At 57.1% G+C, this 57,671-nt stretch carries 51 protein-coding genes and 1 rRNA gene (1 of these 52 running past the window's edge); 33 read left to right on the forward strand and 19 right to left on the reverse strand.

Translation table 11 applies throughout. From position 1 onward, the window contains the following. Nucleotide 1: 1 nt before the first annotated feature. Nucleotides 2–118 (forward strand): 5S ribosomal RNA (gene rrf, locus ML541_RS11795). Between the two features lie 190 nt (nucleotides 119–308). On the opposite strand, the gene ML541_RS11800 is transcribed toward rrf, so the two are convergent. From ML541_RS11800 to ML541_RS11825, 6 genes are all read right to left on the reverse strand, one after another. Further along, on the reverse strand, nucleotides 309–1,586 hold the full coding sequence (locus tag ML541_RS11800) for a Ni/Fe hydrogenase subunit alpha (RefSeq protein ID WP_243373131.1): 1,278 nt from the start codon (nucleotides 1,584–1,586) through the stop codon (nucleotides 309–311). Beyond that, a complete protein-coding gene (locus ML541_RS11805; protein WP_243373132.1) occupies nucleotides 1,570–2,325 on the reverse strand; it encodes an NADH:ubiquinone oxidoreductase in 756 nt (251 codons plus the stop codon). Before ML541_RS11805 ends, ML541_RS11800 begins: the two co-directional genes overlap by 17 nt. Further along, nucleotides 2,322–3,188: an FAD/NAD(P)-binding protein gene (locus ML541_RS11810; RefSeq protein WP_243373133.1), complete on the reverse strand. Its 867-nt coding sequence runs from the start codon at nucleotides 3,186–3,188 to the stop codon at nucleotides 2,322–2,324. The genes ML541_RS11805 and ML541_RS11810 overlap by 4 nt, the downstream gene beginning before the upstream one ends. Then, entirely contained in the window at nucleotides 3,185–4,177 is a 993-nt protein-coding gene (locus ML541_RS11815; protein WP_243373135.1) for a 4Fe-4S dicluster domain-containing protein, read from the reverse strand. Before ML541_RS11815 ends, ML541_RS11810 begins: the two co-directional genes overlap by 4 nt. 72 nt (nucleotides 4,178–4,249) lie before the next feature. Further along, nucleotides 4,250–5,770, reverse strand: coding sequence for a TolC family protein (locus tag ML541_RS11820; RefSeq protein ID WP_243373138.1), 1,521 nt, complete (start codon nucleotides 5,768–5,770; stop codon nucleotides 4,250–4,252). A gap of 240 nt (nucleotides 5,771–6,010) precedes the next feature. Continuing rightward, the gene (locus tag ML541_RS11825; RefSeq protein WP_243373139.1) at nucleotides 6,011–7,135 is read right to left on the reverse strand and encodes a major royal jelly family protein; all 1,125 of its coding nucleotides are present in this window, start codon (nucleotides 7,133–7,135) and stop codon (nucleotides 6,011–6,013) included. Nucleotides 7,136–7,263: 128 nt separating this feature from the next. Here ML541_RS11825 and ML541_RS11830 point away from each other — a divergent pair, with 128 nt between their 5' ends. Beyond that, the gene (locus ML541_RS11830; RefSeq protein ID WP_243373140.1) at nucleotides 7,264–7,527 is read left to right on the forward strand and encodes a hypothetical protein; all 264 of its coding nucleotides are present in this window, start codon (nucleotides 7,264–7,266) and stop codon (nucleotides 7,525–7,527) included. A 31-nt stretch (nucleotides 7,528–7,558) separates the two neighbouring features. Here ML541_RS11830 and ML541_RS11835 read toward each other — a convergent pair whose 3' ends face one another. After that, complete coding sequence (locus ML541_RS11835; protein ID WP_243373141.1) at nucleotides 7,559–9,505, reverse strand: response regulator; 1,947 nt, start codon at nucleotides 9,503–9,505, stop codon at nucleotides 7,559–7,561. Then, nucleotides 9,474–10,562 carry an endolytic transglycosylase MltG gene (gene mltG, locus ML541_RS11840; RefSeq protein WP_243373142.1) on the reverse strand — a complete coding sequence of 363 codons (1,089 nt, stop codon included), beginning with the start codon at nucleotides 10,560–10,562 and terminating at the stop codon, nucleotides 9,474–9,476. The genes ML541_RS11835 and mltG overlap by 32 nt, the downstream gene beginning before the upstream one ends. 350 nt (nucleotides 10,563–10,912) lie before the next feature. On the opposite strand from mltG, the gene ML541_RS11845 reads away from it, so the two are divergent. From ML541_RS11845 to ML541_RS11920, 16 genes are all read left to right on the forward strand, one after another. Continuing rightward, the gene (locus ML541_RS11845; RefSeq protein WP_243373143.1) at nucleotides 10,913–11,734 is read left to right on the forward strand and encodes a polysaccharide deacetylase family protein; all 822 of its coding nucleotides are present in this window, start codon (nucleotides 10,913–10,915) and stop codon (nucleotides 11,732–11,734) included. Then, a complete protein-coding gene (locus ML541_RS11850; protein ID WP_243373145.1) occupies nucleotides 11,719–12,387 on the forward strand; it encodes a glycosyltransferase family 2 protein in 669 nt (222 codons plus the stop codon). The genes ML541_RS11845 and ML541_RS11850 overlap by 16 nt, the downstream gene beginning before the upstream one ends. Before the next feature lie 51 nt (nucleotides 12,388–12,438). After that, on the forward strand, nucleotides 12,439–13,821 hold the full coding sequence (locus tag ML541_RS11855; protein WP_243373147.1) for a radical SAM protein: 1,383 nt from the start codon (nucleotides 12,439–12,441) through the stop codon (nucleotides 13,819–13,821). Beyond that, on the forward strand, nucleotides 13,818–15,173 hold the full coding sequence (locus tag ML541_RS11860; RefSeq protein ID WP_243373149.1) for a radical SAM protein: 1,356 nt from the start codon (nucleotides 13,818–13,820) through the stop codon (nucleotides 15,171–15,173). Before ML541_RS11855 ends, ML541_RS11860 begins: the two co-directional genes overlap by 4 nt. A 27-nt stretch (nucleotides 15,174–15,200) precedes the next feature. Further along, nucleotides 15,201–16,103, forward strand: a complete 903-nt coding sequence (locus tag ML541_RS11865) for a lysophospholipid acyltransferase family protein (RefSeq protein WP_243373151.1) — start codon at nucleotides 15,201–15,203, stop codon at nucleotides 16,101–16,103. Next, nucleotides 16,104–16,361 (forward strand): phosphopantetheine-binding protein, encoded by a 258-nt coding sequence (locus ML541_RS11870; protein WP_243373152.1) that lies wholly within the window; start codon nucleotides 16,104–16,106, stop codon nucleotides 16,359–16,361. Then, nucleotides 16,358–17,644 carry a radical SAM protein gene (locus tag ML541_RS11875; RefSeq protein WP_243373153.1) on the forward strand — a complete coding sequence of 429 codons (1,287 nt, stop codon included), beginning with the start codon at nucleotides 16,358–16,360 and terminating at the stop codon, nucleotides 17,642–17,644. Before ML541_RS11870 ends, ML541_RS11875 begins: the two co-directional genes overlap by 4 nt. Before the next feature lie 5 nt (nucleotides 17,645–17,649). Then, the gene (locus ML541_RS11880) at nucleotides 17,650–18,492 is read left to right on the forward strand and encodes an acyltransferase domain-containing protein (protein ID WP_243373154.1); all 843 of its coding nucleotides are present in this window, start codon (nucleotides 17,650–17,652) and stop codon (nucleotides 18,490–18,492) included. Next, nucleotides 18,492–18,914, forward strand: coding sequence for an acyl-CoA thioesterase (locus tag ML541_RS11885; RefSeq protein ID WP_243373155.1), 423 nt, complete (start codon nucleotides 18,492–18,494; stop codon nucleotides 18,912–18,914). Before ML541_RS11880 ends, ML541_RS11885 begins: the two co-directional genes overlap by 1 nt. Further along, entirely contained in the window at nucleotides 18,914–20,320 is a 1,407-nt protein-coding gene (locus ML541_RS11890; protein ID WP_243373156.1) for a lipid biosynthesis B12-binding/radical SAM protein, read from the forward strand. Before ML541_RS11885 ends, ML541_RS11890 begins: the two co-directional genes overlap by 1 nt. Nucleotides 20,321–20,331: 11 nt before the next feature. Beyond that, a complete protein-coding gene (fabG, locus tag ML541_RS11895; RefSeq protein ID WP_243373157.1) occupies nucleotides 20,332–21,072 on the forward strand; it encodes a 3-oxoacyl-ACP reductase FabG in 741 nt (246 codons plus the stop codon). A 109-nt stretch (nucleotides 21,073–21,181) separates the two neighbouring features. Next, nucleotides 21,182–22,387 carry a beta-ketoacyl-[acyl-carrier-protein] synthase family protein gene (locus ML541_RS11900; RefSeq protein WP_243373158.1) on the forward strand — a complete coding sequence of 402 codons (1,206 nt, stop codon included), beginning with the start codon at nucleotides 21,182–21,184 and terminating at the stop codon, nucleotides 22,385–22,387. 5 nt (nucleotides 22,388–22,392) lie between these two features. After that, the gene (locus tag ML541_RS11905) at nucleotides 22,393–23,427 is read left to right on the forward strand and encodes a beta-ketoacyl synthase N-terminal-like domain-containing protein (protein ID WP_243373159.1); all 1,035 of its coding nucleotides are present in this window, start codon (nucleotides 22,393–22,395) and stop codon (nucleotides 23,425–23,427) included. Then, a complete protein-coding gene (locus tag ML541_RS11910) occupies nucleotides 23,393–23,803 on the forward strand; it encodes a hydroxymyristoyl-ACP dehydratase (RefSeq protein WP_243373161.1) in 411 nt (136 codons plus the stop codon). Before ML541_RS11905 ends, ML541_RS11910 begins: the two co-directional genes overlap by 35 nt. Nucleotides 23,804–23,835: 32 nt before the next feature. Next, nucleotides 23,836–24,444 (forward strand): outer membrane lipoprotein carrier protein LolA, encoded by a 609-nt coding sequence (locus ML541_RS11915; RefSeq protein ID WP_243373162.1) that lies wholly within the window; start codon nucleotides 23,836–23,838, stop codon nucleotides 24,442–24,444. 70 nt (nucleotides 24,445–24,514) lie between these two features. Continuing rightward, nucleotides 24,515–27,073 (forward strand): MMPL family transporter, encoded by a 2,559-nt coding sequence (locus ML541_RS11920; RefSeq protein WP_243373163.1) that lies wholly within the window; start codon nucleotides 24,515–24,517, stop codon nucleotides 27,071–27,073. Nucleotides 27,074–27,097: 24 nt separating this feature from the next. Here the strand turns inward: ML541_RS11920 and ML541_RS11925 are convergent, their stop codons facing one another. Then, nucleotides 27,098–27,697 carry an acyloxyacyl hydrolase gene (locus ML541_RS11925; protein WP_243373164.1) on the reverse strand — a complete coding sequence of 200 codons (600 nt, stop codon included), beginning with the start codon at nucleotides 27,695–27,697 and terminating at the stop codon, nucleotides 27,098–27,100. A gap of 8 nt (nucleotides 27,698–27,705) precedes the next feature. Then, on the reverse strand, nucleotides 27,706–29,124 hold the full coding sequence (locus ML541_RS11930) for a radical SAM protein (protein WP_243373165.1): 1,419 nt from the start codon (nucleotides 29,122–29,124) through the stop codon (nucleotides 27,706–27,708). A gap of 271 nt (nucleotides 29,125–29,395) precedes the next feature. Between ML541_RS11930 and ML541_RS11935 the strand changes: the two genes are divergently transcribed. The 4 genes from ML541_RS11935 (at nucleotide 29,396) to ML541_RS11950 (ending at nucleotide 34,917) form a co-directional block, all read left to right on the forward strand. Next, on the forward strand, nucleotides 29,396–29,653 hold the full coding sequence (locus ML541_RS11935) for a hypothetical protein (protein WP_243373166.1): 258 nt from the start codon (nucleotides 29,396–29,398) through the stop codon (nucleotides 29,651–29,653). 48 nt (nucleotides 29,654–29,701) lie between these two features. Continuing rightward, nucleotides 29,702–33,184 carry an alpha-amylase family glycosyl hydrolase gene (locus ML541_RS11940; RefSeq protein WP_243373167.1) on the forward strand — a complete coding sequence of 1,161 codons (3,483 nt, stop codon included), beginning with the start codon at nucleotides 29,702–29,704 and terminating at the stop codon, nucleotides 33,182–33,184. A gap of 13 nt (nucleotides 33,185–33,197) precedes the next feature. Beyond that, on the forward strand, nucleotides 33,198–33,887 hold the full coding sequence (locus ML541_RS11945) for a lipoprotein insertase outer membrane protein LolB (protein ID WP_243373291.1): 690 nt from the start codon (nucleotides 33,198–33,200) through the stop codon (nucleotides 33,885–33,887). 199 nt (nucleotides 33,888–34,086) lie between these two features. After that, the gene (locus ML541_RS11950; protein WP_243373169.1) at nucleotides 34,087–34,917 is read left to right on the forward strand and encodes a transporter; all 831 of its coding nucleotides are present in this window, start codon (nucleotides 34,087–34,089) and stop codon (nucleotides 34,915–34,917) included. A gap of 288 nt (nucleotides 34,918–35,205) precedes the next feature. Here ML541_RS11950 and ML541_RS11955 read toward each other — a convergent pair whose 3' ends face one another. Then, nucleotides 35,206–35,775 carry a nitroreductase family protein gene (locus ML541_RS11955; RefSeq protein ID WP_243373171.1) on the reverse strand — a complete coding sequence of 190 codons (570 nt, stop codon included), beginning with the start codon at nucleotides 35,773–35,775 and terminating at the stop codon, nucleotides 35,206–35,208. 172 nt (nucleotides 35,776–35,947) lie between these two features. Here ML541_RS11955 and ML541_RS11960 point away from each other — a divergent pair, with 172 nt between their 5' ends. Both ML541_RS11960 and ML541_RS11965 read left to right on the forward strand, forming a co-directional pair. Next, complete coding sequence (locus tag ML541_RS11960; RefSeq protein ID WP_243373173.1) at nucleotides 35,948–37,051, forward strand: glycosyltransferase family 4 protein; 1,104 nt, start codon at nucleotides 35,948–35,950, stop codon at nucleotides 37,049–37,051. Between the two features lie 15 nt (nucleotides 37,052–37,066). Next, entirely contained in the window at nucleotides 37,067–39,229 is a 2,163-nt protein-coding gene (locus ML541_RS11965) for an amylo-alpha-1,6-glucosidase (RefSeq protein WP_243373175.1), read from the forward strand. 283 nt (nucleotides 39,230–39,512) lie between these two features. Here the strand turns inward: ML541_RS11965 and ML541_RS11970 are convergent, their stop codons facing one another. Further along, nucleotides 39,513–40,085, reverse strand: coding sequence for an outer membrane beta-barrel protein (locus ML541_RS11970; protein ID WP_243373177.1), 573 nt, complete (start codon nucleotides 40,083–40,085; stop codon nucleotides 39,513–39,515). Nucleotides 40,086–40,373: 288 nt separating this feature from the next. Here ML541_RS11970 and ML541_RS11975 point away from each other — a divergent pair, with 288 nt between their 5' ends. From ML541_RS11975 to ML541_RS12015, 9 genes are all read left to right on the forward strand, one after another. Next, entirely contained in the window at nucleotides 40,374–40,916 is a 543-nt protein-coding gene (locus tag ML541_RS11975; RefSeq protein WP_243373179.1) for a carbonic anhydrase, read from the forward strand. A gap of 13 nt (nucleotides 40,917–40,929) precedes the next feature. Next, nucleotides 40,930–41,325: an FxsA family protein gene (locus ML541_RS11980; RefSeq protein WP_243373181.1), complete on the forward strand. Its 396-nt coding sequence runs from the start codon at nucleotides 40,930–40,932 to the stop codon at nucleotides 41,323–41,325. 187 nt (nucleotides 41,326–41,512) lie between these two features. Then, complete coding sequence (locus tag ML541_RS11985; RefSeq protein ID WP_243373182.1) at nucleotides 41,513–43,153, forward strand: methyl-accepting chemotaxis protein; 1,641 nt, start codon at nucleotides 41,513–41,515, stop codon at nucleotides 43,151–43,153. A gap of 69 nt (nucleotides 43,154–43,222) precedes the next feature. Then, complete coding sequence (locus ML541_RS11990) at nucleotides 43,223–44,866, forward strand: methyl-accepting chemotaxis protein (protein ID WP_243373183.1); 1,644 nt, start codon at nucleotides 43,223–43,225, stop codon at nucleotides 44,864–44,866. Between the two features lie 178 nt (nucleotides 44,867–45,044). Further along, the gene (nudC, locus tag ML541_RS11995; RefSeq protein ID WP_243373184.1) at nucleotides 45,045–45,911 is read left to right on the forward strand and encodes an NAD(+) diphosphatase; all 867 of its coding nucleotides are present in this window, start codon (nucleotides 45,045–45,047) and stop codon (nucleotides 45,909–45,911) included. Between the two features lie 3 nt (nucleotides 45,912–45,914). Next, nucleotides 45,915–46,355 (forward strand): DUF4149 domain-containing protein, encoded by a 441-nt coding sequence (locus tag ML541_RS12000; protein ID WP_243373185.1) that lies wholly within the window; start codon nucleotides 45,915–45,917, stop codon nucleotides 46,353–46,355. Between the two features lie 29 nt (nucleotides 46,356–46,384). Continuing rightward, on the forward strand, nucleotides 46,385–47,278 hold the full coding sequence (locus ML541_RS12005) for a phosphatidylglycerol lysyltransferase domain-containing protein (RefSeq protein WP_243373186.1): 894 nt from the start codon (nucleotides 46,385–46,387) through the stop codon (nucleotides 47,276–47,278). After that, the gene (locus ML541_RS12010; RefSeq protein WP_243373187.1) at nucleotides 47,275–47,856 is read left to right on the forward strand and encodes an ACP phosphodiesterase; all 582 of its coding nucleotides are present in this window, start codon (nucleotides 47,275–47,277) and stop codon (nucleotides 47,854–47,856) included. Before ML541_RS12005 ends, ML541_RS12010 begins: the two co-directional genes overlap by 4 nt. Nucleotides 47,857–47,919: 63 nt before the next feature. Next, a complete protein-coding gene (locus ML541_RS12015) occupies nucleotides 47,920–48,831 on the forward strand; it encodes a hypothetical protein (protein WP_243373188.1) in 912 nt (303 codons plus the stop codon). Nucleotides 48,832–48,904: 73 nt separating this feature from the next. On the opposite strand, the gene ML541_RS12020 is transcribed toward ML541_RS12015, so the two are convergent. The 7 genes from ML541_RS12020 to lon all read right to left on the reverse strand — a co-directional run. Further along, the gene (locus ML541_RS12020; protein ID WP_243373190.1) at nucleotides 48,905–49,357 is read right to left on the reverse strand and encodes an RNA-binding protein; all 453 of its coding nucleotides are present in this window, start codon (nucleotides 49,355–49,357) and stop codon (nucleotides 48,905–48,907) included. A gap of 124 nt (nucleotides 49,358–49,481) precedes the next feature. Beyond that, on the reverse strand, nucleotides 49,482–49,790 hold the full coding sequence (locus ML541_RS12025) for a hypothetical protein (RefSeq protein ID WP_243373192.1): 309 nt from the start codon (nucleotides 49,788–49,790) through the stop codon (nucleotides 49,482–49,484). 426 nt (nucleotides 49,791–50,216) lie between these two features. Further along, the gene (locus tag ML541_RS12030) at nucleotides 50,217–54,635 is read right to left on the reverse strand and encodes a CxxxxCH/CxxCH domain-containing protein (RefSeq protein ID WP_243373193.1); all 4,419 of its coding nucleotides are present in this window, start codon (nucleotides 54,633–54,635) and stop codon (nucleotides 50,217–50,219) included. A 176-nt stretch (nucleotides 54,636–54,811) separates the two neighbouring features. Continuing rightward, the gene (locus ML541_RS12035; RefSeq protein ID WP_243373195.1) at nucleotides 54,812–55,894 is read right to left on the reverse strand and encodes an MlaD family protein; all 1,083 of its coding nucleotides are present in this window, start codon (nucleotides 55,892–55,894) and stop codon (nucleotides 54,812–54,814) included. After that, nucleotides 55,878–56,675 carry an ATP-binding cassette domain-containing protein gene (locus ML541_RS12040; RefSeq protein WP_243373197.1) on the reverse strand — a complete coding sequence of 266 codons (798 nt, stop codon included), beginning with the start codon at nucleotides 56,673–56,675 and terminating at the stop codon, nucleotides 55,878–55,880. Before ML541_RS12040 ends, ML541_RS12035 begins: the two co-directional genes overlap by 17 nt. 35 nt (nucleotides 56,676–56,710) lie before the next feature. Further along, nucleotides 56,711–57,484: an ABC transporter permease gene (locus tag ML541_RS12045; RefSeq protein ID WP_243373198.1), complete on the reverse strand. Its 774-nt coding sequence runs from the start codon at nucleotides 57,482–57,484 to the stop codon at nucleotides 56,711–56,713. 27 nt (nucleotides 57,485–57,511) lie between these two features. After that, nucleotides 57,512–57,671, reverse strand: partial view of an endopeptidase La gene (lon, locus tag ML541_RS12050; RefSeq protein WP_243373199.1) — the end only. Its footprint extends 2,159 nt past the window's final position; the window shows 160 of its 2,319 coding nt (coding positions 2,160–2,319); the start codon falls outside the window, past its right edge; the stop codon is at nucleotides 57,512–57,514.

Raw genomic sequence — 57,671 nt, forward strand, 5'->3', positions numbered from 1 at the left:
TCTCGGTGGCTATGCCGAGAGGGTCACACCCGTTCCCATCCCGAACACGGAAGTTAAGCCTCTCAGGGCCAATGGTACTGCACGGGTAGCTGTGTGGGAGAGTAGGTCGCCGCCGGGATTTAATTCAGAAAAGCCCCTTCTGTTCTCAGTCGGGGCTTTTTTATATCCATAAAACCGCTCTCTCCTACTCCCTTAGCACAAAACTCTAACCGTATTTTCTGCCCCATTACACCCCACTGACCTTCCTCGTATACTTCCGTCGGTAAAAACGGCAAACTATTTTCCTGACATTACCCATGTTCCGCCTTCTATAGCCTTATTACATGCACCGCGCAGGATATGCAGGGATCATAAGTTCTGACCAGCCTTTCCAGCCTGAGTTTTAGCTCCTCTTCTTCTGCTCCCTCCATTGCCTTCGCCAAATACAGCAGGTCCCGCTCCATGGCTAATTGATTTATCGCAGTAGGGGTTACGATGTCCGCAGCAGTACAAAATCCGCTGTTATCGAAAGCGTAACTGTGGATGAGGACTCCTCTGGGTGCTTCCGTTACGGCGGTGCCCCTTGCGGCATGCTGTGGTGCATTGATAAGAGGGGGCTCGGCTCTTTTCGTTGTATACGACAGAACCTCAATTATTTCCATGGCTGCCTCTGCGGCATGAATTAGCTCGATGGCCTGGGCGAGATTGTTGTACCACATGTCGCCCTGCCTAATGCCAAGCAGCCGGGCGAGGGCCGCTTGAGCCTCTGCTGCCAACTCCATTTCCAGATTCAACCGGGCTAATGCCCCGACTACAACTACCTCATTGCCGAAGGTGCTGATCTTCCCGTGGGAGTGTCCACTGATGCGTTCCTTCAGGGCGTTTGTGTAATCCGCGTCCCGAGCACTTCTTCCCGTGCTCGTGACGAGCTTGTCGCCGAAAAGCGGCTCAGTCGTTCCTCCTTTGATGCCCAGATAAATCGGAGTCGGCAACTGCGGCCCCGGCGTTGCAAAAGATGCAAAGAGCTCGGCTGTGCGTACCGTGTCGGCCAGGACGGATTCCAGGCCTTGCCGCAGTCGTAGCATATCTTTGCTCCCCAGTTTTCGCCCCATGCCGCCGATCTTGACGTTTACCGGATGGATCAGCCTCCCGCCAACGGTCTCCTGGATATCGTTGCCCACCGCTTTGATCTTCAGGCCCACCTTGAGCAGGTCCGGTGCCTGTCGTGCAAGGTCTGCAAAGCCGGCGGAATTGAAATAATCGGGCAGAGCCAGGCAGAAAAGATGCAGAGCATGGCTTTGGATATGCCCCCCCAGGACGATGAGGCGGCGGTAGAGTTCTGTCTCCTTCGATACCTGGACGGCAATGGCTTTCTCAACGGCCTGCAAGGCCGTAACCCGGTGGATGGTTGAACAGAGGGAGCAGATCCGGCAGATAATGTCGGGGATTTCCGTATAATGCTTGCCGAGCAGAAGCCCCTCGAACAGCCGGGGGGATTCCACCAGTGCCAGTTCGACCCGGTCCACGCGTTTGCCGTCCATAAAAACACGGACAGCGCCGTGGCCTTCCACCCTGGTTAAGGGCTTTACCTCAATAACGTTGCCCATTGTCCCACTCCGGATAAAAGCGGCGTAACCTGCTGTTGATTTCCTCCCGGCTGAACCCCTTTTCCACTAGCAAGTCGATTTCTGCGGCAACATTGGCCTCGGTCGCCGGCCCTCTGCAGCCTTCGCAGGCCACTGAAACTGCAGGACAGCGGGCATTGCACCCCGACTGAATCAGCGGGCCCAGGCAGAGTTCATTTTTTTCGATGAGCAAGCAGAGATTTTCCCTGTTGCGGCACTCGGTACAGACCGGATAACCGGGAAAAACCGGCAATGTGCCGTGAAGGAGGGAGGCGAGGACCTGCATTACCTGGTTTGTTTCGGGAGGACAGCCGGGAACGGCAAAATCCACCGTGACGAATCGGCTCAGCGGACCCGGAGGAAAGGTCTTTACGGCATTGGCGAAATTGCCGTAAACTGCCTCGGTAAGCTCCAGGCGTGGCTGGTGGTTTTTCATGGCAGCAATCCCTCCCCAGAGGGCACAGGTGCCGATGCCAACCAGCAGCCGGCTGCGGCTGCGCAAATTAAGGAGGATCTCCAGGTCGCCTGGCGTCGAGACGGCGCCTTCCACGAAAGAAACTTCAAGGCTGCAACAATCGTCATTTTCCGACCTTCCCATGGGAAAGTAGGCAAAGTCGAACATTTCCGCCAGCTGGGGCAGCTCTTCTTCGCAGTTGAGCAGGGTTAGCTGACATCCTGAGCAGGCCGTCAATCCTGCAAAGGCAATGACTGGACGGTTCATAAGGCACCCTCGATCCCTTTGAGCGCACTATAGGGAAAGACCGGACCGTCGATGCAGCAGAGGTCCTGCCCTACGGCGCAGTGGGCGCAGCGCCCGAGACCGCATTTCATGCGTCTTTCCAGACTCAGGAGAATGCGCTCTTCCTTAAAGCCCAGGGTCTTAAGCTCCCCCACAAGGCATTTGTATAGTGCCGGTGGACCGCAGACGGCGGCGTAGCTTCTCTCAGCAGTTATAATAGCGCCCTGAAGCAGGTCGGGCAGCAGACCGATGTTGCAGGAGGTCTTTCCGGTCTCGTCTTCGGGGGCGAATTCCACCGTCACCATGAATTTGATGTTGCCGGTGCAGGCCATATCCTGCAATTCCTGGCGCAGGAACAGGGCGGAAGGCTCTTTGGCGCCATACATGAAGGTAATGGCGCCGAAGCGTTGTCTGTGCATCACCAGATAGCTGAGCAGGGAATGGAGCGGCACGATGCCCAGTCCCCCGGCCAGAAGAAAGAGATCCTGTCCTTCCATTTGTTTCACCGGAAAGCCGTTGCCGAAGGGGCCGCGGACATGGACATAATCCCCCGTCTGCAGGGTATGGAGTTTTGCCGTGACATGCCCGGCCTTTCGGATGCACAGCTCGATGACACCATCGTCACCAGGCAAGTTGACGGGTGAAAAGGGAGCTTCTCCGGCACCGGCTGCAGAAATCTGGAGAAATTGGCCGGGAACAAAGCTGAAATTGCTGCTTACTGTGCCGGTGTCAAGCTGCAGACTGAAAAACAGGATGTCCGGTGCCAGCGGCTTCATCGCGAGGATCACTGCCGGCACCGGGGTCTCGATCATGGGCATTTCCCTCCGTTGCGGTAATGGACTCACGCCGGCTCCTCCCCGAACAATTCCAGTAGATCGATCCCCACCGGGCAGACTGCGCGGCATCTGCCGCATCCGACACACGAGATGACATCTCTCAGTGGTCCGAAGCCGTAGTATTTATGGAGAAAGCGGTAGTGGAAGCGCTCCTGCCTTGTTTTTCTGAAATTGATACCCCCGGCGATTTCTCCATGGGCCTTGAAAAGGCAGTTATCCCACTCCTGGACCCGCTCTCCCGTTTGTCCGTCGATAGCTCCGTATTCGCGCACGTCCACACAGTAACAGGTGGGACAGCACAGGGAACAGGCTCCGCAGGAAAGGCACCGGCCGGCAAAGTCGTCCCAAAGCGTACTCCCTTCGAACATCCGCCTTTTCCCTACGGCATGGCAGATCCGTCTGGCTGTTTCGGCGGCCTCTGCTGGCCTGGTTTCTGCACCGGCGGTTCCCACAATATCGGCTGCCCAGGAAATGATTTCCTCTCCCCGCCTGCTCCCCGTACGAATCCTGAACCCGCTGTCTTGCCTGGAGAGGAATAAATCAAAGGGTACCGCTGCTGCCGTCGGACACACCCCAACATCTCCGCAGAAGCAGTATTCATCGGACTCGCATGATATTCCTACCAGCACCAGCCGTTCACGTCTGCTTGCGTACAAGGGGTCGGGCCGGTCGTCGAGAAAGACGCGATCAAGATAGGCGATGCCTGCCAGGTCACAGGGATGGAGTCCGAAGAGCAAGATTTCGTCACCTGGCGTTTTTGCCGGAGTATAGCCCTCTGTAGGTGCATAGTGCAGGATTGGCGATTGGGGGGGGAGGAGATACTTCTTCGGGGGGAGGAGGGTCCGTTGATAGTTCAACTGGAGGAGATCAGGGGATGTTACGGGATTGAAAGAGAGCACTCCCAGATCATTAAGGGTCGGGCCATGGAGGGTACCGATCTGCATCAGGCGGACAAGGAAGGAACCGAGTGCATTATATGTCAGAAACGTTTCTGCCATACAACCTCCGCGTCATCCCTGTAATTCTAACGCTAAATCTGCGGCAGACAATTTTTTAGCGGCAAAGAACAGTCAGTGTCCCGCTTGGTGGTAAAGAGCGTCTCCCTGTTGTTCGTTTACCCTGATGCCGTACTTGTCCAGGAGTTGTCCTGTTGTCAGCCAGAGGGTGGTGATTGCGTTGTTGTAATCCACAAGTGCGCGGATCTGGTTATTTTGGGCGGTCACCAGGTCATTTTCCACGTCGAGTACATCCTTGGTGGTGGCCAGTCCTGCTTGATTCTTCTTGATGAAAGCCTTGAGCCGTTCTTCGGCAAAAGCTCTGCCCCGGTCCGTCACTTCCAGTTGCTTGTAACTTGCCCTGAGACCCCGTATGGCAGTCCGCACGTCATTAGCAATGTTTGATTCCAAGGCTCGCAGCTGGGTCTGGGTCTGTTCCAGTGCCAGTTTACTCTTGATATAGTCATTCTCTGCAGCCCGGTTGCCCAGAGGATAGGAAAATTGCAGCCCCACCCCCCAAACGGGATAGTCGGCCGAGCCGATGTGATCCAGCCCGGTGGCGTAGCTCTTGTCGAGACTGGTGAGGGAAACGCTGGACTTCAGGGCAAGATCGGGGAGGGTCCGGTTGCGAAGTGCCCGAGTCTGGAGTTCCCTGCTCTTTACGCCGGCCCGCTGGGCCTGCAGTTCCGGCCGCGTTGCAAAGGCCAGCGTCAGCGCTTCATCTTCCTTGACCGAAAACTTTTCCTTGGTGGGGAGGTCCACGGGGATGATATCCTGGTTCCCATTCAATTGCAGCAACACCCGGATTCTGTCCATCTGGTCGCTTAAAGCATGTTGTGCATCGATGATGTCCTTTTCCCTGGTGGCGACGCCGAACTCGGCATTTAGTATTTCCATGGCCGGCAAAACCCCTGCCTTGACCCTTCCTTCGGTGTCGGAGAGGATCCGTTGGGCCAGGGTGAGGGATACCTTTTTTACTTCCAGGTCTTCACGCAGGCTGTAAAGCCGGTAGTACTCGTTCAACACCTGGGAGACCGTATCACTCAGCCTGGTCCTGAACGTATCCAAGGAGCCTTCTTTGGCCAGGCTGGCAACATTGATGGCCAGCTCGGTGTTTTCCCTGCCGAAGTTTTTCAGCAGCGGCTGGCTCAGGGAAAGGGCCAACTCCGACTGGTAATAGTCGGTAAGCGATCTTGCGGGGTCGAAGTTGTTGTGGTACCAGATGTTATTGAAGCCGGCCGCCACGGTGCCACCGGTGGGCAGGAGCTGGCTGACGCCGGCATCCAGTTCCATTGATCGCTGCCTGACAATCCCGGTCCCGGTTATGACCGCTGTGGATGATACCGTGGTGGAGTTATTGTAATTGACCAGCGCATTGAGAACGGTGTCGTAGATGCCGGAATTCCTGCGTATGTCGGCCTCGGCCATGGCAGGGTTATAGAGCTCGACTTTGACGTCCAGGTTGTTTTCTGCAGCCCGTTTGATGGCATCACTTATGGAAAGATTCAATGCTCCTTCCTCGGCTGAGGCTGTGGCGGCAGCGCAAAAACAGGCTGAACAAACGGCGGCGAGCAGGATTGTACTCTGGAGTCTCATGAATAATTCCTTCACTGATGTGCCAAAAGCAGCAATCGGAAAGGCGGGAGTTTCCTCCAGCTTCCCCGGCAGTGCTCATTTTTAGCGATAATTAAGGAAACTGTAAAGGGTATTTTTTGCGGCTGGCGATGAGCTCATATGGGCCACCGCCCAGGTGCTGAGGAAGATCGTCCGTGTCGGCGGCAACTTGGCCCGCGTCGAGGCTGATCGGAACAGAAGTACGTCCGTAAAAATGAGCCGTCAGAAAGGTGCTAGCCAGATCTTGTAGAAGCTGTACGGTGCCACGTGTCTGTCCGTACCGTGGTTGAACCGCGCCGTCAGGTTTATCTGCGAATCGGTGAAGTACAGATACCGTTCCGGTGAAATACTTATGCTGTCAGGCCAGTGGAGATGCTCATCTTTGACGATGGTGGTGATCCCACCCCGGGGATGATATATCTTTACAGCGTTTTCTTCCAGTGCGGTGAATAGAACATTGCCGCTCCCGTCCATTTCCATTCCATCCACCCCTCCGGTTTCCGCCACCTTTTCCACATTCGCAGCCAGGTCAGCCTCAGGGATATTGAAATCATTCAGATACCTGGTGTGGATGCGGTAGAGGGTTTTGGCGGTCAAGGCATGGTAATAGAGATACTGGGACTGCCTGTCCAGGGCAATGCCATCCACATGGATCTGCGGTACATTGCCCCTTTCGTCGCGCAGCTCCTTACCGTCGATTACCGGGACATAGCCTGCCTCCGCCTTGGTGGAGGGATGATCTGCCAGTGCCCGTCGCGTTCGGCCGCTATTCAGGTCGATAACGATGATGGCTCCCGTGCCCGATTCGGTGACGTAGGCAATGTTCTTCTCCGTGTCGACGCGCAGGTCGTTCAGGTATCCCTCTCTGGGCAGTATCTTCTTGTCGAAGGGGATGACCCGTTCCGTGGTACCATCCTTCAGGTTAAACCGCACGAGTTTCGCCCCTCCCGGCACCACCCCTTTGAATGCTGGGGATGCGGCATCCACAACCCAGAGAAAATCGGCATCATCGACGACGACGCTTTGGACGCAAATGAAATGTGCTTCCGGATGGGCTGCTTCCGTCGCTCCCCAGCTGTTCCACGTTTCATCGGGGAAAGGTCGCATAGCGCCATCGGCGAAAACCTCCACGACCGAATAACGGGGGGATGACTGCCAGCGGGGGAAGCTTACGAAGATTCGTCCATTGCGGGAAACGGCGATGCCGGTGGGCTGGTCGGTGAAATAGGGGTAGCGGAAGAGCGCCGCTCTGGTGATAGGGGTGGGGGCGGCGGTATTGGTTGGCGGATTCGTGGTGCATGCGGTGAGTACTGCCAGCAGCACAAGGTAGACTGGCAATTTCCCCATGGTGGCACCTCCTGGTAATGGCGGGTGTTTGGAAAAAGGATAGCTGAATCCGGCGACCTTTCAAATAGTTTGCGACGTATTGTGTCGCAGTCATGTGGTTTAGTAATAAAAAACGATGGAGGTGCCGCATGATATACATCACCAACGACAGCATGGGACAGGCCGTTTATCTGGAGCTGCACAAAAAGGAACCGCGCAGGCGAGCCGGCGGAGTGGAACATGTTTTTGACGGACTGGTGGGTAATGGGGTGACGGAAGTTCCCGTTAAGGTGCGAAGCTGGCAGGACTACCTGGAGATCGCCTTCGGCGGCAGCCGGCTCTTTCAGACGGTGGAGGAGAAAACCCTGCGCAGGATCATGGGAGACGTGGTGCGGGAGTTGGTCGTGGCGTGATCGTGGCGGAAAAAGGGAGAAGAGGAACTGATCAGCTGAAGATTTTGCGGAACAGTCCCTTCTTGTCTGATTCCCGCTTTTCCGCAATCATGTTCAAGCCCTTGCGTGCATTGCTTTCCCTGGGGTTGATCTTCAGCGCCTTCTGGAATTCCCCCTCGGCGAGTCCTTCACGTCCTTCGTCCATGAGCATCCAGCCTCTTAGCGCATAAGCAACCGCGTTCTTCTCGATCTGCAGGGACTTAGCGAGGAGCATCTTCGCCTTTTCCAGCGCCGCCTTAGAGCTGTGGTTTGCAGGATTGCGGTAAATGGCCAGGGCCAGGAGGGCACAGTGACCGGCATTGTCCGGTTCCAGGGTGTAGGCGTCCTGGAGGGCCTTCTCTGCATTATCGAATTCGCCCATTTCGAGGAAGACGCTTCCTGACTGGAACTGGATCCGTGCCTGGAGCTTATCGTCCTGTTTCCCGTCGATGCCCATGGTCGTATCCGCATTAAGCATCTCATCATAGCGTTCTTTTGCCACGACGCTGGAAAGGGTGTTGTAGGCGTTGGCATAGTGGGAGAGAATATCCTGGGCCATGTTCATGGTCGTGCCGGAAAGCTCCATGAAGCGTTCAGGCGAATACTGGCGGGTCTTGCCGAAGTAAGCTTCCTTCAGAGCGTTGAAGCTGAAGTTATTCTGGCTGAGGCCGAAGATTTCATAGTAGTTTTTGTTCTGGATGCTTGCGAATTCCCGCTGTACAGTCTGCTCAAAGGTGATGTCGTCCGATGATAGCGGCGCCGCCATACCGTCGGTGCCTACCACCAGTTCCAGGGTTTCCGATACTTCTTCCACCAGGTCGTCGAAACCTACTGCCGGCTCGTCGCTGGTTTTTATCTCTTCAATGGGACGATTGAAGAGGTTTTTCTGCACGAAGCCGGGTGTTTCGTCGGGCGTGGGGCGGTCGCCAAAGGCCACCATCCCAAGAGAGAGGAGAAAATTATAAAAAGCGGCCGCTTCCCGGGGGCTCTCCGTTGCTGTAATCGTCTCTTTCAGGGGCCGTTGCGGATTGAGGGCTTGGAGGAAGTCGATCTCTTCACGACGCAGGATGAGCAGGTTGGCGAGCCGGTAAAAGGTTTTTGTCCTTGCCGGGTATTTCCCGCCATACGTGCCGATGAATTGTTCTCCCTGGAAGGGAATAGCCTTCTCTCTGGTTGCCTGGTAGACCAACCTGGGCACCGACAGGGGAATCAGGGGGAATTCCAGCTGGGGAAACGGCTCCTCCTTGAAGCTGAATCCGGCGGCTTCGCGCAGGGAAGCAGTTATCGCCGAGGAAAGAAAAAGGCGCGACTGTTCCACCAGATCGTCATAGGTGAGAAGGCCGGTGTGGGTGAAGAAAAGCCTTCCTTCCCCGGAATCCACGAAAAGCTTCAGATCTTCATCAGCTATCTTTTTTGTGGAAGAGAGAAAAGAGGGAAAACTGCGCTCTCCCCGGGATATGAAGGTGACCGGCTCTCCCTGGAGAAAAACGACGCGGACCCCCTGGGGGAGAATGAGGGTGCCGCTTTTGCCGCTTTCATGGATGCTGCGAATCATGCCGAACAGATCCCGGGGCTCTTCAGCCCTCTGCATATCTGCCAGCGATGACTGTACCGCATCAAGAAACGCCTGCCTGGAAAAAGGTTTTTCCAGGTAATGGCGCACTCCCAGTTTCTGTGCCCCCAACGCATATTTTTCCCCCCGGTATACCCCGGTCATTATCACGACCGGCAACGTCGCCCATTCGGGCGATTTCCGCAATCTCTGCAGCAATTCCACGCCGCTCAGTTCCGGCAGTTTCAGGTCCAGGAGAAGAAGGTCCACCTTGCTAGACGAAAGGACCCGCAGTGCCTCGGTACCGGTTCCGGCAATTAGAGCCTCCAGCCCTTGGGCGGCGAGAAAGGTCTGCAGCATCTGCGCCAGGGCGGCATTATCTTCTGCCAGTAATACTCGGGTGGTCATTGGCGTACTCCGCCGTTTTTCCGGTTGTTGGGGGAGCTGGTTTGGATGAGGATTTCAGGTATCGGACCACCGCCTGGTTGTGCTCTGCAAGGGTGGTTGAAAAATAGTGATTGCCGTCTTTTTTCGCCACGAAATACAGGTAATCGGCCGGTGCAGGATTGAGGACCGCCTCTATGGCGGCGCTGCTGGGGTTGCCGATGGGCCCTGGCGGCAATCCCTTGATCAGGTAAGTGTTGTATGACGACTTGCGCATGATGTCCTGTTTAGAAATGTTGCCTGCAAAGGCCCGGATACCATAAACGGCGGTGGGATCACTTTGCAGCCGCATCCCCTTTTTCAGGCGATTGTGAAAGACGGCGGCAATCAGGGGACGTTCCGACGGATCTATGGCCTCCTTTTCAATCATCGATGCCATGGTCAGAACTTTCATCTGATTCAAGGGATAGCGCTTCGCCCGATTGGCAAATCTGGCGGCATATATTTCCTGAAACTGCACCACCATCTGTTCGATCAGGTCCCTTTCGGTCATGCCGGGTAGAATGTTGTAGGCGCCTGGATAGAGGTAACCCTCTACGCTGGTTCCGGGAACATCCAGGTCCCGAAGCATTTCCTTGTCGCGGCACTGCTTGAGAAACGATTCCCTTTTGAAGAACCCTCTCGCTTGTAGCATTTCGGCAATCTGGTAGGTGGAATAGCCCTCGGGTACTGCGAAGAGGCAGCGGTAGACATCTCCTGTAGCCAGCTTGCGCAGAATCTGCGACGGCGACATGCCGTCGTTTAACTGGTAGGTGCCTGCCTTCAAGCGGGCGTCTAGACCGCGGAGCCGTGAATAGACGGTGAAGAGCCGCTGACTGGAAATAAGTTTCTTCCTCTGAAGTTCCGCAGCTATTTTGCCGGGGGTCATTCCCTGAGAGATGGTGACCATCTCCACAGCTCTGCCGCTGCCTGCAGGATTGGCGGCAAAGATGCCGATCCGCAGTACCGGCAGCAACAGTAGCAGCAGGAGGATGACCCGGATGCGGTATTTTTTCTTCTTTTTTAAAAAGTTAAAATTCATATCCCTGGATGGATAGCCTTGATTAAAGCCCACAAAGGGCCAATATTCGACCATTTTTAGGTGATATTACAGTTTATGTCAAGGCCAAATGCCCCTGTTTTACCCTTATCCCCTATGGTACAGCTGGCTCGTACATCGGGTATGCAAGCGGCTGCTTGGTTGACTTTGGATGGTTAGATGGTGTAACCTGCACTACTGATTCATTGGCCCGGAGCAGCTATTTCGCTGTTTTATTTATCGGTTTTGTTAATATTTTTCACGACAATCTTGCAGAAGTTTCTTTGAGCGATAATTTTTGAAGCGAATACGAACGGTCTGGCGGATCTTTGAAAAGGTGTGAAGCAACAACCGTGCACAACGTATTGACCATCGATGTGGAGGACTGGTATCACGTCTGCAATCACGACGGGAAGCCGGTCGTACCACAAGGGCCTAAGCAGGTACGGCCGAACGTGGAGAGGATACTGACGCTCCTGGCGGAATACGACGTGAAGGCCACCTTTTTCATGCTCGGCTCCGTCGCCGAGGAAGAACCGGCTTTGACCGGCGACATAGTCAACGCCGGCCACGAGATTGCCTCCCATGGCTACTCCCATACACTGGTGCCTTTGCTGGGGCCGGACAAGTTCAGGGACGAACTCAGACGGACGGCGGAAATCATAGGCCATCAGACTGGCTGCAGGCCGATGGGCTTCCGAGCTCCCCAGTGGTCCGTTAATGGTAATACGCCATGGGCGCTTGACATCCTCCATGAGGAGGGCTACCGGTACGACTCCAGCTGCAATCCCCTTCCCTTCGTGGGGGATCCCAGGGGTGCGCGCAATCCATATTCCATTGCAACCAGCGGCGGTGCCATTATCGAGGTGCCTCCCATGGTGACGCCGTCACTCTTCGGCAACCTCCCCACCGGCGGAGGCTGGGGGTTTAGATTCTTTCCCCTGGGGGTGATCGTCCGTACCGCCAGAACCTTGAACCAGGCGGGCAAACCGGCGGTTTTCTATCTGCACCCCAGGGAAATGGACCCATCAGGGCCTCGCTTGGACCTTCCGGCGTTGCAAGCCTTTGCCGCATATGGAACCAGGACCGATGCGGAGGGGCGGCTCAGGCATCTTCTGCAGACATTCAGGTTCTGCACCATGAAACAGTTGGTGGAAACGTGGGAAGTTGCATAATCATTCCGGCCTACAATGCCGAAAAAACAATCGCTGCCGTGGTTAAGGAAGTACTGGCTTTGGGGCTGCCGCTTCTGGTGGTGGATGACGGCTCCACGGACGGGACCGCCAAGTGTGTAGGCGGACTGCCGCTCAACGTCATCAACCATCGCCGCAATCTGGGCAAAGGGACCGCCCTGAGAACAGGCTTTCAATGGGCGCTCATGCACGGCTTCGAAGGGGTCGTGACCATCGATGCCGACGGTCAACATGATGTCGCCGCCATTAGCCGCCTCATCGATCATGCCAAGGGAAACCATCTCGATATCCTCATCGCATCCCGCTTCTCCCAGTTTGGCCAGATGGCAGGGCTGCGCAGCTTCTGGAACCGCTTCGGTGTCTGGTGCATGCGGAAGCGGACCGGTTTCGAAATCAGCGACAGCCAGTCCGGGTTTCGCTACTACTCCGGTCGCCTGCTGCGCAGTATCGAGCTTATTGCCGAAGGGTACGATCTGGAAATGGAGATACTGATGAAGGCTTGGCGCGGCGGTTTTACCATCGGCTCCCTACCGGTAGCGGCGCGGGTGGCGGATGGCCGTGCCACAAGTCATTACCGGCCGGTGCGGGATACCTGGAATATCTGCATGACCTTTTTGCGTTACATGCGCGCCTGAATTGGGCGCTCCGCATTCGCGACCTCAAATAGCTCAACGAAGTGGGTGAACATGCTCCAGAGTCTGAAAAGCTACTCAACCGAAAAGATAGTTTCTTTGCTTCTCTCACTGGCGACCAATTCGTCCAACGAGAACCTTGCCAGGATGACCTACCTGATGGAACTGATCCCGAAAAAGGATTATTACCGGGATCGCATCAGATGGATGCGCCAGCTGCTTCGCGACAACCATCCGAGCATGGAGTTTCCCCGCCGCATCCTGCGCGACCTGCATCCCAACCAACGGGACAAATGGATCACCAACCTCGCAGTCAACCATCTCCTTTCCGGGACCAACAAGCGAAAAGCCTGGGCCGACCGTGAGGGATATTATCCACCTTCGACGGTAGTCATCAGCCCGACCATGAAGTGCAACCTTTCCTGCTACGGCTGCTATGCCGGCGATTACCAAAAGTCCCTGGAGCTTTCCCTGGATGAGATCGATTCGGTGCTCACCCAGATGAAGGAGATGGGGGTCTATTTCGCCGTCATTTCCGGGGGGGAACCCTTTTTCAAGGCCGATATCTTCGAGATCTTCAAGAAGCATTCGGATATGGCCTTCCTTGTCTTCACCCACGGCGGTCTGATCGATGAGGCCATGGTGGAGCGACTTATCGAAGTGGGCAACGTCATGCCTGCCTTCTCCCTTGAAGGATACGAGAAAGAAACCGACGAACGCCGCGGCAAGGGCCATTTCAAAAAGGTCATGCACGCCATGGACCTTCTGAAGGGTGCCGGGCTCTCATTTTGCGGCTCATTTACCCAGACGAGCAGAAATACCGACATCATCACTAGCGGCGAGTACATGGACATGCTGGTGGAGAAGGGATGTTTCGCCCTCTGGCTTTTCTCCTATGTTCCTGTGGGGCGCAATCCGGATGTGGCCCTTATGCCTGCTCCGGAACAGCGTGACCTGATGCGCCGCCGCACAGCCGAATTCCGTGCGGCGAAGCCGATGCTGATCATCGATTTCTGGAACGACGGGCCTATCATCAGCGGCTGTATTGCCGGCGGACGCAAATATTTCCATGTCAATGCCAATGGTGACATCGAACCCTGCGTCTTCTGCCATTTCGCCGTGGACAACATCCGCCGCACTTCCCTGAGAGAGGCCCTGAAGTCGCCACTTTTCCGCAAGATCAGGGAGAAGCAGGGTTCCCACGAAAACCTGCTGCGACCCTGCATGCTCATCGACCACCCCGAGGTGGGACGGGAGATGTTCGCCATGGAGGGGACATATTCCACCCATGAGGGGGCTGCGGAAATCTTTACCGATCTTGCAGCCCAGATGGACAGCTATTCCCACGCCTATGGGCGGATTGCCGATCCGGCATGGAAAGCGGAATTTGCCGCTGAAACTGGTGAAACAAAGCGGGCAGGGTCTATAAAGGGATGAAAATCCTCCTGGTGAACCCTCCATCCACCGGCGTCTTTACCACCTTCGGTGTCAGTCTGCCGCCCATGGGGCTGCTCTATATCGCCGCGAGCCTTGAACAGGCGGGCCATTCGGTACAGGTGGTCGATTTGCAGTGCGAGCCGGCAGGCCTGGATCCTTTTCTGATCAAGGCAGCAGATCTGGTCGGGATAACTTCCGATACCACGCGCATCGAAAAGGCCATGGAAATAGCGCGCCAGGCAGCAGCCATCGGCCGTCCGGTCGTCATGGGAGGACCGCATCCCCAGTTCATGGCGGCTGAGATCCTACGTACCGGCCATGTACAATGCATCGTCAAGGGAGAAGGAGACCTTTCCTTTCCGCTGCTGGCCCAGGCGCTGGAACGGCGCGATGAATTAGGTTCTGTGGCCGGCATCATCTTTCCCGACGGATATAAGGTGGTCGAGACGGCGGACGGCCCACTCCCGGACCCCGAGCAGCTTCCGTTGCCCGCTCGGCATCTCCTTGACCTGACACGATACAGTGCCTCCCTGAACGGCATTCCCCTGACCCCAATCGTCACCAGCCGTGGCTGTCCCGGTGCCTGTTCTTTCTGCTCGTCCTCTTCCTTCTTCGGCCGCCGCTGGCGCAGTCGCAGCCCAGAGTACGTCCTGGCTGAGCTGGACGAAGTTTACAACCGCTATGGTTTCCGCGCCGTTGCCTTTGTCGATGACAACTTCAGCCTCTCGCCCGAGCGTGTCATCGCCATTGCCGAGGGGATCGAGTCACGGGGCTACGATCTGCAATGGTGGAACTTTTCCCGCGTGGACAACATTGTCGGCAACCCGCGGATGGTTGAAGCAATGGCCCGGGCGGGATCGAAAACGGTTTTTCTCGGCATTGAAAGTGCCGACGCCGAAGCTTTGAAGACCTTGGGCAAGGAAAGCCAGGGGGACATGACCGCACAGGCGGTGAAGCTTCTCCAGGATAACGGCATCGAGGTTTTCGGCAGCTATATCCTCGGCCATCTTAACGAAACCGCCGCGGATGTGGAGCGGACCATCCGGATGGCGGTGGATCTCAACACCAATGTTGCCCAGTTTTCCGTCCTGACGCCATATCCTGGAACGCCTCTCTACCAGGAGCTCAAGGAGCGGATTTTTCTCAAGCGCTGGAAGTTTTATGATGCGCTCCACCTGGTATTCCGCCATCCCCGTATCAATCGCCACCGGCTCCAGTACCTGCTGATCAAGGCGTATCTGAAATTCTATCGGCGGTCAAAAAAGGCAAAGGACGATTTCAGGGATTACGGCAAGACCCAGAACTTCAGCATGCAGAGAATGATGACCTGCGTCTATGATTTATTTTTTTAATACCCCCAGGGGTGAAAAAGGCTTTCCTTGGCGCTTTACAGCAGTTTGAACCTGTTTTTCATACGGCTTTTCACCGTGCTTATACCCAGGTTTCTGCACCCTCCGTTCGCGATCTTCTGGGGGGGGCTTTTCTACCTGCTTCTGGCGGAGAAAAGACGGGGCATCCGATCCAATATCAGGACCATCACCGGCAGGAGGAACGTCGAGTGGCTGGTCATTGCCACCTACTACAAGTTTGCCCGTAACTGGTGTGACGTGATGCTGATGATGCGCTGGCGTGGGGCGAAGCTCCAGTCACTGATCGGCAGGAGGTCGAGCGGCAAAGCTCTGGATGAAGCCCTTGCGGCTGGAAATGGCGCCATCCTCATTTCTCCCCATCTCGGCAACTGGGAACTGGGCGGGCTGGGACTGGCCGACATGGGATATACTCTGAATGTCCTCACCTTCCGGGAACCTGACGAAAAGGTGAACGAGCTCAGGGAACAGGTTCGGGGCGAGCGGGGCATCCGCTTCATCTATGTGGACAGGGAGGATACATCCCCCTTGGCGATCATCGAGGCGGTGAATGCCCTGCGCCGCAACGAAATACTTGCTTTGCTGGGTGAACGGGATGGTTCATCCCACACCATGAGTCTCGACTTCTTCGGCCGGCCTGCAGCAATTCCGCTTGGTGCGGGGTATCTGGCCGTGGCCAGCGGTGCTCCGGTCATTCCCGTTTTCGTCCCCCTGGAAGGGAGCCGCTATGCCACGATCATGGAGGAGCCCATATATTTTCATGGGGGGCACGCCGATCATGCCCGCTCTATAAAGGAAGGCACCGAACGCATCCTTCGCATCTTTGAAAAATACATACGCAGATACCCGGACCAATGGTACAATTTCTTCGACTACTGGACCGGGGAAAACATCAACAAGGAAAAGGGTTTATAGATGTCAGAACAATTGATCGACCAGGTAAAGCAACTTATTATCGACAGTCTCCGCATCGAGGGAATGGAAGTGGGAGATATCGAGACCGACGCACCGCTTTTCGGTGAGGGGCTGGGGCTCGACTCCATCGATGCCCTGCAGCTGGTGGTGGGGATGGAAAAGGAATTCGGCGTCGTCGTTCCCGATGCCGAGACCGGCAACAAGGTCTTCCGCTCCGTCAGGACCATGGCCGACTATATCGCGGAACATCGCAAATGAAACTGCTTCTCATCTCTCCCGGCTGGCCGAAGGGGAGATTATGGGGGGAGCTGAGTTTCAAATTTCCGTCGCTGTCCCTTGCTGCCATAGCCGCTGCCACCCCTTCCCACTGGGATGTTTCCCTGTGCGACGAAAACCTGGAGCCGGTGGATTTTGCCGCTCCGGCGGATCTGGTGGCCATTACGGCCATGACACCCCAGGCGCCCCGCGCCTACGAGATTGCCGACCTATTCAGGGCTCAGGGTGTGAAGGTCGTCATGGGAGGCTTTCACGCCAGCAATCTTCCCCCCGAGGCTCTTCTCCACGTGGATGCGGTGGTTGTCGGCGAAGGGGACCTGGTTTGGCCGCGCCTGGTGGATGATCTGGAAAAGGGATGCCTGCAGCCAATCTATCGTCCCGATGCCATGATTGCCATGGCGGACCTGCCCATCCCCAGAAGAGAAATCTTTGCCGGCAAGGGTTATCTCCTCACCAATACGCTCCAGACCACCCGTGGTTGCCCCTTCGACTGCGAATTCTGCTCAGTTACCGCCTTTTACGGCAGGAAATACCGGGAGCGGCCGGTGGATCAGGTGCTTGCCGAGCTGGAAGTGCTGCGCAAGCAGAACTCCTTTGCCTTTTTTGTCGACGATAACCTGGTGGCGAACCGCCGCTATGCCCTCTCCCTGTTCTCGGCCATGAAGGGAATGGGATTCAAGTGGCTTTCCCACGCTCCCATCGATTTTGCCGGCGATCTGGAACTGATGCGTGCTGCTGGGGAATCGGGCTGTCTGGGTATGTTCGTCGGCTTCGAATCCCTCGACCAGGAATCGCTGGTGGCGATGGGGAAAGTGACCAACCAGGCCACCTCCTACCTTGAGCAGGCCAAGGCCTTCCGCGACAACGGCATCGGCATCCTCGGCTCCTTCGTCCTTGGTTCGGACGGCGACACTCCGGCCATTTTCGAGCCGATCCTGCGCTTCTGTGAGACGGCGCGCATCGAAGCCGCCATCTTTCCCATCCTCACCCCCTATCCCGGCACCAAGGTCCGGGAACGGCTGGAAAAGGAGGGACGGATCACCTCCAACGACTGGCGCGATTACGACATGGGGCATGTGAATTTCATTCCCCGTGGCATGAGCCCTGCCGAACTGCAGGCCGGGCACGAGTGGCTGAACAGGTCCTTTTATTCATTTCCCTCCATGTACCGGCGCATTTTCAAACTGCACCGGTCGGTACAAGTCTTCGGACCGATGAATTTCGGATTCAGGAGCGCCATCAGGCGCACCGGGAAACGGGGATAGGCCTAATGGACTGCTTCATGTTTCCAGGACAACCCCTGGCCTTTCCCACCGCTCTGCCTGATGATGGAGATTTTTTCACCATTGCGGAACTGGTGCGGCAGAGAACCGGCTTTGACCTGTACTCCTCCACCTGGATAAGGGACAGCGGGACCGACAATACCGGTTTTCAGCTCCACGGCGTCGCCATGAGCCTTTACCTGAACCGGAAAAAACGTGCTGAGGGATCTCAGCCCGCGGTGGTTGCCGAGCACAGCATGGGGATCTATGCGGCACTTGCTGCAAGCGGTTCCCTTGCCGAGGGGGAGGCAATAGAGGTTACCTGGCGGCTCGGCTCGTGCATGGCAAAGATGGGAGAAACGGGGTACTACGCCCTCGGCTGCATCATCGGCTTGACCAGCGAACCGGTGCTGGCCCTCGCCCGGAACTGCGGCGTCCATTTGGCCAACCACAATACCTCCCGTCATTTTCTCCTCTGCGGCACACGGGAAAAGATTGAGACTGCGGTCGCCGAGGCCGTTGCACATGGGGCATTTTCGGCAAAATCTTTTCCCTGCGACGCTCCCCTCCACACCCCGCTTATTCAGGAACTTGAGTCTCCCCTGCGGCAGATTCTGGCGGAGTACCAGTATTGGGAACCTTCCTGCATCCTGGTGGATCACCTGGAACAGAAGCGGCTCAAGGCGCATGACCTGGCCGATTTCATGTTCCGGCAACTCTGCATGCCGGTCTACTGGGAAAAGACCTACCGAAGCCTTGTCGCCATGGGGATCAGAAGATTCCACGAGATCGGGGCAGGGGATGCCTTGAAGAAATACAACCGCTGGATCGAAAGCGAGATGACCCGGTAATGGCAAAAGCCCATGAGACACTGATCAAGGTGCGGTTCAACGAGGTGGATTCTTACCACGTGGCCTGGCATGGCCATTATGTGGCCTGGATGGAGGTTGGTCGCAACGATCTTGCCGCCCGCTTCCAGCTCGGAGTGGACCAGATTGCCGATGCAGGCTTCCTGGCTCCGGTGGTGGAACTGAACGTCAAATACAAGAGGTCTGCCCGTTTCGACGAGGAACTGCGGGTCCGCACGGGCATGATACGCACCGAGGCCAGTACCCTGATGTTCTCATCGGAGATTATCGGCGAGGATGGCCAGGTAAAGGCATCGGGAACGACGGTGCATGTCCTCACGGACAAAAATGGTGTTCTGCAGTACAGCCTGCCGCCGGTCATAGCCGAGAGGCTGGAAAAGATGATGGCGTTTCTGGGGGTATGATGGATATTCTGCTGATTTCGGCCAACAGGGAACGGACGCCATACCCGGTTTTCCCGCTCGGGCTCTCGTATCTGGCGGGTCCTCTGGGCGAAAAGGGACATAACCTCAAGGTTCTGGACCTCTGCTTTGCCGACGATCCCGAATTGGCAGTGAGCGAAGCCATCGACGGCTTCGCACCCGGGGTGGTGGTTCTTTCCCTGCGCAATATCGACAACGTCACCTTTCCCGGGAGCCGGTCATATCTGCCGGGGGTGAAGAAAATCGTCGATGTCTGCCGTGGCAAGGCACCGGTCATTGTCGGAGGCTCTGGCTTTTCCATCATGCCGGTGGAGATTCTTGCCTATCTGGATGCAGATTACGGCGTCGTCGGTGAAGGGGAAGAAGTGCTGCCGGAGCTTGTTTCGCGCATTTCAGAAGGTCTTTCTGCCGATGACCTGCGGGGGGTGCTGGTTCGAGGCAGGACCAATTTTTTGCCGGCGCGGCTTGTACAGGCGATCCGGCCTGCCGACCGCGGTCTTTTCCCCCTGGAGCGATACTACAGGGAAGGGGGAATGGCCAATCTGCAGACCAAGCGCGGCTGCCCGTTTTCCTGCATTTACTGCACCTACCCCATCCTTGAAGGAAAGGCGATACGGGTGCGCCCCATAGGGGAGATCATCGCCGAGATCCGTTCACTGGTGGAGGGTTTCGGCATCAGCTACATCTACTTCGTGGACGACATCTTCAACTATCCCCCCGAGTTTGCCGAGGAACTATGCCGGGCCATGATCGATGCCGGGGTCAAGGTGAACTGGACCGCCTTCATCAATCCCGCTTTCATCACTGCGAGCCAACTCAAACTGATGATCACGGCCGGTTGCGATGCGGTGGAATTCGGCAGTGAATCGGGCTCTGCTTGCATGTTGCGCAACCTGGGCAAGTCCTTCTCTGTAGACGACTTGCGGAATTCGTCCCGTCTCTGCCTGGATGAGGGGGCGGACTTCGCCCATTACATTCTCTTTGGCGGGCCGGGAGAGAGCGAGGCGACCATCGATGAAACCTTCGCCCTGATGGACGAGCTGGAGCCCACCGCAGTAATCGCCATGACCGGCATCAGGATTTTCCCCGGCACCCCCTTGTACCATTCCGCCCTGGCTGACGGCACCATCACCGCTGAAATGTCGCTTCTGGACCCGTTTTTCTATATCTCCCCTCCAATCCGGGAGACCCTCTGCGAGATGGTGACGGAACGGGCCATGGCCCGGAAGAACTGGGTGGCGCCGGGATTGGAGATCAACATGAGCGATGCCATGCTGGAAGCGTTGCGCCATTTCCCGGTGCGTGGACCGCTGTGGAAGCTGATGAAACGACTGGGCCGCAGTCGCGTCAGGCCCATGGCGGCCCCGGCAGCTGATACGCCCCGATGAACGGAGTCACCATGGAATTCAAGGACAAGAGAATCGTTGTCACCGGCGGCACCAGGGGGATCGGCAAGGCCATCTCCCTCAACTTTGCCAGGCAGGGAGCGCATGTGACTGCAGCTTACCTGGCCAATGATCAGGCTGCCGAGCTTCTGAAAGAGGAAGCTGCTGGCCTGCCGGGAACAATAGCAACGATCAAGGCCGATGTGGCCACTGGCGACGGCGCCATGGCGCTCATGGAAGCTGCAGCGGCCGCCACCGGTTCCATAGATGTCTTGGTCAACAATGCCGGCATCATCCGTGACTGCTATCTGCCGATGATGTCGGAAAACGACTGGGACACCGTGGTCCGCGGCAACCTCTATCCACTTTTCCATTGCTGCAAGTGGGGGGTGCGGAAGATGATCGCCAAGCGGAGTGGCGTCATCGTCAACCTTTCCTCCATCTCCGCCCTGGGGGGCACCGCCGGCCAGACCAACTATGCAGCCAGCAAGGGAGCCGCCATCAGCTTTACCCGGTCATTGGCCCGGGAAGTGGGACCCATGGGGATCAGGGCCAACGTCGTTGCTCCGGGACTGATCGAGACGGAGATGATCGCTGCCATGAAGCCCGATGTGGTGGAGCGGATCGTCAAATCGTCATCTCTCGGGCGGATCGGCCGAGCGGAGGAGGTTGCCGGGGCGGTGGCCTTCCTCGCATCCGATCAGGCTTCCTATATCACCGGCCAATGCCTGGTGGTGGACGGTGGCATCGTCTGAACCCTTGTCTGAGAGTCTTTTAAACCAAGAAAAGCTTTATTTCTTGTTCCCTTTCCGGTTAAAATGATTAAGTTCATGCGTGAACGAGATTGTCTGGAACAAAGGGAACATGGAAAAGAAGAAAATAGCAATAACCGGTTTGGGGGTTTTTGCCGCCGCCGGTAAAGACATAGCATCCTTCACTGAAGCCCTGCGTAACGGCCATTGCGCCATCGGCCCCCTCGACCTGTTTGACGTCGATCAGTTTTCCTCGAAGATCGGCGCCCAGATTCGTAATTTCGATCCCCACTGTTATTTATCCCCTCGTGAAGCGGCGAAACTTTCAAGGGCCGATCAGTTCGGCGTTATTGCAGCCGGTCAGGCGCTTGCCGAAAGCGGTGTCTGCAGTCATTATTCCCCCTACGATATAGGCATTTCCATGGGGGCGGGTGCTGCAGGCATGCTCCAGGCAGAAGAGTGGCTCCACCAGGGGCTGAATGGCGGCAAGGCGCGGCCTTCCCTCCTGCGGGGCCTCCTGCCCGATAGAACTTCCACGGCCATCGCCGAAAAATACGGGGTTGGCGGGTATCAGGGAAGCATTACCACTGCCTGCTCTTCGTCTGCTACCGCCATCGGTTGGGGAGCGGACCTGATCGCCTCCGGCAGGCTGAAGGCGGCTGTCTGCGGCGGATCGGACTGTCTTTCCCGGCTGACTTTTGCCGGCTTTAACTCGCTACGCGTCGTCGATCCGGAGCCTTGCGCCCCCTTCAGCCTTGGGCGACGTGGCATATCCCTGGGAGAGGGGGCCGCGTTCCTTGTCCTTGAAGAGGAAGAGGCCGCCAAAGCTCGTGGAGCAAAGATCCACGGATATGTACTCGGCTACGCCATTGCCGGAGAAGCCCACCATATGACTGCACCGGCACCGGACGGTGTGGATGCCGCACAACTCATGAAAGCAGCCATGGCTTTATCGGGTGTTGCCGTGGAGCAAATAGGCTGGGTCAATGCCCACGGTACCGCGACCCCGCTCAACGACGTGGTGGAAACAAAGGCCATGAAGCTGGTATTCGGCGAGCGGGTCGGGAAGGTGCCGCTGGTTTCCACCAAGGCTTTGACCGGCCACTGTCTTGGTGCCGCCGGGGCCATCGAGGCCCTGGCCACGGTGATAGCCCTGCGGGATGGGTTCATACCCTCGACGCTCAGCTTCAGAGGCGCGGACCCGGAATGCGACCTGGACTACTGCCACAAGGGGATGCGGACCAGCGAAGCCCGCCTCGCCCTGTCCAATTCCTTTGCCTTTGGCGGCAACATAACAACCTTGGTACTGGGTAAATGAAGACCATGTCCACTGACATAGTGATTACCGGCATGGCGGCCATTTCTGCCGCCGGTGTCGGTCTCGATCCTCTAAGAAAGGCGGTGCAGGAAGGGAAAAGCCTTCTCAAGCCGATCCCGCCGGAGATTGCCGGTACGGACGGATGCCTGTGGGGCAAGGCCGATGCCTTCAAGGGTGGTGACTTCATGCCGCCGCTCAAGGCGCGGAAGTTCGACCGGTGCAGTCTCTTTGCCGTGGTTGCGGCCGGAATGGCCCTCAAGGATGCGGGGATCGACCGTGCCTCCATGGATGCGGAAAGAACGGGGATCGTTCTCGGCTGCGGGTTCGGCGGCATCGCCAATTCGGAAGCGTTCCTGCGGGGATATTTCACCAGCGGTGCCGAGGGCCTCTCGCCGGTGCTCTTCCCCAACACGGTGCCCAATGCTCCTGCCAGCAATGCCTCCATCGAAAACGGCCTCAAAGGCCCCAATGTCACCTTCGTCCAGCGCTTCTGCTCTGCCGAGTCAGCGGTGATGATGGCCTGCCGCTTTCTCCAGGAAGGGCGCGCCGACGTCGTCCTTGCCGGCGGTGTCGATGAGGTGACCGAGACCATGATCAAGGGCTTTCGGGAGGTCGGACAACTGAAGAGCCATGGCGCAGGCTTCGGCGAAGGGGCGGGTATCCTGGTGCTGGAACGGGGCGACCATGCCCGCAGCAGAAAAGCAATGATCAAGGGGACGGTAGGGGGAATCCGGACCATCGGCAGGCTTCTCCCGGGACGTGAGACCGAAGGTGCCGAGGTTTTGCTGCCTAAGGATTCCGACACCACCCTGGTCAGCCTCTCGGGAACGGCAGCTGCCGAAGATGTTTTTCTAGCGCACCTCCCCACCGTCAGGCGCATAGAGACCGGTCCCCTCATCGGCCGCTCCCTGGGAATGGGAGGGCTTGCCATGGCGGCACTGGTCCTCTCCCTTGAAGAGAGGGCTGCCGGCCTGCATGTGGCGGCTTCTCCGGAGGGGCCTTATTATGCTATCCGGATCAGGGGAGGCTCTCCTGACTAGTTCAGATCCGTGCCGCTACTTGCCCCATCGTCCCCCCTTTTTGTTCGTGGACAAGATCATCCATCGGGAAACCGGTGTCAGTGCCTCTGGTGAGCTCGTCGTAACCACGGATTCGGGACCTTTTCCCCCAGTACTTCTCATAGAGTCCATGGCCCAAGTCAGTGGGATTGCCGCCGGCCAGGAGGCGGGCGTCGGGGGGATTCTGGCTGCCATCAGCCATGGTAAACTGCCGGTAGCTGTGGCACCCGGGACGTATCTGGCCCAGGCTCGCATCATCAAGTCATTCGGCACCCTCCATCTGGTAGAAGGAGAGGTAAGCTGGGACGGCACCGTCGTTGCCAGCGCAACCCTGACCCTGGGGGTCGGTAATCTCTAACCACCCAATCGATTCCTAAAGGCGAGAAGATAATGAAAAAATTGCTCCTTATGATACTGCTGGTCGTGATTTCCATGGTGACCTCTGCTCATGCTGCCCCCAACAAGGCCGTGGAGGCTCTTGAGGTACTGCGCCACGGTTTTTCCGCTATGACTGACTTCAGTGCCGAAATCGTCCAGGAAAAGCAGATGGCCATGATGAAGCGGAAGATGGTTTCCAAGGGAATCGTCCGGTTCAGGAAGCCGGGCACCTTCTACATGGAGCTTTTGCCTCCATATGGCAGCCGTTTGCTGTTGCGGGACAACGTGCTGACCATGCGCCTTCCCGAGCAGGGGGTGGCGGACCGTATCGTGCTGCCGCCGGAAGAGAGCCTGGACAAATGGTTCGCCTACCTGGCAAAACCGGTCACAAAACTGCCTGATGGGATGGAGCTGCGGGCCGAGCGCCAGGGGAGCGGCTGGAACCTGCAACTCTTTCCAAAAGGAAAGGGTGGTGTCAAGGAACTTGCCATCAGCTTCGATGGTGACGGCAAGATCAAACGGTTGACTATCCAGGAGCGCAACGGGGACAACACCGTCATCAAGTTCGCTAACATGCGTCGCAATGCCGGCCTGAAGGACAAGGATTTCCAGTTGAATTGAATTCCGGTGTAGAACTAGGACTGAATCTTTTCATCGATAGACTGCACGGGGGGGCCAGCTGGAAGAGAATATGCTTCACTACAGGATAAAAAAGCTGTCTAGCGCGATTGTTTCTACCTCCAACTCTCTCATACGAAAACACCTGGAGTGGATATACACTGTCACCACGACAAAACCGGCGCTGGTTTTCGTCGTTTGTTGCCTAGTATTCCTTCTTTCGTGCCTTTCCATCACCAGGATTCATTTTGAAAGCGATATTTTCAAGCTCTTTCCCCAAAAGGGGCCGCTTGCCCTTTTCCTGGACACCATCAAATGGACGGGAAGCGCGGGGAACACCTACATTCTCCTGGAAGGGGAGGACAAGGGAAAACTCACCAGGGAAGCTGAGCTCTTTGCCGGAAAAATGCAGAGTCTGTCCATCGATGGTGCTCCTGCCTTCACCAAAGTCAAGTTCCGAGTCTTTGACCCCGCCGAGGCAAAGCCTTTTGCTGATTTCATCAGTTATGCAGTGACTCGACCGCAGCTTTTTGTGGCTCCTGCGGATGTTTCTCGCTACCAGCAGCTGCTAAGCCCTGAGTCCGTTGATTCCTCACTGCGCCGAGCAAAAACCGAACTGGCTACGCCGGGGAGTCTCTCCGAAATGGTCGCTTGCGACCCTCTCTACCTGCGGGATCTGATCCTGCCGCGCCTCAAGACAGCCTCTGAGGCTCTCGATCTGGACAAAACATCACCCTATTTCCTTTCCCGTGACGGCAAGGTTCTTATCATCATCGCAGAACCTGCCCGCCCGGTGACTGATATCGCCTTTGCCAGAAAACTGGTGGCAGCCATCAATGAGGCCAGAAAAGGTGCGACAGTCAAAATATCCTTCGCCGGTGCCCATTTGAGCGCTGTCACCGATGAAAAGGTCTTGAAGGAAAATGTTATCGTCGGTGTCCTCTCCTCCCTTATCATCGTGCTGGCCCTTTTCTACGTTGCCTATCGTCGGTTTCTCCCGACCTTGCTGATACCATTCATCCTGGTGTATGGCGTGGTGCTCGCAATAGGCACAGGCGGGCTGCTCTTCCCGACGATCAGTATCATCTCCTTCGCCTTTACATCCCTGATTATCGGTCTGGGCACCGACTACTCGATCCATCTTTACGACCGTTTCCATTTTGAACGCAGTAACGGCAAATCGGCTGATGAAGCGCTCAGGCTTGCCACCGTCGATACCGGCCATGCCCTCTTCACTGCCGCAAGCACAACGGCGTTCCCTTTCCTGGCCCTTGTTCTCTCCGATGTGCGGGTTCTTTCCGAACTGGGATTCCTGGTGGGGCTTGGCGTCATATATTCCCTGTACGCAACGTTCTTTTTCCTGCCGCCACTGTTGCTTTTCATGGAAAAGAAATATCCCCTCAAGGCATACAAGCCTCTGCCAAGCTTCGGGCTCGGTTGGCTTTGGAAGATGGGCCAGCGCTACTGGCGTGGAGACATTGCTCTTTCCAGCGCTGCAATGCTTTGTCTGCTCCTGGCTGCAACGGGTACTTCCTTCGAATCAGAGTTGAAAAACCTGCAACCGCGCAATTCGGAGGCATTTCTTACACAGGAAAAAGTGGAAAGGCATTTGAGCGTAAGCCCCAAGCAGCTCATAGTCGCCGTTGAGGGGAATGACCTTGATGATGTTCTGAAACAGGGAAGAAAAGTCAATTTATTGGCTCAAGAGGTTCAGCAGCGGGGCGAGATCGTGTCCTACTCGTCCTTGGGACTGGTGATGAACGGCGAGGGCGACCAACTGAAGGTAGCCGGAAAACTCGCTGAAAGGCTTGGCTCCGCCCATGTTGGGATTGCTGTGAATAGTGCTCTGGCGCGAGAGGGTTTTGCAACCGAACCATTCCAGGAATACGTCTTACGTCTCGACAACCTTACGAAAGCCCAAACCGTGCCGCCAAAGGAGGGTATTGACCGCCTGTTGCGATCACCCCTGCATGGCATCGTCGAAAGACACCTTATTCAAAATGGTAACGGCTATCATCTCCTGACCTACCTGAATTACCGTGGCTCGGAGTTCCAGCAGGCTCCTTTCCTGAAAAAGCTGAAAGAACAAGTTCCGACTTCCCGGGCTGCCAGTGTCGACCTGGTGAGTGGGCAACTATCTGAATCGGTCAGGCAAACTTTCCTCTTGGCAGTCATCATCGGCAGCGTCATGGTGCTGTTTCTGCTCATTTCTCACTTCAACACGCCTACGGGGATACTGTACTCCCTGTTTCCCGTTGCCTCGGGAACCATTGCCATGTTGGGAGTAATGGCGCTTTGCGGCATGCGGCTCAACTTCATGAACGTGATGGTGCTGGTCACTGTCCTGGGAATGGGAAGCGATTACGGCCTGCATATTGCGCACAGGGTCAGGAACTGCAACGAAGAAGAATACCAAGGCCGGTTCATCCAATCTGGCAGGGCAGTCCTCCTTTCCGGTCTGACAACCATTGCCGGCTTTGGATCGCTCGCTTTCACCGATTACGGGGCATTGGCTTCCATCGGCTGGGCAACCAACTTCGGGGTGGCTGCGACTACCTTGTTCACCTTGGCAACCCTTCCTGCATTCATGCACTTCTTTGGACGCAGCAGACGCGCTGATGATCTGCCGTAAAAGGCGCTTCTGAAAGGCGCCGTTTTAACGGAACATCGTGATCCCGAGAAGAATCTTGCTGGAATTGAGCGGTTCGTTGGGAAAGGCGGTGCTGGCATTGGAAACGTGGTGGTAGCGGTATTCGAGACTTACGGCCGCATTCTTCTTGATGAAATATTGGACGCCGGTTCCCCCCTGGTAGGAGAAATCAAGGCGGCTGCCCATGGTCGGCAGTCCCAGGTCCACGAAAAGCACCCCCCCACCGGCAAAGACATAGGGGGCGAAATCCTCCAGAGAGGTGAACTTCCAGCTCCCCAGCAGGTAGCCGCCGGTCATGGTCCGCACCCTGGGGTCGACCGTCAGGTGTAGGGGGAGTTCCATCAGCAGTTCGTGGCGCCCCCGAAACCAGCCGTGACCCGCTTCATCGGAAAGGAACCAGCCGAAACGGGCGATGGTGTCGAAGGTCTGGACCTGGGTCCTGGTATCGCCGAAGCCGCGGTGGGTGATGCCGTAGCCCGAAAGGAGCGAATACTCGCTGGTGGCATTCCTGACGGTGGTTTCTTCGGCCCAGGCGGCAGTGACGCTGCAAAGACAGATGATCAGGGCGACGAACCACCGTCTCCTGCAAGTTTTTCTGTTATTCATTTCTATCCTCACCATTTCTGCTTCATTTCGAATCGAAGAATTTCCGGCAGGTTGCGCAGGAAGGTTCCGATGCTGTGGGGGGATTGCCAGAGCATTTTTGTATAGCCCCAGTGGATGCGGCTGCGGCGGTAAAAGCGCCTGATGAACTCGTTGTAGAGGTTTTCCAGTTGTTCCAGGGTCATGCCCCGCGGAATGAAGACGAAGTTCATGCAGTTCATGTCCGGCCAGTTTTCCCTGAACTCCCCTTGTTCGTGGATATCCTTGTAAATGGGGGCGCCGGGGAAGGGGGTGAATTTGGTGACGTTGATCTCGTCCAGGGGGAGCGTCAGGGCATAGTCCATGGTGCGCCGGATTGCCGCCTCGTCTTCCCCGGGAAGGCCGACCATGAAAAGCCCCTTGACCCGCATGCCGCCATTCTTTACCATCTGCAGCTTCTGGTGTACGGCGTCCAAAGCCATGTATTTGCGGTGCTTCTTCAGGACCTCCGGGTCTCCCGACTCGATGCCGAAGTTCACCTGCCAGCAGCCGGATTTCTTCAACAGCCCCACCAGTTCTTCATCCACATGCTCCAGGCGGGCGATGCAGTTGTAGGTGACCGGCAGGCGGCTGTCCACCAGCAGACGGCAGAGCTCCTCGACCCGGTTGCGGTCGAAGGTGAAGAGATCGTCGTAGAAAAAGACGTGGCGGATGCCGAAATCCCGGTGCAGGTATTTGAGGTGCTCGAAAATATAGCCGGGGGAATTGAAGCGGAAGCCCCGGCTGAAGACCGAACGGTCGCAGTAGCTGCAGTGGTAGGGGCAGCCGCGGCTGGAGATGATGCTGGTATTTGGTGCCTTGGGATAGCTGAAGAGCGGCAGATTGTATCTGCCGGGAAACTGGTCCAGGCGATGGTAGGCCGGGAAAGGGAGGGTGTCCAGGTCGGCGATGTGCGGCCGGTTGCCGCTCAGGGTACCTGTGCCGTCGCGGCGATAGCCGATGCCCTGGATATTTTCGACCCCTTTGAAATCGGCTGCCAGCAGTTCGTAAAAGGTGATCTCTCCCTCGCCGATGATCAGGTAGTCGATGGCTGGAAAGCTGTCCAGGAGGGGAACACCCACCGAACAGGCATGGGCGCCGCCGAAGACGATTTTTATCTCCGGCGCCGCTTCCTTGATCCCCTCGGCGATCTGGTATCCTTCCAGGAAGGACGAGGTGGTGCAGGAAAATCCGACCACGTCCGGCTTTTGGGCGACAACCCGGGCGACGAGCTCAGGTGTAGGCATGGGGGTGGCGTAGCAGTCGATCAGTTCCACCTCCATTCCCTTTGCCTCCAGGTAGGCGGCAATGCTCATCATGCCCAGCGGCGGCATGAGGTTGAAGATGGAACTGATATCCTTCATGGTCCCCAGCCAGTTCCTGCCGTGGGGATGAATAAATGTGGCTTTCAACGGTGCTCCTTATCAGGCTTCAAAAAGGTCATCAGGAATTCCAGCGAATGGGCATGGCGGCTGCGACTTCCAAGCCTGTCATGGGGTTTGATCAGGAGCTATGCTAATTGGTTTGGGAGAATAAAGCAAACGGAAAGCTCACTGCCGTTCGTGCCCATTGTGCCGCTCCATTAGCCGACTTGACTCGAGTTACCCGGGGTGATATAGCTTTAATGGTAACACTATCATGTGAAGACTGCGCGTCCTTCCAAGTATTCCTGATAATATGGAGATGTCTGTGATAAAAACAATAGCCGTATGCATGGGTCTGCTGCTTTGTTCTGCCGGTATCGTCAATGCCGAAAACGGTTTCAAGGAGGGGGGCAGGCAGGTGGGTCAAGGCTTCAAACAAATGGGGAAATCAACCGGCAAGGTTGCCAAAAAATCGGGGAAGTCGGTGGGAAAGGCTTTCAAGGAATCGGGAAAAGCCACTGGTAAAGCTTTCAAGCACATGGGCAAGGATATAGGCCAGGCTTTCAAAGGGAAATAGCTGCCTATCCCATGGCCTAGCCAAGCTAGACTTCTGACCGAGGTATCGATGAGCGTTAATAACAAAAAACAGGAATATTTTCCCTTCGGCATCCAGATCGAAAAAAGAATGTGGCAGCTCTTGGATCTGGACAAGGTTGCAGAAGAAGTCCGATCCAGGAAACAACCGCATATGGTGTTCATCCGGCAGCTGGCAAACCGCCTGAACCGGCAGCCGGCACGGCGGGAACAACCGGTATCCGCGGGGCAGCTCAACCTCTATGCCATGCTGGAAAAGATATACCGCTACGTCTTCGATCTCTACGCCGTGGAGCAGTTTCCGGCCGTGCTGGATCGGGTGCTCGGGGATTCCGGCTATCCTGCCGGTTCCCCGCAAATTCAGTCCGTGCTGATCCGCTTTGCCGAGCACCTTCCCGGTGCTTCGATCCTGGAGAAGAAGGAGGATGCGGCCGGCTATGTGTCTGCCGATGCCGATGGCCGGCGCCGGGCCTTGCTGCTGAAAGAACTCCTGCTTTTGCGCCTGAGCGGCGAAAATCAGGCCCTGGATCAGTTCCGGGAGATATTCGACGCTCCGGAACTGCAAGCATCCGACGAACACAATGGGCTGGAGGCAGCCCTGGATCAAGGACTTGCCGGTGCTTCCCCCATGGAACCCTTCGGCATACCGCTGCCTGCCCTGCTGCGGGCTCCCATGCTCGCCTCCCCCTTTTCGCTTCCCGGTCAGATCGATTATATCCGCGAGAACTGGCGCTCGATACTGCCCCCGGACCTTTTAGCCGAGCTGCTGACGGCCATGGACATTGCCCAGGAGGAGGAACGGGAATTCTGGGGTGGCCCGGGCAGACCACAGGTGCTGGAATTCCTCAAGGGAAAGCGCCTGGGCAAGGAAGGTTACGAATATCCGGAGTATGACCGTTTTTCTCCCGATGCCGAATGGATGGCAAACGTGGTCATGATGGCGAAGATGGTTTATGTCTGGCTCGACCAGCTGTCGAAGAAATACGGCAGAGCCATTTACCGGCTCGACCACATTCCGGACGAGGAGCTGGACATCCTGGCCCGCTGGGGTTTTTCCGGGTTGTGGCTGATTGGTCTCTGGGAACGTTCTCCAGCCTCCCAGCGTATCAAGCAGATCGCCGGCAATCCCGATGCCTTCTCTTCCGCCTATTCCCTCTACGACTACGTCATCGCCCATGACCTGGGGGGAGACGAGGCCCTGGCAAACCTGAAGGAGCGCTGCCGGCAGCGGGGGATACGTCTGGCCAGCGACATGGTGCCCAACCACACCGGGCTCTATTCCCGCTGGACGGTGGAGCACCCCGACTGGTTCGTCCAGCTGGATTATCCTCCCTATCCCGCCTATTCCTTCAACGGCCCGGACCTTTCCTCTTCGCCGGAAGTGAGCCTGCACATCGAGGACGGCTACTGGACCAAGACCGATGCGGCGGTCGTTTTCAAGCATTACGACCACCGGGACGGCAGGACCCGCTATATCTATCACGGCAACGACGGCACCTCCACCCCCTGGAACGACACGGCCCAGCTCAACTACCTGCTTCCCCAGGTGCGTGAGGCGGTCGTGCAGACCATTCTCCACGTGGCGCGCCAGTTCCCCATCATCCGCTTCGATGCGGCCATGACCCTGGCGAAAAAGCACTACCAGCGCCTCTGGTATCCCCAGCCGGGCCACGGCAGCGGCGTCCCGTCGCGCTCTGAGCACGGCATGAGCCGCGAGGATTTCGATGCCGCCTTTCCGGTTGAGTTCTGGCGCGAGGTGGTGGACCGGGTCGCTGCGGAAGCTCCCGGCACGCTGCTTCTGGCCGAGGCGTTCTGGCTCATGGAGGGCTACTTCGTCCGCACCCTGGGCATGCACCGGGTCTACAACAGCGCCTTCATGAACATGCTGAAGATGGAGGAGAACGCCAAGTACCGCCAGACCATCAAGAATGTCCTGGAATACGACCACCGCATCCTACCTCGTTTCGTCAATTTCATGAACAATCCCGACGAGAAGACGGCTGTGGAGCAATTTGGCCGGGAAGGGAAGTACTACGGCGCCTGCGTCCTCCTGGTGACCATGCCGGGGCTTCCCATGATCGGCCATGGCCAGGTCGAGGGCTTTCGCGAGAAATACGGCATGGAGTACCGCCACGCCCATTGGGACGAGCAGGTGGACGAGCACATGGTCAGGATGCACGAGGAGAAGATCTTTCCGCTCATGGGCAAGCGTTGGCTTTTCAGCGGCTCGGAAAACTTCGTCCTCTACGACTTCTTCGCCGGCGGCCATGTGAACGAGGATGTCTATGCCTACTCCAACCTCAAGGGGTGCGAGCGGGGCATAATCCTCTATCACAACAAGTATGCGGAAACAGCCGGCTGGATACGCACCTCCACCGCCATCGGCGTCAAGGGAGCCGACGGGGAAACGGTGCTCGTGCAGAAGAACCTTGGCGAAGCGCTCTGCTTCAATGGCGATGGCCGCTGCTACTACATCTTCAGGGATTATGCCTCTGGTCTGGAATATATCCGTTCCGGACGGGAGCTATGTGACAGTGGCCTCTATGTTGAGTTGAAGGCCTTCGAATACCATGCCTTCCTCGATTTCCGGGAAATCTGGGATGACGAATACGGCACCTGGGGTCGGCTTTGTCATTCCCTGAACGGCAATCCGGTCCGTAGCATGGATGAAGAAGTGAAACAGGTCCGCTACAAGGGGCTGAACAGCCACCTGCGGGAACTTCTTGCCTTGCAGGCCGCCAAGGAAGAGGCACCGGAAAAATCGGCGGACGAGCTGTTCAGGAACCGCCTCACCGCATTCTTGGTTGCCCTGTCGGAGCATTTAGGTGCCGCCGGCAGATATGAGCGCCTGGTTGTTCCACTGGCTGCTCAGCATGCGTTTCTTCAGCGGTTGACCGCGCCGAAAACGGGTGATGTGCCCGTTGACGAGCCGCTCTTCCAGTTCGGCGAGGTGATGGGCACACGGGTGGGGGGGCTGATCAGTTATGCCTTCATCTGTCTCCATGCCACCGGCATGCTGGCGGACGAAAAAGATTATCCCCGTCTTTCCGCCGAATTTCTCTCCCGGTTCGGCCTTTACCGGCCTGTCGAGGAGTCTTTCCAGATTTTCTCCGAAGACGCCTGGCAGCCCTTTCCGGGCCTCGACTCTGCAACGGCGGTTTGCCTGATCAGAGTCATGATCGAACACCAGCAGTTCCTCGCCATAGCCCCGGAACCCGGCGGTGAACGAGGCTTTGCCGCTCTCCTGGAAGAGAACCAGGCGAGGGGCTTCCTCCTGATCAACCGGAGCAATGGTCATGAATGGTTTAACAAGGAGCGTTTCGAAATGCTCATGACCTGGCTCGGCATAGCCGCCCTCCTGGAGGTGAAGAAGGAGATCGATCCTTCGGAACTGATGGCCAGGGCAAAGACGCTGCAGAAGGAAATAACGAAAATAACAGGCAAAGCGCAGGAAGCGGGCTTCGAGGTGAAAGCGTTTCTTGCCCTGACGAAGCCTGCCGATGTGGAGGAGTGAAACGTTGCTGCACATGAAAATAGTGAAGTGCCTTCCGCTGCTGGCGATGATTCTTGTAACCGCATGTGCCACTGTTCCACGACCGGCAGCCATTCCCGCTCCGGGTAAAGAGATCGAAACGGTGCAATCCCCCGTTTCCGTCACCGTCAAGACTGCCAAGCGCAGCATCGGCGGCCGGGGATTCCTGGTTTTCAGGCACCCCGACCAGTTCCATATGGCAATTCTCTCCCCCTTCGGCTTCACCGTCATGGAGATGTACAGCGACGGTGAGCGGCTGACCTGCATCATTCCATCGAAAGACGTGGCATACCAGGGGCTCCTGTCCGATCTGCCGGAGCAGGGTGGGCTGAAAAACTGGGGGCTGATCAAATGGGTGGTTGAGCGCCCTCCCGTTGCCGGGCCATCCCTTGGCGCCCGAGAGATCGTCATGGCCGACGGTCGCCGGGAGCAGATATTTTTTGACAGCCATGGCCTTGTGCAGCGCAAGGTGACCGAGGATGGGGACGAGGCGCTCTACAAGGGCTACCGGGACGTGAACGGCGTTGCATTCCCCGAAACCATCGAGATGATCAACCGCAACGGTGACCGCATCCTGATCGCCTTTGATGAACCGGAGGTTAATCAGCCCGTTGAAGAGGCTGCGTTGAAGCCGAAACTGGATAATGTTACCGTTCTGCCCATCAGTGAATTCAGAGGTCTGTAAGGAATCCTGCCATAGCTTATCCTGCCGCAGAAAATAATCTTGCCTGCTAATTAATGTAGGTGTATTGTCTCTAATTTACCGACGCGGCCGTCACGGCCGCGGGATTTCCGGGGAAAGGGGGACTTGCGGGTGCGCTGGAACGATCGCACGTAAAATATATCGTTCCCATGCAATTTAATTTGAAAGAGGAGAAAGAACAGTGAAAAAATCAGCAATTCTTGCAATGTTGGTATCCCTTTTTATGGCGGCTGGTACCGCCCACGCCGAGCACAAGCTGCTTGTGACCGACGTTCTCGATGCAAAAGAGTTAGAGGGGCAGGCAACCTTCGAGTATGCTCACTCGACTCGGAAAATTAAAGAAGCAGGCGAAACGATCGGGAAGGAACGAGCTACGGAATGGGCCTCTACCTATTCGCTCAACGTCGGCCTTGGGCACGGTCTTGAGCTTGATGCCTCTATTCCGTATGTATTTTCTGAGAGAGAAAGCAAAACTGGTTTTGAGCCAGAAAAGCGTGACGGCGTTGGCGATTTCAGCTTCGGCGCCAAGTATGCACTGGTGAAACCGGAAAAAGAGCAGCCTTTCGGCCTTGTGATTGGTACCGACGTAAAGTTCGACACTGCCGGCCCCAACAATGCCGGCACCCAGACCACCGCTGTCAGCCCCTACATTGCCGGCAGCCAGAAAGTTAACGAACATCTCACCCCTTATGCAATCTATCGCGCCACCTTGCAGAATAACGGCGGCGAGGATTCCCATGATCTGGCACTCGGTGTAGAGGCGGAGGTAAACCATAACTTGACCTTCGATGCCCGCTTTGATGCCATCTTCGGAACCGGAACGGTAGAGGAAAAAGCGAGCGAGCGCTATAGACTGGAGCTGGCCAGCTACATTCAGCTTTTCCATAACTTTTACCTGATTCCTGCTGTTTCAGTGGTCACTGGTTCGCCGGTAGATATTCGGGAAACCAAGGAACAACTTGGCTCTCCGAAGACCATAGCCGGCGCCGTCTCCCTCTACTACCTCTTCTAATCGGATCCGTAAGGTCGTCTTAACAAAAAAAGCCTCCACCTTTCGGTGGGGGCTTTTTTGTTGTTCTTTGGGGCTTCGGTGAAAAAGGCAGCCGGGGCGTCGTCCGTTCGTTCTGTCGCCACAGCTGCGGACCTTGCGGTGCCGTCCCTCTCATGTCGCACGGTGCCTGGACTGACGAACTCTCCTCCGTTTCACACGCGGCGGGTGTCCGCTCACCGCTGCGGCTCGTCGCTCACTCCCGACGCCCCGACTGCCTTCCTCGGAAATGTCTGAGGAACCACGTTGCTCTCATGCGGTGATGCTTTTCCACTTTTCAAAGAAGAAAATCTCTTCCAGAGGCTTGCGGGGCGGTCCCGGCTTCCATTCATCCTGGGGATAGCCGATGGGAAAAAGCCCGACGACGCGGACCTGGGGTGGGATCTCCAGCAGTTCCCCCAGTCCTTCTTCGTCGAATACCCCGACAAAGACGCTGCCGAGGCCAAGGCTGTGGGCTGCGAGCAGCATGTTTTCTGTTGCTATGCCCACGTCAGCCATGTAGTAGTGCTGGCCGTGCAGGTCCCCCGACTGGACCGGATCGGCACAGGCGACGATCACTACCGGCGCCTCGGCGAGTGCCTGTTTTGCCGGATTGATCTTGTAGCCTTTGGGGGCAAAGAATGCCTCCACATAGGAAAGGTCGCTGATCTTTTCCTTTGTGGCGGCATCCTTGATGACGATGAACCTCCAGCACTGCATGTTTGCCCACGATGGTGCAGCCTGGGCGGCTTCCAAAACGACCTGGAGTTTTTCCGGCTCCACCGGTTTGTCCGAAAACTTGCGTACGCTCCGTCGTGTCCTGATTGCTTCGATGGTGTCCATTCCAACCCTCCTTCGATCATGTGCTGCAAAGCTCCTGAAGTCTACCACAGAACGGGCCGATGGAAAGCGTTCATGATAACGCCCGTTGGGAGTCCCTTGGATGGCTCCCGGAAGCTGTTATACTTAAATAAACTTGTTTTAATCTGTTTATTCCGTCAATCTCGGAGGAGTTATGCGGATAGCACAGGTTTCCCCCTTGTACGAGCGGGTTCCGCCCCTTTACTACGGAGGCACCGAGCGGATAGTAGCCTATCTCACAGATGCATTGCTGGCATTAGGGCATGAGGTTACCCTCTTTGCCAGCGGTGATTCCATTACCGGCGCCAGGCTCATCCCCTGCTCAAAGAATTCCCTGCGCCTGGACAAGAACTGCATCGACCCGATCCCCCATCATCTGCTCATGCTGGAAAAGGTCATGCGCCTGCGGGATGAATTCGACGTCATCCATTTCCACACCGATTATTTCCATTATCCCTTTTACCGGCGTTACGGCTATCCCGGTGTGACAACCCTGCACGGCAGGCTGGACATCCCCGACCTGGTCCCCCTGTATCACGAATATTCCGAGATTCCGGTGGTTTCCATCTCCGATGCCCAGCGCCGCCCCTTGCCCTGGATCAACTGGGTCGGCACCGTTCATCACGGACTGCCGCAGGAACTTCTCTCCATGCGCGAAGATCCTGAAATGTATCTGGCCTTTCTCGGCCGCATTTCTCCGGAAAAGGGGTTGGATGCGGCCATCGCCATTGCTGAACGGAGCGGCATCAGGCTCAAGGTGGCAGCCAAGATCGACAAGGAAAACCTGGACTATTATGAATACGCCATCAAGCCGCTGATGAAGAGTCCCTGGGTGGAATACGTGGGTGAGATCGGCGAGGAGGAAAAGGAGGATTTTCTCGGCAAGGCCCTGGCGCTGGTCTTTCCCATTGACTGGGAAGAGCCATTCGGCCTGGTTATGATCGAATCCATGGCATGCGGCACGCCGGTCATCGCTTTCGGTCGCGGCTCGGTCCCGGAAGTGGTGAAAGACGGGGTTTCGGGGTATGTGACCAAGGATCTGGACGGAGCAGTGGCGGCAGTGGGGAAGATCCGTTCCATCAGCCGCCTGGAATGCAGGAAATACTTCGAAGAGCGTTTCGTTGCCGGGCGCATGGCTGCCGATTATCTGAATATATACGGGGGAATTATGGAAAGCACTGCGGCACACAGGGCAAAGCCGGTGAAGAAGGCTTCCCTGTCCGGGCACGAGATGATCGGCATCGGCCAGAACGCTTGATATCCGGGAGGAGCCATGCAGGACGTCATCCAGATCGAAGACCAATATTATATTCTCGCCACCGCTGACCGGGCTGCGGACAGGACCAGGGTATTGAAAGAGGGGGAAACCTTCGCCATCTTCGATTGCCACGGCGACATTCAGCCGGTCGGCCTGGGAGAGCAGGGGATATTCCATGAGGGGACCCGGTTCCTTTCCAAGCTGGAGCTGCGCTTTGCCGGCATCCGGCCGCTTTTGCTCGGTTCTACCATCAACAAGCAGAACGAGCTCCTGTCGGTGGACCTGATGAACCCGGACTTTATGGCGGGCGACCTGCAGGTCCGCCGTGACGCCATCCACATCTATCGGACCAAGTTCATCTGGCAGGGCAAGTGTTTCGAGCAGCTGCGCCTGACCAACTTTTCCCTGGAGCCCCTGAGCATCCCTTTTACCATCCAGTTTGCCGCCGACTTCGCCGACATCTTCGAAGTGCGGGGCAACAAGCGCAAGGAGCGGGGCAGGTTGCTTCCTGCGGTCATGGAACCGGCGGCGGTGAATCTTTCTTATGAGGGGCTGGACGGGCAAACCCGCACCACCCGTCTCGATTTTTCCCCCGGACCTGGGACGGTCACCGAGGGGGAGGCTGCATACCAGGTGGACCTGGAGCCCAAGGAATCGGTCTGCATACAGATTACCGTCAGCTGCGAGTGCAGGGAATGCGAGCGCTTTACCGGGACGTTCGAGGAGGCCTTTCGGGCGGCTGCCGTCAATGTTGTCGCTCTCAAAGGGGAGTACTGCGGCATCGCCACAGATAATGAGCATTTCAACCTGCTCCTGGCCCGGTCCCAGTCGGACCTGCTCATGATGACCAGCCATACGCCCCACGGCGTTTATCCCTATGCCGGAGTCCCCTGGTTCAGCACAACCTTCGGCCGTGACGGCATCATTACCGCATTGGAGGTCCTCTGGGCCAATCCCGGCCTTGCCCGTGGCGTTCTCTCATTTCTTGCCGCAACTCAGGCAAAGGAAAACGACCCGGAAAAAGACGCCGAGCCGGGCAAAATCATCCATGAGACCAGGCTGGGGGAGATGGCGGCGCTGGGGGAAATACCCTTCGGCTGCTATTACGGCAGCGTCGATTCGACACCGCTCTTCATCATCCTGGCCGGTGCCTATTACCGGCGTACCGGCGACGTGGGCTTCATCGCCGGCATCTGGGACAACATCCTCGCCGCGCTTAACTGGATCGATACCTATGGAGATGCCGACGGCGACGGATTCGTGGAGTATGCCCGCCATTCCCACCACGGACTGCTCCAGCAGGGGTGGAAGGATTCCAATGATTCGGTCTTCCACACCGACGGCACCCTGGCTGAAGCCCCTATCGCCCTGTGCGAGGTGCAGGGATATGTTTACCAAGCCAAGAACAGCGCGGCCATGCTGGCCATGTTGATGGGGGACGAGACGCGAGCGGCGCGCCTGGGACATGAGGCGGAAACGCTGCAGCAGAAATTCAACGAACTGTTCTGGTGCGACGACATCTCTTTTTATGCCTTGGCCCTGGATGGCAAGAAACAGCCATGTCGGGTCCGTTCCTCCAATGCGGGCCATTGTCTCTTTTCCGGTATCGCCGACTTCAAGCGGGCAGGGATAGTTGCCGATCAGCTGCTTTCCGAGCCCTTTTATTCCGGTTGGGGGGTGCGAACCGTGGCCAATACGGAAAAACGCTATAACCCCATGTCCTACCACAACGGCTCCATCTGGCCCCACGACAACGCCCTTGTTGCTGGCGGCATTGCGCGCTACGGCCTGACCAGCCATGCCATCCTCATCCTGGAAGGGATCTTCAACGCCTCCCTGGCCATGGACCTGCACCGCCTGCCGGAGCTTTACTGCGGCTTCAAGAAGCGGGAGGACTTGAGCCCCATTCTCTATCCAATGGCATGCGCTCCCCAAGCCTGGGCTGCAGCCTCCGTCTATCTCCTGCTGCAGAGCTGCATGGGGCTGGAGATAGACGCGGGCGACAGCCGGCTCAGTTTCACCTACCCGGTGCTGCCGCCGTTTCTCAACGAAGTGAAGATCAAGAACCTTTCGGTGGGGGATTCCCACGTGGACATCGCGCTGAGGCGCTATCAGAACGACGTGGCGGTGAACGTGCTCAGGAAAGATGGCCCAGTGGAGGTGATAATTACAAAATAAAAGAACAGTAAATCAAACTGGCATTTTGAAAGGCCTGCCGCGACTTCGTCCGTTCGTTCTGTCGCCGCAGCTGCGGACCTTGCACTGTCTCCCGCTCTGGCGGCTGTAGAGCAGATTTTCGGCAAAGGTGCTTCATGCAGCTTTGGGCGGGTATCCGCTCGCCGCTGCGGCTCGGTCACTCACTCCCGAAGCCACGACAGTCGTCCAGTGATATACGGAAGAAAGCATAAAAAAAGCCCTGCGCAGGTGCACAGGGCTTTTGTGGTTCGCCGGGTCGGCAAGCTTAGAAGCGGAAGCCGATGCCTCCCTGCATGGTGAAGTAGGGGGCGGAGATGAGGTGTTCCTTCATCTGCGCCTGGACGAAGATGTTTTTATCCAGCATGTACTCGATGCCGGCTCCCGGCGTTACACCCACATTGGTTTCGTCGTGGGAAAATTTCCCATTCAAGATATTCCAGTCGTCCCAGGAATCAAAGCTGATCTCCAGGCTGGCCTGACCGAAGACGCGCAGATTCTTCACCTGTTTGATGGGGTAGTAGTAGCGGCAGCCGACGGAAACCGGAACGCGGCTGAAATCCAAATCGGTATCTATGCCAAACCCGGAGAAATGGCCTGACCAGGATTCATAGCCGATATCGCCGCGAATCTGCAGGGTGTCGTTGCGGTTTCCAGAAAATTGGAGAAATTCATAGCCGCCGCCGAAGTTTAGCCCCCAGCCGAGATCACCACGATCATACGGAGCGGTGGCAAAACCGACGCCGAAGTCCAGTTCCTTGTCTCCCTTTGCCGCAAGGGCAGCGGAAGACATGCCGAAAAGCAGGGTGAGGCATGCTGCAACAAATACCAGTTTCTTCATTTCAACTTCCTCCTGATGATTTTAATGGCCTCATCCCCCGGCAGAGTCTCGTCAGCTGCGAAGGAATGGCGCAATGACCATCTCTATAGCACATGGTTTAATGAATGTAAATGATATATGTGTAATCCTGGACACGGTTCCCCTCACCGCTGGATGCAGCTTGGATGCTGCGCGTAGCGGCGATGTGCAGGGACCAGGCATGGGGATAAAAAATGGTGGAAAAACGGTGTGTTTTCGCGTATAAGAGGCATTCCTCCGCTGGTGAGATTTTACCCTTAAGGTGATCCCATGAGACTGCTTGATGCTGTACTGGAGGCGAACAAAAGGTTCGTCCAGCCCAATGCCTTCCCTCCGTTGCCCAAATCGCCGAAGAAGCAGCTGGCCATTTTCACCTGCATGGATACCCGCTTGGTCCACTTTCTTGAGCCTGCCATGGGTATCAAGCGGGGGGATGCAAAGGTCATCAAGAATGCCGGCAATACCATCATCGACCCCTTTGGCGGCGTCATACGCAGCCTGGTGGTGGCGGTCTTTCTTCTGGGGGTCGAGGAGATCTTCGTCATCGGCCACAAGGATTGCGGCATGTCCACCATCGATGCTCCCCACTTGAAGCGAAAGATGATCGAAAGGGGTATCGACGAGACGGTCATCGACTCCCTGGTTCCCGATCTGGGGCAGTGGATGGGGGCCTTCGCCTGCCCTGAAGAAAACGTGGGGCGGGTGGTCGGCATCATCCGGGAGAGTCCGCTCATCCCCAGGGACATACCGGTCCACGGCCTCATTTTCTGCCCGAACGACGGCCACCTGGACGTGGTCGTCAACGGCTACTGAAGCCGCTCATCACATGATTGCCAGGCTCTTTCTCCTTTTTCTCATCGTTCCGGTCATCGAGATCTACCTGCTGCTTAAGGTGGGTACCCTCATCGGGGCGGTGCCGACAGTGGCGCTTCTTTTTGCCATTAGCTTTACGGGCGCTTGGCTGGTGCGCCACCAGGGCTTTCTTGTCCTGCGGCGGATCCAAACGGAGCTTGCCCAGGGGCATCTGCCGGCGGCCGAGCTGATGGATGGTTTCCTCATCCTGGTCGGGGGACTGCTGCTCCTTACTCCAGGCTTCTTCACCGATTTTCTCGGCATCTTTTTCCTCTTTCCTCCTACCCGTATCCTCATTAAGCGTCTCCTCGGCCGTTGGCTGCAGCGCCGGCTCAGCCGGGGCTCTATCATCGTCCGGCGCCGTTTCTGATCCAGCCGCCATTTTCTCCTCGAAATAACCTTTTACCTTTTTTAACTCTGAACCTCGCCCCCTTTGAGGCCGAAAGCATGCCCTCAGCTCTCAAGTTTTCCGTCGGGCATACCGATATGATTCCCAGAGCCTGCGAAGCTGGCATCCGTCGGATATACGCTTGCCATAAATCATTGGAGGAATCGTCATGTCATTGAAGGACCTGAATATCGGTACCCGCTTGAGCTTGGGGTTCGGACTGGTGTTGCTGCTGCTGCTCGCGGTGAGCGGCGTTGGTTACTGGGGTAGCGTCAAGATCGCCGAAACCAGTGAAGGGATTATCGGTACCGAAGCCAAGATCGGGGAGTTTTACGCCAGGGCTCGGGCCAACATGCTTTTTCTCCGCATTTATGAAAAGGATTGCTTTATTAATATCCAGGATGTGAAACGCCGTGAGGAGTATTACAAACAATGGAACGAGAAGAAGGAACGGCTGAAGCTGTGGTTTGCCGAACTGGAAAAGATATCCCTTTCTCCCCAGGACCGGAATACCGTGAAGTTGATCCAGGGGGAGATGGCCAAGTATGAAGAAGGCTACACGAAGGTCTTCGCGGATATCGCCAACGGGACCATAAAAACGACCGAAGAAGCGAACCGGGCAATACTCCCTTATAAGGACGCGGCGCACCGCATGCAAGAGCAGACTTCGGATGCGAGCAAAGATGCATTCGACGATATTCACCAAAAGGAAAAAGAAATACATGCACTGGATGAGCGGATCGGCAAAACTATCATCGTCTTTCCGCTCGTTGCCATTATCGCGGCGATCGTCATCACGTTTCTCATCAGGCAGAGCATCGTCAAACCCATACGGGAGATAAACATCATGCTGAACGACATCGCCTGCGGGGAAGGGGACCTTACCAAGCGGCTGATGATCGCTTCCAACGATGAGATCGGCGCGGTGGGCAAATCATTCAATCTCTTCATGGAGAAGCTCCACGGCATCATCAATCAGGTGGTCCAGAATTCGACCCAGGTTGCATCGGCTGCCAACCAGCTCTATGCCACGTCCGAGCAGATGGCGACCGGGGCTGAAGAAGTCGCGGCCCAGAGCGGCACTGTGGCCACAGCCAGCGAGGAGATGGCTGCGACATCCGGCGAAATAGCCCAGAACTGCACCTATGCGGCAGCCGGGGCCCAGCAGGCCAGTGAATCGGCCACTGCCGGGGCTGCCGTAGTCGACAACACCGTGTCGGTAATGGGGAGGATCGCCGAGCGGGTCAAGACTTCATCCCGGACTGTGGAAAGCCTGGGAGATCGGGGAGAACAGATCGGCGCCATCATCGGTACCATCGAGGATATTGCCGATCAGACCAATCTCCTGGCTCTGAATGCGGCCATCGAGGCGGCCAGGGCAGGCGAGCAGGGGCGCGGCTTCGCCGTGGTGGCCGATGAGGTGCGGGCTCTTGCCGAACGCACCACCAAGGCGACCAGAGAAATAGGCACCATGATCAAGGCGATCCAGACTGAGACCAAAGATGCAGTTAACGCCATGGAGGAAGGGGTCCGGGAAGTTGAGAGCGGGACGGCGGAGGCGGCCAGATCGGGGGAGGCCATCCAGGATATCCTCAACCAGATCGGCGCCGTTACCATGCAGGTGAACCAGATTGCCACTGCTGCAGAAGAACAGACCGCCACCACCAGCGAAATCAACAACAACATGCAGCAGATAACTGAAGTGGTGCAAGGGACCGCCAGAGGTGCCCAGGAATCCGCTGCCGCAGCCAGCAAGGTCGCCGATCTGGCCGAAGGGCTGAACCGGCTGGTGGGACAATTCAAACTGTAACGTAAGCATGGGCAAAATGGCTGCAGATTGGGAACCAAATAAATTCGGGTAGTGGAGGAGGTAAAGACGATGCAGTTCTGGTCCAACCTTAAGGTGAAAATAAAGATACTGGTGCTGGTCGCGGCGGCGCTTCTGATTTTGCTGCTGGTGGGTGGCGTGGGGTTGGGCAACATGAAGTCCCTTGCAGGAAACGAAGGGGACATGGCGCTGGCTGTCAGACATGTGGACATGCTGGACGCTATGAAAAGCGATTTTCTGGCCATTCGTCTGGATCTGGTCTATATGCTCGTTTTGAGCGACACGGCCAAGATAGCTGAGAAGGCCGAAGACATGGCCAAGCACAGTCAGAAGATACGGGCTCGCATAGCTACCTTGGTCAACAGCGGCATTGACGGAGATGAGCAAAAGCAGATCGATTCCTTCAAGGAGGGGTTCGAAGCTTATATCGTTGAGGGGAACAAGCTGGTGGAGATGGCCAAAAACGGTACGGCCGATGCGGGTGCCAAATCGGCGGCCACCGCCTTTGCCACGGCAACGGTGGCTCCACTGTACGAAAAACCTGCCACCATTCTGGATGGACTGGCCGAATTGAATGTGAAAGGCGCTACGGCAACCCATGAACATGACACAGCATCCTATCGGCGGTCATTGCTGATTATGGCAGGACTGATCGTCAGCGCCGTGCTGGTGCTGCTCGCCATAGGCTATGTGATAGCTCTGTCCATAAGCAAACCTCTGCAGGAGGTTTTCGACACCCTGGCCGGCGTTGCCGCCGGGGATCTCACCGTCCGTACCCACATCGCTTCCAAGGATGAGATGGGCATGCTGGCCGGTGAGGTAAACGAGATGGCGGACAGGCTCTCGGAAGCCATGAACCATGTGGCACAGACCAGCGTTCAGGTGGCTTCCGCAGCTGAACAGCTCCACTGCACCTCCGAACAGATGGCAACCGGCGCAGAAGAGGTGGCAGCCCAGGCTGCAACGGTCGCCACGGCCAGCGAGGAGATGGCGGCAACCTCCATGGAGATCGCCCAGAGTTGCCATCATGCTGCAGACGGAGGAAAACAGGCTGACGACCGTGCCCTGACCGGCGTGGAGGTGGTCAAGGAAACCGTTGCCGTCATGGGGCGGATAGCTGAGCGGGTTAAATCATCGGCGGAGACTGTTTCCAGCCTAGGAGCCCGCAGCGACCAGATCGGCGCGATTGTGGGCACCATCGAGGACATTGCCGACCAGACCAACCTGTTGGCGCTCAATGCCGCAATCGAGGCGGCCAGGGCGGGAGAACAGGGGCGCGGCTTTGCCGTCGTGGCCGACGAGGTCAGGGCCTTGGCCGAGCGTACCACACGCGCCACCAGGGAGATCGGCGAGATGATCAAGGCCATTCAGCAGGAGACCCGGGATGCGGTCGGCGCCATGGAAGAGGGGGTAAAGGAGGTCGAAGCCGGCACCGGAGGCGCGGCAAAATCGGGCGAAGCGCTCCAGGAGATCCTCCAGCAGATCAACAACGTCACCATGCAGGTCAACCAGATAGCCACCGCAGCCGAGGAACAGACGGCGACCACCAGTGAGATCAGCAACAACATTCAGCAGATAACCGAGGTGGTCCATGGATCGGCCAAGGGTGCCCTTGAATCGGTGGCCGCTGCCCGACAGTTGTCGGCGGTGGCGGAAAACCTGCAAGGGCTGGTGGGGCGGTTCCGGCTGGCTTGAAGGGGGTTTCGAAACGAACCCGCTGGGCTGCCGTTCTCACCTTCTTGCGCAGCATAAAAATATTTGGAATTTTAACCACAATGGGGGTATCGTCTGATGCCCCCGTTTTTGTGCTGCCCAGGTAACGTTGCACAGGGGGGGATTGGCGTGTATGCTGAGAGATGCAGTAGGAGGAATCATGAAGTATCCGGCAGCAATAAATCTCCCGTTCAACGGTGAAATCCTCAAGGATCGTTTCACTTTTGCCCGGCCCGGAGAAGGGGATGGGCGAGGAGAGGGGTTCTGGGTCATCGTCCAGGGCAATGCCATGGTCGTCAAGGAAGAGAAGGGGGCATTCTCGCTCCATGAGGGCACGCTGCCCGGTTGGCTTGAGACGAAGAGCGAACCGCTTTTTTTCGGCTTCTGGCAGAACAGGCCGGTCTATGCCGTGGTTGCCGGGAAGAATCAGGAGCTTCCTTTACCGTTCGTTTCCGAGCCATTCAATGCGGCGGAGGATGACCGTCTGGACGACTCGCTATTGACCCTGGGGGGACTTGCCCTGCAAACCCTCCACTGGGAACGGAACAGCGCTGTCTGTTCCCGTTGCGGCGGCAGCTTGCAAAGGATAGCCCATACCTGGGGCAAGCGCTGCTTATCGTGCTCCTATGAGCACTTTCCCCACATCAGCCCCTGCGTTATAGTTCTGGTGAAGCGGGGCGACCAGTTTCTCCTCGGACGGAAAAGCATCTGGCCCCAGGGTCGTTACAGCCTCATCGCCGGGTTCCTCGATTTCGGCGAATCCCTTGAGGAGTGCGTTCATCGCGAAGTCATGGAAGAGGCTGGCATCACCGTAAAGGATCTGCGTTATGTGGGGAGTCAGAACTGGCCCTTTCCCAGCCAGCTCATGGCCGGCTTCGTCGCCGAATATGCCGGCGGCGAGATAAATACGGACGGCGAAGAGCTGGAGGATGTCCGCTGGTTCAGCAGGGATGCCATGCCCCCGTCGTTGCCGGCAAAGCGAAGCATTGCCCGGTGGATCATCGATACTTTTGCCAAGGAGGAGTGAGTCATGCAGATACTAGCCGTCATCTACCGCCTTGCCGTGGCCCTGTGGGTCGGGGGCGTCGGCATCTTCACCTTCATCGTCACCCCCATCCTCTTCAAATCTTTCGGCAGGGACATGGCCGGCCGCATCGTCGGCGAGATCTTTCCCGCCTATTTTCGCTGGGGGCTCGCCTGTGGCGGCGTAGCCCTGGCTTCGCTGCTGGTGATGCGCGGGCGCAACTTCATTCCGGCACTGGTAATCGTTGCCGTGATGCTGGCACTCACATCTTTTTCCGCTTTTTACATCGAACCCCGTGCTGCACAGCTGAAGAGAGAAATTCCATCCTTTGAAACGACCCCCAAGGATCATCCCCTGCGCCGGGAGTTTTCCAAGCTCCACGGCATCTCTGCTGTCAGCAACCTGACTGTGTTCGGCGGGGGAGTGCTGCTCGTGATTCTCCTGTAAGCCGGTTATCTCTGCCCTAGGAGCGATGCATGGAAATCCCTTCCTATCCTGCGGCGGTACCTCTGACAATTGCCCACAAGGCTCTTCTGGACGAGCTTTTTGCGGGACTGCAGCCGAAGATATCGGAATTGACCTTTGCCAACCTCTATCTCTTCCGTGCCGCCCATAATTATGGGCTGACCATGGTGGAGGATGCATTGGTGGTGCTGGGAAAAGGCTACGATGGCCGGGCTTATTTCCTGCCCCCGGTCTCCGGGGCTGTGCAGGATGCCGTTGATCGGCTTCTGGATGACGGCCTGACCCTCTATGGGGCAGATGAAGGTTTCGTCCGGCCATATCTGCAGCGGGCGGACCTGGAGGTTGTGGCGGACCGGGACAATTTCGACTATCTCTACCTGCGCTCGGATCTGGCCGAGCTGCCCGGCAACCGCTATCACAAGAAAAAGAACCGCATCAATTACTTCGCCAACCGGCATTCGTTCAGCGTCGAGCCTTATGGCGACAACTATCGGCCGGGCGCCCTGGCCCTCTTGGACGAATGGCACCGGGTCCATTCGCAGACAGACAGCAGCAGTTCCTATTCCCTGGAGCTGGATGCGGCCCGCGAGGCGTTGCTTTTGGTTGAAAAGCTTGGATTGCAGGGGCTGATTGTGCTCATGGAGGGAAAGGTGAAGGCTTTCGTACTGGGGGAAAAACTCAACGACGACACCTCGGTCTGTCATTTCCAAAAGGCGGACCCATTTCTGGACGGGCTCTATCAGCTGGCCGACCGGGAATTCAACCGCCTCCTCTTTACCGAATGCACCTATGTCAACCGTGAGCAGGACCTGGGTGAAGCGAACCTGCGCGAGTCCAAGCTCTCTTACCATCCCTTGGAGCTGGTGCAGAAATTCCGCGTCTCACTAAAGGACGGCCGGCGATGAATTTCCTCGCCCACCTGGCCCTTTCCGGCGAGAATCCGGACATTCTCGTCGGCAACCTCATGGGGGATTTCGTCAAGGGGCGCCTTGGGGGGTGTTACCCCGCTGAGGTCCGGCTTGGGTTGCAGCTGCACCGCAAGATCGACCGATTCGCCGAGGACAATCGCCACTTCATCAGAAGCCGTTACCGGCTGGACCGCCGTTTTGGTCTCTTCAGGGGGGCGCTGGTCGATCTCTTCTACGATCATTTTCTGGCCAGAAACTGGCGCCTCTACCACGCCGAGCCGCTGGTGCCGTTCATACGCCACTGCCACGGTATCGTCGAAACGTATCGCCAGATTCTTCCGGAACCGTTGGCACAGAGGTTACCGGAGCTGTTCGGCAACTGGCTCCCCTCCTATGCTGAGGTAGAGGGTATAGATGGGGTGCTGAAGCGGATGTCGGCGCGGTTCTCGCGGCCAAACCCGCTGGCCGGGGGGGCAGACGAGCTGGAGAGGCATTACCCGGTGCTGGAGGACGACTTTCTCCTCTTCTATCCGGAATTGCAGCACCATGTGGCTGATTTGCTCCGGATGGGGTAGCCGAGCCTTCCCGTGCCGTTTCAGCCGCTTATGATTATTGGAAGACCTGAAAGGAGAAGGAATGTGAAAAAGTTTGTCTTCTTACCTGTTCTTTTTTTGCTGACCGTTTCCGCGCCGGCTGCTGCCGCAGATGAAGCCGCATTGTGCGACTCCCTGCTCAAACAAAAGGAGGAGGCGCTGCAGAACCTGGTGAAGGAAAATGCCCTTTTGCAGGAAAAGCTGAAATCCTTGGAAGGGAGCCTGACCGCCGATATGCTGGCCCGGAAAAATCTGCAGCGGCTGCAGGAAGTTGCAGCCGATACCAGGATGCAGCGCCAGACCCTGGCAGATTTCGAGGCTTACGTCAAATGGATGTCCGCCAATCTTTCCGGGTACGCTAAATATGTGGAGGCCGGTTCGGTGGCGGCGGGCTTCGCCAAGGTCCTGCCCATCCCCTATGCCGGGCAGGCCGGGCTTTTCACCAGGTTCGCCTCCCAATTTGCCTTGTCTCTCAATGCGGCGTCGGTTTCCATGGCCCGCTACCTGGATACGTCCCGGCAGTTCGTTGCCCGGGTGGATCTCCTCGATCCGGCACGACCGAACGCCGCAGAAATCTCCGCCCTGGCAAAGCTGGCCAACGACAAGCTGCTGAGCGACATGGTTGATGTCCGCAGCAAGCTTGCCGTCACGGGCGAGCTGTCCGCTTCGGCCCTCTCCTTTCTGGAAACCCTCAACCATTATATGGGGAGCACCGACGAGTATTGGACCAAGACCAAGGCCATGTTCAAGAAAGGGGATGGGGATAAAAAGGAGAAGAGTTTTCTCAGCGAAAGCATCCAGGGGCTGAAAAACCGGGCGGGAAGCTTCAATGGGCGGCTGAAGTCCTTCAACGAAACGGCAGAGAAGGATGCGCCATTGATCAAATCACTGGTTACCTTCGATGAACTGATTCACGAGGTGGAGACGGGGAAGGTGCAGGTGCAGGCGAGGAAGTGAAGAGTGATGAGTGATGAGTGAGGGGTGAAGAGTGAAGAGTGAAGAGTGAAGAGTGAAGAGTGAGGCGGGGGCCTCACGGTTTCCTTCTTCCTGCGGGGCGTGGGGTCGGTTTCTTGCCGTAACTTGCTCCGCTTTTCCGTGCCGCTCCTTCGTCCGGCTTACCCTTTGTTTCGCCACTGCGCTTCGCGGCGACGGTCCTGGGCGCATTTCCCCTTGTCCCCGGTCCGGCTTTCGGTCCGCCGAACTTTCCTCCCCGGCCCGACTTGGACATGCCCGGTTTCTGAGGCCGGGCGATACTGACCGTGATCACCCGGTCCACCAGCAGCGCTCCGTCGAGGGTCTCAGCCACTTCCTTCAGGTCGACGCCCGACGCCATCCGCACATAGCCGCAGTGTTTGAATTCCCCTGTATCCGGGTCCACGATCAGGTGCACCGAGGTGACCGTCCCCATCACCGAGAACAGCTTGCGCAGATCCTCTTCCGAGGCATTGTCCGAGATATGTCCCACATAGAGTTCTTTTGACATATTTCTATCCTTTAAATGAGAATCGTTGGGCGACGCAGCACTATACCCTGTTTCTGTCAAACCACAAGCATTCTTTTGGTATGGTTGCCTCCGTTCCAAATGCGGCGGGTTCTTTTTTACTCCTTTACAGGATATCTATCAGGCTTGCCCGGACAACCAGGGACTCCTGCCTGAAAAGGTGTTCCAGACGCTCCCTGAATGCTTTCCACCAGTCGCGGTCCAGCTCCCTGGCCATCACCTCATAGATGACGATCTCGTCCCGCACCGTGCCGGTTTTCCCCTCTTTCCATAACCCCTCCGCAGGTGACCTGACATAGGTGGTAATCCCGCCAAAATGCTCGGTCAGTTCATCCCGCACCCTGAGGTACATGGCCTGGGGAAAGGGATGCCCGTCGTTGTCGCACAGGGGCAGCAGCAGTTGGATGAGATGCATGGCAACGCCTTTCACAAAGGAATTACTTCCACTTCCTGGACTTGCCGCTCGATTGCATCCTATCACCTCCCTTCGAATGGTCAAGAGCAGGGCGGTCTTTCTGCAGGTGTCACCAAGTTGCCAAGAATCAGCAACAGCAGCTTCCAAGCTCCGATAACCTCCAAAGCCTCATGGGGCAGTTCAGGCTGTAGGTGGAAAATTAAGGTTATTCTGATATTTCTGGGGAAGGCAGTCGTGGCAGGGGAATGAGCGACGAGCTACAGCGGCGGGCGGACACCCGCCGCATGTTGACCGAAGTTGGTCCTTCAATTCAAGCATTGTGCGCCCTTGCACGGGCGGCACCGCAAGGTCCGCAGCTGTGGCGACAGAGCGAACGGACTATGTCGCGACTGCGAATATTTCACCGAATTCCAGGATGAGCCAAAACTAAGGCAGCTTCGCTCCAAACCGGTCATAGTAGGTTTGAGGGTTGCCCCATACCCAGATAACACCGGAGTTCTTGAGGGCAGTGAAGGGCGTTCCCGCCCCGACAGCCGCCCAGTCGGTGTCGCTGCCTATCTTTGTGGGGGAAGCCGTGTAGGTGGTGTCTGTGCCAACTACTCCATAAGTATCTGCTCCCCAGGCCCACAGGCTCCCATCGGACTTCAAAGCCATGGAGACGGCCCCGAAGATGCCGGTCCCAGTACTGATCGCTCTCCAGTCGGTGTCGCTGCCGATTTTTACCGGAACGTGCCTGTCGATAGTGGTACCGTCACCCAATTGTCCTTTGTAATTGCGTCCCCAGGCCCACAGTGTGCCGTCTTTCTTCAAGGCCAGGGTTTGCGAATCTGCAGCGGCAACGGCCGCCCAATTGCTTTCCGTGCCGATCCTGATCGGAGTCGTTTTTGCGACCATGGTGCCGTCACCCACCTGGTAGTAATAGTTGTAGCCCCAGGCCCACAAGGAGCCGTCTTTCTTCAATGCCACGCTATGGGTATCGCCTGCCGCAACGGCCGCCCAATCGGCATCATTGCCGATCTTCACGGGAGTCGTCCTCATGAGTTTGGTGCCGTCTCCAAGTTGATAGCCTGAATTATAACCCCATGCCCACAGGGTTCCATCCCGTTTTATTGCCACAGAATGATAAGTGCCCGCTGCAACGGCTGCCCATTCGGCTGTACCGATTTGAACCGGTGATGTCTGGGTGACGCCGGAGCCGTCGCCAACCTGCCCCAGGCTGTTTTCTCCCCAAGCCCACAGTGTTCCGTCCCGTTTTACGGCCACCGAATGAATTTTCCCAGCTGCAACTGCCGCCCAGTTCGTGCCGTTGCCTATCTGGGCAGGATTCTCGCTGCTCGTTTTTGTGCCATTACCCAGTTCGCCATTATAGTTAGCGCCGAAGGTCCACAGGGTCCCATCACTTTGCAATTCGAGGGTATGGGAGTTCTGGGACGAGAGCTGCGGAATGATGCCCGCGGCTGCCGTTGCCGTAATGTTATGTGGGGCGACCACATTGCTGAACGTATATTTGTTTATGTCGGGCACCGGTGTGCCGTCTATCGTCATTGACGCTATGCTATAACCCTGGTCGGCTATGGCTGTACAGAGGGTCGTTCCGCCGATGGCAACAGACGTGGAAGGGTAGCAGGTAATGCTGCCGTTGGCGAAGGGAATAATTTCTATGGTGTTACCCGGCCCGAAGGTGGCAGATATGGTGTGGTTTTGATAGAGGGCGGCGAATTTATAGGTATCCACCGGCCCAACCGACTTGCCGTCTACGGTTACATCCACGGGGGCGTATCCCGGATCGGGCGTGATGCTGCAGACTGAGCTCTGCCCCGTGGCGACCCATGTGGGCGAACAGGTAATGCTTCCATTGGTCAGGTCCGGCGCAATGGTCACGGTGTAGGCGGTCTTCAGGGAAGCCTGTATATCATGGTTCGCAGTCACATTGGTGAAGGTGTAACTGTTGCGGGCACCCACCGACACGTAATCTACCAGCACATCCCCCACCAGGGTTCCCGGACGTGGGGTGATGGTACAGACCGAATCGGCGCCGGGATCGACCACTGCCGGAGTACAAACTACAACATCGGCAGGGTATGTTGAGATGGTGTAAACCCTTTTGGTGGTTGCGCTTATGGTGTGGTTGGCCGTGACATTGGTAAACCGGTAGCTGGTTACCGGCCCCACCGATTGCCCGTCAACGAGGACGTCGGTTAACACATATCCTGCCGCCGGCGCGATACTGCAGTCGGCATTTCCTCCATAATCGACGGTTTGCGGCGTAACTGTAATCGTTCCGTTTGACATGGGCAGCGCGGTAATCGTGTAGGTATTTATCTTGAATGTTGCCGAAATGGTGTGATTGGTGATCACGTTTGCGAAGGTATAACTGGTTACCGCCCCGACCGATTTGCCGTCAACCGATACATCGACAACACTGTACCCCGCCTCCGGTTGGATGGTGCAAACGGAGTCTCCACCATAGACGACTGTGGACGGAGAGGCGGTTATGGTGCCGTTGGTCGTTGGGGTGGTGGTTATGGTGTAGCTGTTGGTGGCACTCCAGGCGCGGATGGCGCTGCCGGGAGTGTGGCAACTCACACTGGAGCAGCTGCTGCCGCTGGCTGTGGCAGAGGCATAGGTAAAGCTGTAGCCGGGGGCCGCACTTAGGTCATAGGCGTGGTTGCGGTGCAAGGCCTGGTTGGTAATGGTGCTGCCGTCGGTGGTTGTGCCGTAGTGGCAGACGCCGCAGTTGTAGGCGGTATGGTTGCCGTGGCCATTGGCTTTGGGGGAGGTATCGGGGTAGGCCGGAGGGTTGCCGTGGCAGCTGTCGCAGGCAAAGGTCCTGCTTGTCCCCCAGACCGGGGTGGAGATGTTGCCGAAGATGGTTCCTGTGGCAACGGACGTGCCGGTACTGTGGCAGTAAACGTTGAAGCAGCGGCCGGGGAGACTGCCGGGCGCTTTTGTCAGGGGGCTGGACAAACCTGCATATCTGCCGCCAATGGCCACCGAATGATTGGCGAATGCCACGTCCACCAAGCCGTTGGCATGCCTGGTGAAAGTGTCCTGCTGGGGCAGCAGGTATAAATTCGGACCGGCATCGGTCGTGGGAATTGCACTTCTATTGGTGGTGACAGTTTTCCCATGGCAGCGGTTGCAGCTGTAGCCCAAATGGCGGCCGTGGGAGCCGGTGGCCATGGGGCTGGCCGTCTCTCCATCCCCATTATGGCAGCCGGTGCAGTCGTTGGGCAGTGGTGGCCCTCCCCAGGCGACGGAGGCCACATTGGCCGGTGGGAAGGGGGCGGTGGATTTCGTTCCCTGGCTGTGGCAGTAAAGGCTGTTGCATGAGCCGTAGGGAGTCCCGGGGACCGCATCCCCCGTGTAAACTCCCCCGGCGCCGGGAGCAGGGAAATTGGGATGGATGACAACGTCGATCATGCCGTTGACGTGCTCTGACCCCCGGGCCGAGCTGTTCTCATGGTCCCAGAATTGTATGTGGCACTGGTCGCAGACGCTGTTGTCGGGATAGTACGACCGGTAATGGCACATGTTGCAAGCCCTTCCCACCTCGTACTGCAAATGTTTGCGATGGCTGCCGCTTTCCATGGGGGGAGACATGCCGTAGCGGTGGTAGCCTGCATTGTGGCAGTTGTCGCAACGGGGCCAGTAGGTAGGCCCATCGGTAAATCCGCTGCCGCTGCCGTTGACGTTGGTTTTCTTGAGGTTCCAGTTGGCGACGGCATAGAGAGCCGGTTGGGTGGGGTCAGTGATCCCCTGGGCGGAGCTGTGGCAGTAGGTGTTGGTACAGGTGCTTCCTGCAGCGCTGTAGCTCAAGGTTTCTCCTGCGGGGGATGCCACGTCATAGGAGGCGTTTGCATGTGTCGCGGGCCCGGTGATGGTTGTGCCATCCCCTGTTGTGCCGGCGTGGCACCGGCTGCAGCTCAAGCCGAAGGAATTGTGCCGCGGATGGGCGTTGGCCTTGGGAGCGAGGTTCTCATAGCTGGGGGGATAGCTGTGACAGCCGCTGCAGGAAAGTCCGCCGGTTCCCCAGACTGGTGTCGAGATGTTGCCCAAAACGGCGCCGGTGGCAATGGACGTTCCATTGCTGTGGCAATAGGTACCTGTACACCTGCCAAAGCTGTTGCTCTGGCTTTTGGGAAGGTAGTCGTTCAGCGGGCCGGCATATTGGCCCCCGGGAGTGCCCTTCGGACCATGGAGACTGACGATAAGCTGGCGACGGCCTGCGCTGGTGGCATGGGCAAAGGGGTTTTGCTTTCCGGCGTGGTCGGCATGGCACTGGCCGCAGCCGGTTGCTCCCGGATAATAGCGGTCATGGGTCTGGTGGCTTCCCGCCGCGCCGGTATCGCCACCCAGCGGTGGCGAACCGTGGCATTGTCCGCATCCGGCTGGGACGGTCAGGGGGGTAGATCCCCAGTCCGGAGTCTTGCGCTCGAAATGGCAATTGACGTTGCTGCAGGTGCCGAAGGCCGGTGTTGATGTCTGGGGAAAGGCGGAAGTGGCATTTTTATAGAGAGCTGTGCTGGGGGAGTTGTTGATGTCGGATGAGAGCTTGATGACGCCGTCGGTGTGGCCGGTGACGTAGCCACTACTGCCGGGATGGCAGGGCTCGCAGGAGGCGGGACTTGCTGGACCGGGCATGTGGGTCCGGTGGTTTCCCGGGAAGCCGCCACTGGTGATGTTCCGGTATGGAGCGTCCAGGGGGCGATAATCGTTGGAGGCCTTGACACCGTGGCAGTCGTAGCATTGGATCGCTGCGGACGCTGTTGCCGTCAATGCCAGCAAAATCACCAAAATCAAAAGGGCAAAGCACTGCCTCACAGCGGTGATGGGAAGACTCATGCTTGTTCCTCCGGAGACGTAACGGCCTGATTATGTGCGTATTAGTTAAATTTTCTTTGTTAATTAGAATAATGATTGATTGTTAATGCAAGTGGCGTTCCAAATGGGGGGATAGTTGGGGAAGAAGGCCGCCATGGGAAATTCATGACGGCCACGGTAAAGGTAGGGGCGCTGTGTTAAAAAACCGAAAACTTTAGATATCTCTTGGGATTTTCCTTCAAATCCTTCACCAGCAGGTTCATGTCATCGACCATTTTGTTCATCTTGTCGTAAAGGGCCTGATCGTTCACCAGCTTGCCGGCGGTTCCCTGGCCGTTGTTGATCCTGACGGCCATATCCTCGAAGGCTTTCACCGAGTTATCGGCTCGCTCCAGGAGGGCTATTCCCTTGTCGTAGAATTCCCGGTCCTGGAGGAGCTTTCCGAAGGTACCATCGGGGGAGGTGAGTCGCTTCTTCAGTTCCCGCACGTCTTCGGCGGCTTCCTTGCTCTGGTCGGCCAGGGCCACCATCTTGTCGTAGAGCTCCCGGTCGTGGAGGAGCTTACTTAGCGTCCCCTCGGACGACTGGATGTCCTTCATGGTGGCGTCGGTGCGGTTGAGGATGGCCATCAGCCTGTCGTAGGGCTCACGGCTCTTGTTGAGCTTGCCCAGGGTGCCCTGGCCGCTGTTAGCCGTTTTGGCAAAGCTGTTCAGCTCAGCAGTGAGGCTGACCATGTTGTCATAGAGCTTGGTGTCCGTGGCAAGCCGTCCGAGGCTTCCCTCGCCGCGGTTCATCTTTTCAAGGGACTGATTGAGCTTGTCGAAGGCCGTGCCCGCCTTCTGCATGACGTCGTCAAGCTTGGTTATGGAGGTGCCGTAGAGACGGGTCTCCGGCACCTGGGTGATATGCTGGCTGGGGGTGATGTCCACGTATTTCTCCCCCATGAGTCCCCGGGTCTTGACGGTAATCGCCGAATCCTTGCCGATCTTCTTCAGGGCGCTCCTTTCCACCTGCAGGACGACTTCCACCTCGTTGGTCTTGTTGGGCTTTTCGAATTGGATATCAGTAACGATGCCCACATCCACCCCTGCCAGCCAGACCGGGGCACCTACCTTGAGCCCGGCCACGTCGGTCATGATGACCGAAAGCTTCCCCTTGGGGACGAAGAACTTGGTTTTCTCCCCCATGAGCAGGATGCCGCCGGCAAAAAAGAGCAGGGCGAAGATGATGAAGATGCCCGCTTTCAGTTGCGACCAGCCGATGTTATCGCTTCGTTTCATGTTCCGTCACTTTCTCGATGGTATTATTGACAAAGAGGGACTTGGTGCTGGGAGAGAAGAATTCCTGCGTTTCGACGGCCGGAAACTCCAGCAGCTCTTTTTTTGTGCCGTCAAAGACCAGCCGTGCGTTATGGAGAAAGGAAAACCGCTGGGAAACCTTGAAAGCGGTATCCATGTCGTGGGTTACCATCAGGGTCGTTTTCCCTTCTGCCTGCAGGCGCTGCATCAGATTGCAGATGTTGTAGACGCCGATGGGATCGAGGCCAGTGGTCGGCTCGTCGAAGAAGATGTAGTCCGGATTGGCGGCCAGCGCCCGGGCGATGGCAACCCGCTTTTTCATCCCACCGGACAGCTCGGCCGGATAGAGGTCGATGGTCTGTTCCAGGCCTACGAAACTCAGCTTTTCCAGGACTATCGCTTCTATCTCCCCCTGGGAGAGCGTGCCCTCCTCGAAAAGGCGGTAGCCGACATTTTCGCCGACGGTCATGGAGTCGAAGAGGGCTCCCCCCTGGAAGACGATGGCGATCTTTTTCCGCACCAGGATCAGGTCCCGCTGCTTCAGTCGGGAGATCTCGCGGCCATCGATGGTTATTTCCCCTGAATCCACCGGCAAAAGTCCCAGGAGCAGCTTGAGAATAGTGGTCTTGCCGACGCCGCTGACTCCGAGGATGGTGCGATTGAGCCCCGGCTCAAGGAAGAGGTCGAAATCTCGAAGGATCTGCCGCCCATTGACCGAGTAGCAGACCTTGTCCATGCGTATGCCTTTCTCCAGACCACTCATTCCTGCCTTTTCACCTTTCACCCTTTACCCTTCGTTCATCCTCTGAACGCAATAAATATCTTTGCCAGGAAAAAGTCGGTGACGAGAATGGTCACCGATGAAATGACCACCGCTCGCTTGGCCGATTCGCCGACCCCTGCCGCCCCTCCCCTGGTGTTGAGCCCCACATGGCAGCCGACCATGGCGATGATGAAGCCGAAGACCGCCGGTTTTACAACCCCTTCGATCAGGTCCTGGAAGACCATGAACTGGGGGATCGATTTCCAGTACATGATGATATTTATGTCGTAATTGGCGGCCATGATGTAGCCTCCCACCAGGGAAACGGCATCGGTGATGATCGCAAGTAGCGGCATGGCCAGGACGATCGCTTTCAGGCGGGAGGTGACGAGGCGCTTGACGATGTCCGTTCCTTCCACCTGCATGGCGTCCACCTGCTCGGTGACCACCATGGTCCCCAGTTCGGCGGTTATGGCCGAACCGACGCGGCCTGCAACCATCAGGGAGGCTAGCACCGGCCCCAGCTCCTTGACCATGGTGACCGCCACCATTCCTCCCACATAACTGGTGGCGGCAAAGGGCTTGAGCTGGATGAGCGCCTGCAGAGCCATAACCATACCGGTAAAGAGGCCGGTGAGAATGACGATGAAGAGGGAGCCGACACCGATCTTGTCCAACTGGGTGGTGAAGTCCCGGTAGTAGAAGGGGGGGGTGACGATGGAGCCAACGGCGCGGACTGAGAGAAAAAAGAGCTCCTGAACCTCCAGGACGAAGGACTTCAGCGTGTTTTCCAAAAACTTAATGGGCATTGGTACTTTCAGAGCCTGGCATTGGTGCTATTTCAGAGCCTGGGCAAACGCCTGGCGAACATCTTCGATGAAGATGAAATTCAGTTGTTCGCGCACGTCCTGTGGGATATCATCAAGGTCCTTTCGATTTCTTTCCGGTACGATGACCTTCTTTACACCGGCGCGACGGGCCGCCAGCACCTTTTCC

This window comes from Geotalea sp. SG265, assembly GCF_022808985.1.
Classification (GTDB): Bacteria; Desulfobacterota; Desulfuromonadia; order Geobacterales; family Geobacteraceae; genus Geotalea.

Bases quoted from the DNA above. Each gene is read 5' to 3' on its own strand.
- ML541_RS11970 (WP_243373177.1), bottom strand. From the start codon at position 40,085: ATGAAGAAACTGGTATTTGTTGCAGCATGCCTCACCCTGCTTTTCGGC.
- ML541_RS11900 (WP_243373158.1), top strand. From the start codon at position 21,182: ATGGAAAAGAAGAAAATAGCAATAACCGGTTTGGGGGTTTTTGCCGCC.
- ML541_RS11920 (WP_243373163.1), top strand. From the start codon at position 24,515: ATGCTTCACTACAGGATAAAAAAGCTGTCTAGCGCGATTGTTTCTACC.
- ML541_RS11935 (WP_243373166.1), top strand. From the start codon at position 29,396: ATGTCTGTGATAAAAACAATAGCCGTATGCATGGGTCTGCTGCTTTGT.
- ML541_RS11940 (WP_243373167.1), top strand. From the start codon at position 29,702: ATGAGCGTTAATAACAAAAAACAGGAATATTTTCCCTTCGGCATCCAG.
- ML541_RS11870 (WP_243373152.1), top strand. From the start codon at position 16,104: ATGTCAGAACAATTGATCGACCAGGTAAAGCAACTTATTATCGACAGT.
- ML541_RS11820 (WP_243373138.1), bottom strand. From the start codon at position 5,770: ATGAGACTCCAGAGTACAATCCTGCTCGCCGCCGTTTGTTCAGCCTGT.
- ML541_RS12025 (WP_243373192.1), bottom strand. From the start codon at position 49,790: ATGCATCTCATCCAACTGCTGCTGCCCCTGTGCGACAACGACGGGCAT.
- ML541_RS11905 (WP_243373159.1), top strand. From the start codon at position 22,393: ATGTCCACTGACATAGTGATTACCGGCATGGCGGCCATTTCTGCCGCC.
- ML541_RS11800 (WP_243373131.1), bottom strand. From the start codon at position 1,586: ATGGGCAACGTTATTGAGGTAAAGCCCTTAACCAGGGTGGAAGGCCAC.
- ML541_RS11955 (WP_243373171.1), bottom strand. From the start codon at position 35,775: ATGGACACCATCGAAGCAATCAGGACACGACGGAGCGTACGCAAGTTT.
- ML541_RS11875 (WP_243373153.1), top strand. From the start codon at position 16,358: ATGAAACTGCTTCTCATCTCTCCCGGCTGGCCGAAGGGGAGATTATGG.
- ML541_RS12045 (WP_243373198.1), bottom strand. From the start codon at position 57,484: ATGCCCATTAAGTTTTTGGAAAACACGCTGAAGTCCTTCGTCCTGGAG.
- ML541_RS12040 (WP_243373197.1), bottom strand. From the start codon at position 56,675: ATGAGTGGTCTGGAGAAAGGCATACGCATGGACAAGGTCTGCTACTCG.
- ML541_RS11805 (WP_243373132.1), bottom strand. From the start codon at position 2,325: ATGAACCGTCCAGTCATTGCCTTTGCAGGATTGACGGCCTGCTCAGGA.
- ML541_RS12020 (WP_243373190.1), bottom strand. From the start codon at position 49,357: ATGTCAAAAGAACTCTATGTGGGACATATCTCGGACAATGCCTCGGAA.
- ML541_RS12030 (WP_243373193.1), bottom strand. From the start codon at position 54,635: ATGAGTCTTCCCATCACCGCTGTGAGGCAGTGCTTTGCCCTTTTGATT.
- ML541_RS11975 (WP_243373179.1), top strand. From the start codon at position 40,374: ATGAGACTGCTTGATGCTGTACTGGAGGCGAACAAAAGGTTCGTCCAG.
- ML541_RS11880 (WP_243373154.1), top strand. From the start codon at position 17,650: ATGGACTGCTTCATGTTTCCAGGACAACCCCTGGCCTTTCCCACCGCT.
- ML541_RS11825 (WP_243373139.1), bottom strand. From the start codon at position 7,135: ATGGGGAAATTGCCAGTCTACCTTGTGCTGCTGGCAGTACTCACCGCA.
- ML541_RS11885 (WP_243373155.1), top strand. From the start codon at position 18,492: ATGGCAAAAGCCCATGAGACACTGATCAAGGTGCGGTTCAACGAGGTG.
- ML541_RS11815 (WP_243373135.1), bottom strand. From the start codon at position 4,177: ATGGCAGAAACGTTTCTGACATATAATGCACTCGGTTCCTTCCTTGTC.
- ML541_RS11945 (WP_243373291.1), top strand. From the start codon at position 33,198: ATGAAAATAGTGAAGTGCCTTCCGCTGCTGGCGATGATTCTTGTAACC.
- ML541_RS12035 (WP_243373195.1), bottom strand. From the start codon at position 55,894: ATGAAACGAAGCGATAACATCGGCTGGTCGCAACTGAAAGCGGGCATC.
- ML541_RS11835 (WP_243373141.1), bottom strand. From the start codon at position 9,505: ATGACCACCCGAGTATTACTGGCAGAAGATAATGCCGCCCTGGCGCAG.
- ML541_RS11855 (WP_243373147.1), top strand. From the start codon at position 12,439: ATGCTCCAGAGTCTGAAAAGCTACTCAACCGAAAAGATAGTTTCTTTG.
- ML541_RS11910 (WP_243373161.1), top strand. From the start codon at position 23,393: ATGCTATCCGGATCAGGGGAGGCTCTCCTGACTAGTTCAGATCCGTGC.
- ML541_RS12005 (WP_243373186.1), top strand. From the start codon at position 46,385: ATGGAAATCCCTTCCTATCCTGCGGCGGTACCTCTGACAATTGCCCAC.
- ML541_RS11990 (WP_243373183.1), top strand. From the start codon at position 43,223: ATGCAGTTCTGGTCCAACCTTAAGGTGAAAATAAAGATACTGGTGCTG.
- ML541_RS11925 (WP_243373164.1), bottom strand. From the start codon at position 27,697: ATGAATAACAGAAAAACTTGCAGGAGACGGTGGTTCGTCGCCCTGATC.
- ML541_RS11965 (WP_243373175.1), top strand. From the start codon at position 37,067: ATGCAGGACGTCATCCAGATCGAAGACCAATATTATATTCTCGCCACC.
- ML541_RS11985 (WP_243373182.1), top strand. From the start codon at position 41,513: ATGTCATTGAAGGACCTGAATATCGGTACCCGCTTGAGCTTGGGGTTC.
- ML541_RS11960 (WP_243373173.1), top strand. From the start codon at position 35,948: ATGCGGATAGCACAGGTTTCCCCCTTGTACGAGCGGGTTCCGCCCCTT.
- fabG (WP_243373157.1), top strand. From the start codon at position 20,332: ATGGAATTCAAGGACAAGAGAATCGTTGTCACCGGCGGCACCAGGGGG.
- mltG (WP_243373142.1), bottom strand. From the start codon at position 10,562: ATGAATTTTAACTTTTTAAAAAAGAAGAAAAAATACCGCATCCGGGTC.
- ML541_RS12010 (WP_243373187.1), top strand. From the start codon at position 47,275: ATGAATTTCCTCGCCCACCTGGCCCTTTCCGGCGAGAATCCGGACATT.
- ML541_RS11860 (WP_243373149.1), top strand. From the start codon at position 13,818: ATGAAAATCCTCCTGGTGAACCCTCCATCCACCGGCGTCTTTACCACC.
- ML541_RS11890 (WP_243373156.1), top strand. From the start codon at position 18,914: ATGGATATTCTGCTGATTTCGGCCAACAGGGAACGGACGCCATACCCG.
- ML541_RS11915 (WP_243373162.1), top strand. From the start codon at position 23,836: ATGAAAAAATTGCTCCTTATGATACTGCTGGTCGTGATTTCCATGGTG.
- ML541_RS12000 (WP_243373185.1), top strand. From the start codon at position 45,915: ATGCAGATACTAGCCGTCATCTACCGCCTTGCCGTGGCCCTGTGGGTC.
- nudC (WP_243373184.1), top strand. From the start codon at position 45,045: ATGAAGTATCCGGCAGCAATAAATCTCCCGTTCAACGGTGAAATCCTC.
- ML541_RS11980 (WP_243373181.1), top strand. From the start codon at position 40,930: ATGATTGCCAGGCTCTTTCTCCTTTTTCTCATCGTTCCGGTCATCGAG.
- ML541_RS11830 (WP_243373140.1), top strand. From the start codon at position 7,264: ATGATATACATCACCAACGACAGCATGGGACAGGCCGTTTATCTGGAG.